This is a genomic window from Streptomyces sp. JHA26, from assembly GCF_002005565.1.
In the GTDB taxonomy this organism is placed as follows: Bacteria; Actinomycetota; Actinomycetes; order Streptomycetales; family Streptomycetaceae; genus Streptomyces.
In genome coordinates this window covers 1-50,921 of the sequence record NZ_BDJC01000052.1, presented here as the reverse complement: position 1 = coordinate 50,921, position 50,921 = coordinate 1, and the positions used below count along the sequence as shown (strand labels likewise).

The following is a 50,921-nucleotide window of genomic DNA, read 5'->3' as shown; positions in this document are numbered from 1 at the left end:
GGGGACGCCGGGTCTTCCGCCGGCTCGGCGACCGCCTCGGCCGCTTCTTCCACCGAGGGCGGCTCGGAGACGTCCGGGACGGGCCCGGACGCGATCGCCTCGGGGGCCGGTACGGGCTGGGCGACCGCCTCGGGGGCCGGCACCGACTGGGGCGCCCCGGCGACCGGCGCGGACGCGGGTGCTCCAGGGGTCGGTACGCCCTCGCCCGGCGTCAGTATCCCGGGAGCGGGCTCCGACGCGCCGGGCTGCCCGGCGTCGGCCTCCGACACGGTCACGGCCTCGGGCGCGATCGCCTCGGGGGCCGGTACGGGCTGGGCGACCGCCTCGACGGCCGGCGCGGGCTCGGACACGACCGCCTCGGGGACCGGTACGCCCTCGTCCCGGGGCGGTACACCGGATGCGGGTTCCGACGCGCTGGGCTGCACGGCGTCGGCCTCCGGCACGGTCACGGCCTCGGGCACCTCGGCGACCGGCGCGGGCTCGGGCGTGACCGCCTCGGGGGCCGGTACGGCGTCGGGCTCCTGCGCGGGCGGCTGCTGCACGGCTTCCGGTCCCGGCACGTCACCGGACTCCGGTGCGCCGTCCGTACCGAGCACCGGCGCACCGTACGTCTCGGGCGCTCCCCCGGCCGGGGGCTCGTGGCCGCCGTCGGCGGTGGGCGCGATCCCCGTCGCGTGGGCCGTCCGGTCGTCCGGCACGGCCGCGTCGTGGGCCTCGGCCCGCGCGTCCGGTCCGGCTCCGGGCGCGGCGGCGTCCGTGCCCGGGACCCCGGCCTCCCCGGTCTCCGCCGGTGCCGGGACGCCGCCGGTCGCCGCCACGGCCTCCGTCGCCACGCGGGTGACGAGTGCCTGGGCCGCGCCCACCGGCTCGGGACGCTGGTCCGGTACCGGAACAACCGTTTCCGCGGGCGCCGCCCCTGAGCTCGACGGGGCCGCCTGCGCGCCCCAGGGCGCCGCCTCCCGCGCGGGCGCGGCGGCGGCCTGCGGGACGTCGAGGTACTCGGGGCCGACGGTCGGCGGGCCGGCGTGCCGCACCGGCACGTCGGCGGGGCCGCGGTCGGCGAGGGAGCGGACGGGGCTCGCGGAGGTGTCGGGGATCGGCGGACCGAGGTGCAGGGGTCGGCGCGGCGGGGCCGGCGCGGCCGGTTCCGGCAGGCGGACGCCGCCGAGGTCGACCGAGCCGCTGTCGCGGCCGGACATCTCGTGCGGGCCCGGCTGGTGCACGGTCTCGACGACCGGCTCCGGCGCGGGCGGCGCGACCTCGTTGCCCCAGGCGCTCTGCGCGCCCGGCAGCAGCAACAGGTCCTCGTCCTCGGCGGTGGTTTCGGAGAGGTAGGTGTACGCGCCGGTTGCGGGGACGCCCGGCTGCTCCACCATGCCTGCGTTCTCCGGCAGCCCCTCGCCCGGGATCTGGCCGGTGTCGGTCATGCGTAACCCCTCGCCCATCGGTTAGTGCTTCTACGACCAGCTCACCCGGGACGGCGCACCGACCGCCCCGTAGTGAAGAACGAGCGTGCGTGCCCAGCGGCACGAACGACCCGCCGGAAAAGACGACAAAGCCATTGAGTGGCATTGTCGCGGTCGTTCCCCCGTCACGACAGCTTGATCCGCGACGGCCCGCTGTGGACTGCGCCACGTTGCGCGTCCTCCGGTTCTGCCGTACCACACACCGCCCGGAACTGGCGGGTTTTCAGGACATTGGACGACGAAGCGTCCGGTGTCCGAGTGCGGTACAACAATCCGCCAGCCTACCCCGCGCGGTACGACGATCCGATCACGGGGCGCGATCGGGCAGCACCCCTGTGAGCAGGAAAGCGACGCTCCGCTCCGTCTCCGTCCAGGCGCGGGTGTCGAGTCCGACGGACTGGATCAGGGCGCACTCGACGCGGTAGCCGTGCTCCGACAGGTCCCTGCCCACGAGTTCGGCCGCGTCGCGGGTCGCCGCGTGGGCGACGATGCGCTGCGGGCGGCGGTCGGCGACCGCGGAGACGACGGCCGCTCCCCCGCCGCCGACGCGGACGACGTCCGGTTCGGGGAGGTTCTCCAGGACGTGCGGGGCGGTGCCGTGCACGGTCTGGAGCTGGACGCCGAAGCGCCGTGCGGTGGTCTCGGTACGGGCGCAGGCGTCCCGGTCGCGGTCGACGGCGATGACCGCGGCACCGCCGCGCGCGGCCTCGGTGGCGAAGGCCCCGCTGCCGCAGCCGATGTCCCACACGAGGTCACCGAGGCGCGGTCCGAGCCGGGCGAGCTGGGCCGTGCGCAGCAGGTCCGTCTCGCCCTCGCCGAGTTCGCCGCCGTACGCCTCGGCGGGCAGCGACCAGCCGCGCGGTCCGGCGGCGGGATCGCGTCCCGCGATCCAGCCGCCCCCGTCGGCCGCGGTGCCCGGGGCGGCGACGCCGCCGACGACGATGACGACGTTCGGGTCGCGCCAGGTGTGGTCGGCGGCCTTGTCGGAGGTGACGACGGTGATCTGCTCGCGGGCGGTGCCGAGTTCCTCGCAGATGACGAAGGTGCGGTGGACGCCCTCCATCAGCAGGCCGAGTTCGGCGGGGCCGGCGCCCGGGGAGGTGAGGACCGCGACCTTGGTGTGGGCCCGGCATACGTTCACGGCGCGTCGCAGCGTACGGGGGTGGGCGACCACCACATGGGCGTCGTCCCAGGGCATCCCGGCGCGGGCGAAGGCGGCGGCGACGGAGGAGACGGCCGGGTCGACCTCGACCTCCAGGCCGAACTCGGGGGCGCGCAGGGTGCGGACGACGCCGAAGAACCCGGGGTCGCCGTCGGCGAGGACGACCGCGGTGCCCCGGTGGGCGGCGATGCGGCGGGCGGCGAGGGCCACGCTGCCGAGCCGGATGCGTTCGGCGGTGGGCGGCACCTCGGGGAGCGCGAGGTGGTGGGCGGCGCCGGCCACCAGTGTGGCGGCGCCCAGGGCTGCGCGTGCCGCGGCGGTCAGCGGCGAACCGTCCCAGCCGATCACCGTGACCCGGTCGGCCATCGTCGTCAGTCTCCAGGGGTCTTCGCAGGTCGTGTCGCGGGATCCGCTCGTGGGCGGGCTCCGTGAGGGTACCTGGTGCGGCCTCGGGGCGCGGTGGTGACGCCGCCGTCCACCAGGTCAGTTCCAGTCGGTGAAGGTGGTGAAACCGTCGCTGTCGGCCAGGTGCTCCGCCGCGCCCTCGATGTCCTCGGGCAGCAGGCTCCACACGATGAAGTCGGTGCGCACGTCGGTCCACGTACCGTCGTCGGTGCGCATCCGCGCTATGCAGGCGTTGCGCAGGACGCCCTCGCTGATGCAGCCGATCTTCTGGGCGACCTGCTGGGAGGCGGTGTTGTCGGCCGCGGTGCGCAGCTCGATGCGCTCGAACTTCTGGTCGCCGAACAGCCACTGGGCGGTGGCGAGCGCGGCTTCGGAGGCGTAGCCCTCGCCGCGGGCCCAGGGGGCGACGATGTACGACAGCTCGGTGGACCGCACGTGCCAGTTGGTCCTGGTCAGCTGGACGACGCCGACCAGGCGCTGGGTGAGGAACTCGGTGACGGCCAGGTCGAGTCCGCGGCCGGCGGTGCGTTCGGCGGGGGCGTGCTCGGTGATCCAGGTGCGGGCGCCCTGCTCGGTGAAGGGCTGCGGGACGTGGGTCCAGGCGGCGACCTGCTCGTCGTTCATCATCGCCGCGAGGGCGGGGACGTCGTCCTCGTCGAGGGGGCGCAGCACCAACCGCTCCGTGCTGATGGAGATGTTGGGGAAGGTGCTCGTCATGCGCCGCTCCGTAACCTGTGTGACCGTCAGGACCTGCTGAACTGCCCAGCATGCAGCATGAAAGCACCCGGCCGCACCACCGGGTCCCACCCCCTCGGGAGGGAGCGGACCCGGTGGTGCGGCGCGGGGCTCGGATCAGAAGGAGGGGAGCACGGACCCGGCGTAGTTGTCCTCGATGAACTTCTTCACCTCGGGCGAGGTGAGGAGCTTCGCGAGCTTCTGGACCCGCGGGTCGTCCTCCTGGCCCTCCTTGACGACGAGGAGGTTGACGTTCGGGTTGCCCTTGGCGGACTCCAGGACGAGGGCGTCCTTGGCCGGCTTGAGGTCGGCCTCCAGGGCGTAGTTGCCGTTGATGACCGCCGCGTCGACGTCGTTCAGGGAACGCGGGGTCTGGGCCGCCTCCAGCTCCTTGAACTCGAAGTTCTTCGGGTTCTCGGTGATGTCGGCGGTGGTGGCCGAGTTGCCCACGCCGTCCTTCAGGGTGATCAGGTCCTGGGAGGCGAGCAGCTGCAGGGCGCGGGCCTCGGTGACCGTGTCGTTGGGGAGGGCGATGGTCGCGCCGTTCTTCAGGTCACCGGCCTTGTCGGCCTTCTTGGAGTAGAGGCCGAGCGGCTCCAGGTGCACCGAGGCGACGGACTTCAGGTGGGTGCCGTTCTTCTTGTTGAAGTCCGCGAGGTAGGGCTCGGTCTGGAAGTAGTTGGCGCCCACCGAGCCGTCCTCCGTCGCCGTGTTCGGCGTGACGTAGTCGGTGAACTCCTTGACCTCCAGGTCGAGGCCCGCCTTCTTCGCCAGGTTGTCCTTGACGTAGGTGAGGATCTCGGCGTGCGGGACGGGCGTCGCGGCGACGACCAGCGGGCCGGAGGCGTCGGAGGAGTCCTTGTCCGGGCCGCAGGCGGAGAGCCCGAGGGTGAGGGCTCCGGCGGCGAGGACGGCGGTGGTGATCTTGGCGGTGTTACGCACGAAAAGTGCCTTTCCTGAGGTGGTGCGACCCCTTGGGTCAAGGGGCACCGGCGCGAAGCGCCGACGTCGGGGGGTCTCCAGGGGAGACAGGGGGGTCAGGCGGCCTTGCTCACGTCGGTCGCCGCGGGCTCCCCGGCCTTGAGCAGCCGGAGCCTGGGCGCGGCGCCCCCGCGTCCGCCGCGGCGGTGCAGGGTGCGGGCCGCGTAGTCGCCGGCGAACTGGATGAGCGAGATGGCGACGGCGAGGAGCGCGACGGTGACCCACATCAGGCCGGTCTCGAAGCGCTGGTAGCCGTAGCGGACGGCGAGGTCGCCGAGGCCGCCGCCGCCGACGGTGCCGGCCATGGCCGAGTAGCCGATGAGGGCGATGACCGTGGTCGTGGTGCCGGCGATCAGCGACGGGAGCGCCTCGGGGACCAGGACCTTGCGGACGATGGTCCAGGTGTTGCCGCCCATGGACTGGACGGCCTCGACCAGCCCTCCGTCGACCTCGCGGACGGCCGTTTCGACGAGCCGCGCGAAGAAGGGGATGCCGCCGATGGCGAGCGGCACGATCGCGGCCTCGCTGCCGATGGTCGTGCCGGTGATCCAGCGGGTGAAGCTCATCAGCGCGACCATGAGGATGATGAAGGGCATCGAGCGGCCGATGTTCACGACCTGGCCGATGACCTTGTTGACCACGACGTTCTGCAGCAGGCCGCCCTTGTCGGTGAGGACGAGGAGCACGCCGAGCGGGAGGCCGACGGCGACGGCGATCGCGGTGGACCAGCCGACCATGATCAGGGTCTCCCAGGACGCCTGCTCCAGCAGGGGCTGCATCTCGGACCAGGTCACTTGGCACCTTCCTTCACCAGCGCGGGCCGTTCCTCGTTCACGACGTCGATCTGCAGGCCCTGTTCGCGCAGGAAGCCGACGGGCACGACGTTGTCCTCGTAGCGGCCGGGGAGCTCGATGCGCATCCGGCCGATCTGGAGGCCGCCGACGGTGTCGATGGCGGCGCCGAGGATCGATATGTCGATGTTGTAGGTGCGGGACAGCTGGGAGATGACGGGCTGGGTGGCGGCCTCGCCGTGGAAGGTGACGTCGAGGACGGTGCGGTCGTCCCCCGACGCCTCGCCGCCGACCGGGAAGAGGGCGGCGGCCAGCTCGGAGCCCGGGGTCGCGAGGAGTTCGCCGACCGTGCCGGACTCGACGATGCGGCCCCGGTCCATGAGGGCGGCCGAGTCGCAGACGCTCTTGACGACGTCCATCTCGTGGGTGATGAGCAGGACGGTCAGGCCGAGCTCGCGGTTGAGGTCGCGCAGCAGCTGGAGGATGGAGCGGGTGGTCTCCGGGTCGAGCGCGCTGGTGGCCTCGTCGGACAGCAGCACCTTGGGGTCGCCGGCCAGGGCGCGAGCGATGCCGACGCGCTGCTTCTGGCCGCCGGAGAGCTGGGCGGGGTAGGACCCGGCCTTGTCGGCGAGACCGACCAGGTCGAGCAGTTCCAGCGCCTTGCGGGAACGTTCCTTCCCGGACCTGCCGAGGATTTCCAGCGGCAGCTCGACGTTGTCCTGCACGGTCCGCGTGGACAGCAGGTTGAAGTGCTGGAACACCATGCCGATACGGCTGCGCGCCTGCCGCAGCTCCCGGCCGGCGCGGGGCCCGCGGCCGGCCAGCGCGGTGAGGTCCTGGCCGGCGACGGTGACCGTGCCGGAGGTGGGGCGCTCCAGGAGGTTGACGCAGCGGATGAGTGAGGACTTGCCGGCGCCGGACTGGCCGATGACGCCGAACACCTCGCCCTCGCGGACGTGCAGGTCGACGCCGTCCAGGGCGGTGACCTCACGGCCGCGGTGCGACCGGTAGACCTTCGTGAGGCCTGATGTGGTGATCACGTGGTTTCCGTCACTGTCGAGTGCGCGGCGCGGGTGTGTGCGCCGGCACGGGGCGTTGTTCTTCGGGGTTCTCGCGGGACCTTCGGAACGCGGCACGGTTCCCGCGGTGGCGGTGCGCGAGGGCGGCGGAACCGGGGAGAACGTGTGCGCGGGACGTGGCTCGGTCGCGTGCGCGGGGCGCGACGGCGGACACGAGCGGGTACTCGCTTCGGGGCGCGAGGCTCAGGTGGTGCGGGGGCCCTCTAGAAGGCGCACATTCGGCACATACAACGAGCACCGGGCGTCGTCGTCGCCTCGGTCGCAGGGGTGCGGTCGCTCGTGGTGCTCATGCGATCAGTAAAGCAGACCGGTGGTCCTGAGCGGACACCACTGTCCGGATGTTGGACAACGGTGGAGGGTGGCCGGCCCCGGGGGACGCGGACCGCTGCCGGGCGGGACCGCGATCGCGCCGCCGGTGACCAGCGCGGACGGGGCCGGGAGAGCGCCGTCCGGCGGGTCGGCGTCGGGTCCGGCGGCCGACGGGTTGTGGTCAACGCCACGACGGCCGACGCCACGGCGGCCCGGCCGGACGCCGGCCCCGGCCCGCGCGGACCGCTCGGCCGCGGTCCCTCCGCGCGCGGCCCCGCGCGCGTCACGGGCGGGGCCGCGCGCGGAGGGCCGCCCGGGGCGTAATAGGGTCACTGCCATGCTTGACGTCCTGACGCTGGTGACCGGAGTCGCCGCGCTGCTGCTCGCCGCCTGGTGCGGCTGGGCGGCCCACCGTGATCAGCCGACGAAGGACTGGCACTTCATCGGCATGGCCGCGGTCTCGGTACTGGCGCTGATCCAGCTGGCGGTCGGGATCGTGCAGCTGGCGCGGGGCGAGAAGCCGGAGCAGGGCACGACGATCTTCGTGGCATATCTGCTGGGCGCCTTCGCCTGCATCCCGGCGGCGGGTTTCATGTCGCTGGCCGAACGCACCCGCTGGGGCTCGGTGACGGTCGCCGCCGGTGGTGTGGTCCTCGCCGTCCTCGAGGTGCGGCTGTATGACATCTGGGGAGGCTGAGATGGCGGCGACCGAGGAGGAGCCGACCCGCACGCGGCTGATCGGCGGGCCCGGGATCCTGCTGGTGTGGCTGTACGGAGTGATGGTCGTCGGCGCCGTGTCGCGGTCCGCGTACCAGATCTCCACCGATTTCGACCGGGCCCCGGTCGCCTACACGCTGTCGGCCCTCGCCGGTGTCGTCTACGGCTTCATCACCTACACCCTGGTGCGGGGCGGGGAGACGGCCCGCAGGGCGGCGCAGGTGTGCTGCGCCGCCGAGCTGGTGGGCGTGCTGGCCGTGGGCACGTGGACGCTGGCCGAGCCGTCGGCGTTCCCCGACGCGACCGTGTGGTCGGACTTCGGCATGGGCTACGTCTTCATCCCGGTGCTGCTGCCGCTGTCCGCGCTGTACTGGCTGCGCAAGGGCGCGCACCGCGGGGACGCCGCCTGAGGCCGTCGGGCGGCGCCGGTCCGCCCGCGGTTCACGCCGTCGTCGCGTAGGTCCCCGCCGGCTTCTCCAGGACGATCATCAGGACGCCGTCCGCACCCTCGGCCGTCCCCACCGTCTCGTAGCCGACCCGCCGGTACAGGCGCAGGTTGCCCTCGTTGCGGTGGCCGGTGTGCAGGCGGAAGCGGATGGCGCCGCGCTCCTCGGCGAGGGCGGACTCGGCGGCCCGCAGCAGGCGGGCGCCGATGCCGTGGCCCTGGAGGCGGGGGTGGACGCACAGCTTGCCGATGGCCGCGGCACCGTCCTCGGTCACCCTGCCCCGCACCGAGCCGACGACCTCGTCGCCGAGCCGCGCCACGAAGACGCAGTCGCGGGCGACCTCCTCGCGCACGGAGTCGAGGGTCTGGACGAGCGGGTCGATGCGGTAGTTGCCGTACAGCGCCGCCTCGCTCTGGAAGCAGAGGTACTGCAGTCGGAAGATCTGCTCGGCATCCTGCTCGGTCGCCGCCGAGATGGTCACGCTCATGCCCATGTGCGCATGCCTCCCGCTCACCTGATCACCTGTGGTCCCCCACTCCTATCCCCGTCCTCAGCGGGCCGCAACCTCCGGCGTCAGCAATCGGCGAAGACATCCCAGACATCTGGAACGTTCCGGCCCAAGACTGCCCTGTGAGATACCCAACTCCCCCGCGATCTCCCGGTAGGTGAGGTCCTCCGGGGACAGCAGCGCCTCCATCAGGCGGGGGCAGCGGCCGGGCAGCCGTCGCACGGCGTCGCGCAGGGCGCGGTGTCGGGCCGCGGTGAGGGCGAGCTGCTCGGGCTCGCGTTCGGCGGCGTCGGCGGGTTCGGTCTCGTACGGCCGCTCGGCCCGGGCCGTGCGGCGGGTGCGGCGGACCTCGAGGCGGACGGCGCTGCGCAGCCAGCGGTGGGGGTCGTGGGGCGGGCCGTCGGCCTCCAGGCGTTCCAGGAGGCGTAGCCACACCGCCTGTTCCAGGTCTCCGGGCTCGGTACCGCTGGCATATGCCTCGGCCGAGACCTCCGCAGTCAGGAGGGGGCGCAGGGTGGTGACCAGGTCGTGCGTCATATGCAGTGCGACGCGGCCGCCCGGGCGATGGTTGCCCCGGGCAGCCGCATGTCACTCCAACCGGTGTGGTGCCGTTCAGCGGTTGACGAAGTCCTCGCGGGCCAGCACGCCGGTGTCCGGGTTGTCGGTGAAGACGCCGTCGATGCCGGTGGCGAAGTACGTCCGGAAGGCCCCGAAGGCGTCGCCGTAGGCGTCGGGATCCGAGCCCCTGCGGAAGTCCGCGGGCAGGAAGGGGTTCTCGTTGCGCATGGTGTACGGGTGCAGGATCAGTCCGGCCCGGTGGGCGTCGCGCACCAGGGTGGTGGGCTCGGTGAGCCGGCCGGCCGCGTCCTTCGGGATGATCAGGTCCAGGGTGGGGCCGATGCCCTGGGCGTAGGAGGCGATCTCCTTCAGGCCCGCGGGCGTGATCAGGTCGGCGACCGTGCGCGGGTCGCCGGTCTCGACGAAGTCCCAGGGGCGGCTCTTCGCGCCGGACAGCAGGACGGCGAGCGGGTTGCCGACCAGCCTGTTCATCCGCTGGATGCTGGTCGGCTCGAAGGACTGGACGATGACGGGCGAGTTCTTCCGGTCCTTGCCGTGCTTGCGCAGCAGCCGGGCCAGGCGCTCCTCCGTGCCCAGGCCCAGCTTGCGGAAGTAGGTGGGGTGCTTGAGCTCGGGGTAGATCCAGACCTGCTTGCCGCGCCTGCGCGTCTGCTCGTCCTGCCAGCGGAGCACCTCCTCGAAGGTGGGGATCTCCCAGCGGCCGTCGTAGAGGGTGTTGTGCGGGCGGTTGGCCGGGATGCGCTCGGTGGCGCGGAGCGTCTTGAGCTCGGCGAGCGTGAAGTCCTCGGTGAACCAGCCGGTGGTGGAGACGCCGTCGAGCAGCTTGGTGCGCCTGCGGTCGGCGAACTCGGGGTGGTCGGCGACGTCCGTGGTGCCGCCGATCTCCGGTTCGTGGCGGCAGACGAGGTGGCCGTCCCTGGTGGGGACGAGGTCGCCGGCCTCGACGATGTCGGCGCCCATGTCCAGGGCCAGTTCGTAGGAGCCGAGGGTGTGTTCGGGGCGGTAGCCGCTGGCGCCGCGGTGGCCGATGACCGTCGGGACGGGCAGGCCCTCCAGGCCGCCGTGTCCACCCCGCCCGCCCCCGTGCCGGGTGTCGGCGGCTCTCGCCGTGCCGGACAGGCCCAGGACGGCTCCGCCGCCCAGCACGGCCGCGCCGAGCAGCGCCCGCCGTCCGGTGCCGCCCGTCCGCTCGTCCGGCTCCTGCGTACCGCGCGTGCCCTGCGTGCCCTGCGTGCCCATGGGGACCTCCCGCCGTCGACCGTCACTGCGGGGCGATCGTAGGGGCGCGTACATGACGGGCGGGAGACCGCGTGCGGAACACGCGGGTGACCGGGGATGTCGGGCGGGCGTGGAGGGGCAGGTGGGACGGGACGTCTGACGTGCCGTCGGCTTGGGGACGCCGGTCCGGGGTACGCGGTCGGTGGCCGCGACTCCTCGTGGCGGTGCCCGGCGGGACCGTGGCCACGGAGAAGAAGGGGGTCGGCGACGCGGCTGCGACGGCGCGCCTCACACGGTCCGCGCGTCGTACGTGTTTCGATCCGGGCGGTGTCCGCGCCCGAGGGGCGACGCCGCCGGTCTCCGCGGACCAGGACGGTGGCGGCGGCGGCCAGGACGGCGAGAGCGGCGAGCACGTGCGGGCGGTTCCTTCCCCGCGAACGCGAGTTGCCTCACACCCCGCCGTACGCGTCACGGCCGTGCGACACCCCGGCACCGCAGGTGAACACGCGTCAACACCGGGTGAGACCTCGGTGAACCCGACGTGCGCGACCCCCTGGGCCGCGAGTAATGTCCTCACCTGCACAGACTCATACCGCATCCCCGACACCGGAGGACCCGTTGTCCCGCTTCGTGTTCATCAAGGCAGTGCTCGGCCCGATCATGCGCCTGATGTTCCGCACTCGGGTGGAGGGTGTGGAGAACATCCCCGGCGACGGTCCGGTGATCCTGGCCGGCAACCACCTCACCTTCATCGACTCGGTGATCATGCCGCTGACCTGCGACCGGCAGGTCTTCTTCATCGGCAAGGACGAGTACGTCACCGGCAAGGGGCTCAAGGGCCGGCTGATGGCCTGGTTCTTCACCGGCGTCGGCATGATCCCCGTCGACCGTGACGGCGGCCGGGGCGGGGTCGCGGCGCTGATGACGGGGCGCCGGGTGCTGGAGGAGGGCAAGGTCTTCGGCATCTACCCGGAGGGCACCCGCTCCCCCGACGGCCGCCTCTACCGCGGCCGCACCGGCATCGCCCGGCTCACGCTGATGACGGGCGCCCCGGTCGTCCCGTTCGCCGTCATCGGCACCGACAAGCTCCAGCCGGGCGGCGCGGGCCTGCCCCGGCCGGGCAAGGTCACGGTCCGCTTCGGCGAGGCGATGGAGTTCTCCCGCTACGAGGGCATGGACCGCGACCGCTACGTCCTGCGCGCCGTGACCGACTCCGTGATGGCCGAGGTCATGCGGCTGTCCGGCCAGGAGTACGTGGACATGTACGCCAGCAAGGCGAAGGCGGCGTAACACCGCGCGGAGCACACGTGCCGAAGGCGGGCCACCGGACCGGCGGCCCGCCTTCGGCGTCTCCCGCGGCTTCCGTACGGCTACGGGTGCTCGACCCCGTCCTCCAGTCGCTGGCCGCGCAGCAGGAACCAGGCCGCGCCGGCGGCCGCCAGCAGCACCACCGCGCCGGCGCCCGAGGCGAGCGTCAGTCCGTCGACGAAGGACCCGCGGGCGGCGTCCAGCAGGGCCCCGGCCGTGTGCGCGGGCAGCTCGGAGGCGGCCTGGACCGCACCGCCGAGCGACTCGTGGGCGGCGGCCGGGGTGCCCGCCGGGCCGGTGAAGTCCCGGTAGACGCCGGTCACGATCGAGCCGAGCAGGGCGATGCCGAGGGCGGCGCCGAGTTCGTAGGCCGTCTCGGAGACCGCCGAGGCGGCGCCCGCCTGCTCCCCCGGCACGCTGGAGAGGATCACGTCGGCGGTGACGGTGAACGAGAACCCGGCGCCGACGCCGACCACCAGCAGGGCCGCGCCGAGCAGCGGGTAGCCGGTGTCCTGGCCGATGACGGTCAGCGCGGCGAGCGCGAGGCCGACGGCGGCGAGCCCGCCGGAGACCACGGAACGCACCGAGAAGCGCCGGGCCGCGCGGCCCGCGATCAGGCCGGCCGCCACCGCGCCGATCGCGGCGGGCAGTTCGGCCAGTCCCGCCTCGAACGGCGGCCTGTCCTGCACGAGTTGCAGGTACTGCGACAGGAAGAACACCAGTCCGGACAGGCCGAGGACGGTCAGCAGGTCGGCCAGGACGGCACCGCTGAAGCCGCGGCTGCGGAACAGCCGCATGTCGAGCAGCGGGACCGGCATGGTCAGCTGGCGGCGGACGAAGCCGTACAGCGCGGCGGCGCCCAGCAGGCCCGCGGCGAGCGTGGTCCACGCGAAGCCGTGCGCGGCGGCCTCCTTGACGGCGTACACGACGCCGACCATGCCGACCAGGGAGAGGACGACGCTGGCCAGGTCCCACGGGCCGGGGTCCGGGTTGCGGGACTCGGGCAGCAGCTTGATGCCGACGAGGACCAGGACGACCATCACGGGCAGGTTGATCAGGAAGACCGAGCCCCACCAGAAGTGCTCCAGCAGGAAACCGCCCACGATCGGGCCGACCGCCGTGCCCGCGGAGGCGGTGGCGCCCCAGACGCCGACGGCGAGGCTGCGCTCGCGCGGGTCGTGGAAGAGGTTGCGGATCAGGGCGAGGGTGGCGGGCATCAGGGTGGCGCCCGCGACGCCGAGCAGGGCCCGGGCGACGATCATCAGCTCGGGCGTGGAGGCGTAGGCGTTGAGGACCGATATCAGGCCGAACGCCGTGGCACCGATCAGCAGGATCCGCTTGCGCCCGATGCGGTCGCCGAGGCTGCCCATGGAGACCAGCAGACCGGCGATGACGAACGAGTAGACGTCGCCGATCCACAGCAGCTGGGTGCCGGAGGGGGCGAGGTCCTCGCTGATGTAGGGGGTCGCGAGGCCGAGGACGGTCGCGTCGACGGCCACCAGCAGTACGGCCAGCACGAGGACGGACAGCGCGAGCCAGCGGCCGGGGCGCTTCACCGCCTCGGTGGGCTGCGCCGACTGCAGGGTGCGGGTCATGGTTCACTCTCTCCGAAGCGCGCCGCCGAGCAGCAGCTCGACGATCATGTGGGTGAAGTCGTTGCGGGCCACGCGGCCCTCGGTCACCGCCCAGGCGCCGGAGGCCAGCAGGCCGTAGAGCGCCTCGGTGAGCCAGGCCGGGGTGAGGTCGATGCGGAACTCGCCGCTCTCCTGGCCCCGGCGGAACAGCTCGGTGAGCCGGGCGTCGATGCGGGCCCAGCCCTCGTTCTGCTGCTCGCCCTCGAACAGCTGGTTCTCGGTGTAGAGGAAGGCGAGCAGGCCGGCGGCGGGTTCCATCTCCCGTACGAGCCGGCGCACCGCGTCCGCCGCGGGCCCGTCGTGCGGGCGGGCCGCGTCCAGGGCCGCCTCGCACTCGGCGATGCCGAGCGCCTCCAGGGCACGGACGAGGGCGTCGCGCCCGGCGAAGTGGCGGTGCAGCGTGGCCCGGCTGATCCCGGCGGCCCTCGCGACCTCGTCCATGGTCGCGGTGGCTCTGCGGGTCAGCAGGGCCGCGGCGCTGCGCAGTACCTGTTCTCGATCGACGGCCATGAGACAAGGGTAACCCATGTGAGACATTCACGTCTCATCGTGGGCATGTGCGACTCACCACCGGGCCGACGGACACCCGGACACCCGGGCATCAGGCCGCCGGGGCGGTCACACGGGCCGGGGTCCGCTCAGTGCCAGGGCAGCTGCCCGCGCCGCTCCCAGTAGGCGCGCGGGTCCTCGGCGAGGGTGGCGAGGCGCGCCACCTGGTCGTCGTCGAGGTCGACGACGGCGGCGTGCAGGTTCGAGCCGAGCTGGGCCACGGTCGCCGCGCCGGAGAGGACCACGCCGGCCCAGGGCTGCCGCAGGATCAGCGCGAGGGCGACCGCGTCGCAGCCCAGGGTCGTCTCCTCGGCCACGGCCCGCAGGACGTCCGGCGCGTGCGGTTCGGCGAGGCGCCCGTTGGCCATGCCCTCCTTGACGATCACCGTGAGCCCCGCGTCGTGCGCCTCGGCCAGCGCGGGCCCGACGGAGGTCTCCAGCACGTTGTACGTCGCCTGAACGGTGCGGAAGAGGGGCTCGCCGTCGACGGTCACGGCGAGTGCGGCGCGGACGGCGTCGGCCTGGGCGGGGCCGCTGGTGGAGAAGCCGACGGTGACGCCCCGCGCGGCGGCCTCGGCGAGCGCGGCGTGGAGTTCCTTGTCGGTGAGGGCCGGGCTGTCGGGGGTGAGGGAGTGGATCTGGTAGAGGTCGAGCCGGTCGCCGAGGAGGGCGTCGGTCTCGGCCCGCTGGCGCTCGTACGTGGCGACGCCGTGGTCCTTGACCTCGTGCTGCTCGGCGTCGGCGGACCAGTCGGCGGTGTAGGTGTACCCCCACTTGCTGCCGACGACGACGTCGTCCACGTCGGGGCGTTCCCGCAGCCAGGCGGCGAGGAACTCCTCCGACCGTCCGTAGGAGCGGGCCGCGTCGAAGTAGCGCACTCCCTGCGCGTAGGCGGCGTCGAGGAGGTCGTGGGTGCGCCGGCGCATCGCCTCGACGCTGCGGTCCTCTCCGAGGTCGTGCTCCCTGCCGAGGTTGATGTAACCGGGGCGGCCCACGGCGGCGAGACCCAGGCCCATGTGGCAGGTGGGCGTCGTCGCGGTCGCGAGACGGGCGAAGGGCATCGCGGGCTCCGTTCGGTCGGCTCTTGGTGCTGCCGACCAACGTAACCGCGATGCCCCTCGGGCACACCGGGTGCTACTTCTTGGCGTTCGCCCACGCGTGCTGGCCGGCCACGTCCGCCTTCACCTCGGCGAGCTGCACGGCGACCGCGTCGGGCGCCGTGCCGCCGCGTCCGCTGCGGGAGGCGAGGGCGCCGGGGACGTCGAGCACCGAACGGACCTCGGGGGTCAGGTGCGCGGAGATCTTCGCGAACTGTTCGTCCGTCAGCTCGTCCAGCTCCTTGCCCTCGGCCTCGGCGACCTTCACGCACTCGCCGGCCACCTCGTGCGCGACCCGGAACGGCACACCCTGCCTGACCAGCCACTCGGCGATGTCGGTGGCGAGCGAGAACCCGGCCGGGGCCAGCTCCTCCATGCGCTCGCGGTGCACGGTGAGGGTGGCCATCATGCCGGTGAAGGCCGGCAGCAGGACCTCCAGCTGGTCGATGGAGTCGAAGACCGGTTCCTTGTCCTCCTGGAGGTCGCGGTTGTACGCGAGCGGGAGGGCCTTGAGGGTGGCCATCAGGCCGGTCAGGTTGCCGATGAGGCGGCCGGACTTGCCGCGGGCCAGCTCGGCGATGTCCGGGTTCTTCTTCTGCGGCATGATCGACGAGCCGGTGGAGAAGGCGTCGTGCAGGGTCACGAAGGAGAACTCCTTCGTGTTCCAGATGATGATCTCCTCGGCGATGCGGGAGACGTTCACGCCGATCATCGCGGTGATGAAGGCGAACTCGGCGACGAAGTCCCGGGAGGCGGTGCCGTCGATGGAGTTGCCGGCGCTGCCGCGCTCGAAGCCGAGGTCGCGGGCGACCGCCTCCGGGTCGAGGCCGAGGCTGCTGCCCGCGAGCGCTCCCGAGCCGTAGGGCGACACGGCCGTCCGCTCGTCCCACTGGCGCAGCCGCTCCGCGTCCCGGGACAGCGCCTGGACGTGGGCGAGGACGTGGTGGGCGAAGAGCACCGGCTGGGCGTGCTGGAGATGGGTGCGGCCGGGCATCGCCACGTCCGGGTGGGCCTCGGCGAGGCCGATCAGGGCGTCCTGGAGGTCGGCGATCAGGCCGCCGACGACGCGGGCGTGGTCGCGCAGGTACATCCGGAAGAGGGTGGCGACCTGGTCGTTGCGGGACCGCCCGGCGCGCAGCTTGCCGCCGAGGTCGGGGCCCAGGCGCTCCAGCAGGCCGCGCTCCAGGGCCGTGTGCACGTCCTCGTCCGCGATGGTGCCCACGAACGCGCCGGAGGCCACGTCGGCCTCGAGCCGGTCGAGCCCGGCGATCATGCGGGTCAGCTCGTCCTCGGTGAGCAGCCCGGCCTTGTGCAGCACGCGCGCGTGGGCGCGCGAACCGGCGATGTCGTAGGGGGCGAGCCGCCAGTCGAAGTGGACGGACGCGGACAGTTTCGCCAGGGCCTCGGCGGGACCGTCGGCGAAACGGCCGCCCCAGAGCCGTACGTCACCGTTGTTGCTGCTCACTCGTGTCGCTCCTCACCGTGCAATCACTGGCTTGCATGAGTATGCAGAAGTATGCATGATTCGTCAATCTTGCGGGTCCTCGGGACGCGCAGGACCCCGCGACCCATAATCGTTAGACATGGGAAAGACTTATGAACGCATAGACGGCCGGCTCCGCGCCTTCATCGAGGCGCAGCCCCTCTTCTTCACCGCCACCGCGCCGCTGAGCGGCGACGGGACGGTCAACCTCTCCCCCAAGGGACTCACGGGATCCTTCGCCGTGCTCGACGAACACACCGTGGCCTACCTCGACTTCGCGGGCTCCAACGCCGAGACCATCGCCCACCTGCGGGAGAACGGGCGGATCACCCTCATGTGGTGCGCCTTCCAGGGGCCGCCGAACATCGTGCGGGTGCACGGCCGCGGGGAGCCGGTCTTCCGCGACGACCCGCGCTTCCCGGAGCTGCTGGCCCGCTTCCCCGGCATCGACACCGGCCGGCACGGACTGCGCGCGATCATCGTCGTGACCGCCGAACTCGTCCGCGACACCTGCGGCTACGGCGTCCCCTTCATGGCGTACGAGGACGACCGGGATCTGCACGGCAAGCGGTTCGCGCGGGAGGACGACGCCTCGCTCAGCGCGTACTTCACCAAGAAGGAGCACATCGCGACGAGCATCGACGGCCTTCCCGGGCTGCCGTTGCCGCTGCCCCCGTCTACGGTCTGAGCCATGCGCCCCGGTGCCGTTGCCGCCCTGACCGCCCTGTCCGCCCTCGCCCTGGGCGCCGCGCCCGCCTCCGCGCCCGCGCCCCGGCCGCTGCCGGCCCGGATGGCGGACACCGGCGGCGGCGACCAGCTGATCACCGCGGTCGCCCCGGACACCGGCTCGACCACGGGCATCGTCACCTGGTGGGACCGCAGGGGCGGCCGATGGGTGAGGACGGGTTCGGCACCCGCCCGTTTCGGGGCGAAGGGACTGGCGGACGGGGAGACGCGCACCCAGGGCACGAACACCACCCCGACCGGCCTGTACGACCTGCCGTACGCCTTCGGCGTCCGGGCCGCGCCGCGCGGGACGGCGTACCCCTACCGGCCGGTGCGCGAGGACTCCTGGTGGTGCCAGGACAACGCCTCCCGCGCCTACAACCGCTGGACCGAACCCCGCCCGGCCGACTGCGCCGCCGCCGAGTCCGAGCACCTGATCGCGTACGGCACGCAGTACGCGCACGCCATGGTCGTCGGCTTCAACTACGAACGCCCGGTGCGCGGGCGCGGCGCGGGCATCTTCCTGCACGTGGACGGGGACGGGGCGACGGCCGGCTGCGTGTCGGTGCCGGCGGACGCGATGCGCCGGATCCTGCGGTGGGCCGACCCGGGGGCCCGGCCGCACATCGCGATCGGCACCTCGGGCGGGGCGACCGCGGTGACCCGCTACTGAGGACCCGCGGGGGCTGAACGTCCGGGCGGTGCGGTGCGTATCTGTGGGCCAAGGGCCGAGTCCCCACGGAGGAACCGTGACCACCACACTCGCCGGCGGCCGTGCCGCCCGCCGCCAGACGATGCGGCGCATCCGCCCGCGCCGCTCCCCGGCCGTCCCCCTGCTGCTCGCCGTGTGGGCGGGCGCGGCGGGCGTGTTGTGGCTGTGGTGGCGCAACACGCCCGCCATCTCCGACGACACCGGGAGGATCCTCAACGCGGGCCGGATCACCGGGCTGCTCGCCGGGTACCTGACGGCCCTCGTGGTGCTCCAGATGGCCCGGGTGCCCGCGCTGGAGCGGCGGGTGGGCTCCGACCGGGTGGCCCGCTGGCACGCCATGACCGGCCGCTACACGCTCTGCCTGGTCCTCGCGCACGTCGTCCTGATCATGTGGGGGTACGCGGCGCGGTCCGGCCGGGGCCTCGGCGGCATCGTCCGGCAGACGGCCGACTCGGTCGCCCAGCTGCCGGACATGGGCAAGGCGGCCGTCGGCACCGCGCTGTTCGTGCTCGTCGGGCTGCTCTCGGCCGGCCCGGTGCGCCGCCGGATCCCGTACGACGTCTGGTACCACGTGCACCTGCTCACCTACGCGGCGGTGTTCCTGACCTTCTGGCACCAGCTGACCACCGGCAACGACTTCGCCGTCGAGCCGGTCGCCGGGACCGTCTGGTACGCGTTGTACGGGACGGTGACCGCGCTCGTGCTCTGGTACCGGATCCTGACCCCGCTCCGGCTGAACCTGCGGCACCGGCTGCGCGTCGAGGCGGTGATCGAGGAGACCCCGGGGGTCGTGTCGGTGCTGATCGGCGGGCGCCGGCTGCACCGGATGGGCGCGGAGGCCGGGCAGTTCTTCCGCTGGCGGTTCCTGGCGCCGGGCATGCGGTTCAGCTCCCACCCGTACTCGCTGTCGGCCGCGCCGCGTCCGGACATGCTGAGGATCACCGTGAAGGCGATCGGCGACCACAGCGCCCGGCTGCGCGAGCTGACCCCCGGCACCCGGGTGTGGGCGGAGGGCCCGTACGGCGCGCTGACCGCCCAGCGCCGCAGCCGCGGCAAGGTGCTGCTGGTCGCCGGCGGGGTCGGGATCACGCCCATGCGGGCGCTGTTCGAGACGCTGCCCGGCGCGTCCGGTGACATCACGCTGCTGTACCGGGCCAACAGCACCCGGGACCTCGCGCTGTGGGACGAGCTCGCCCGGATCGCCGACGAGCGCGGGGCCCGGCTGATGTACGCCGTCAACAGCCCGGACGGGGAACGCCCGGACATCTCCGCGGAGACCCTGAGCCGCAAGATCCCGGACGTCGACCGCCACGACGTCTTCCTGTGCGGGCCGCCCGGCTTCGCGCAGTCCGTGTACGAGGCACTGCGCGGCGCGGGAGTCCCCGCCCGCCGTATCCACCACGAGTCGTTCGCGATGTGAGCGACGGACGTCAGGAGCTCAACGGAGATGAGGAAGAACCACCCCGTCCGGCGCGCCGTGCTGGCCGGCGCCGCGACCGTGTCCGGGATCGTGCTGCTGCTGTCGCTGAAGCCGGCGTCCGACCCGGGTGCCGCCGCGGCGGCGGGCGGCACCGCACCGCCCGTGGCCGCCGAGGCGCCGCAGGGCGGGCGGGGCGCGGGAACGGGCGCGGGCGCCGGCGCCGGCGCCGGTACGGTCACCGGCGACGTGGCCGACACCCGGTACGGCCCCGTACAGGTCCGGGTCACCGTCAGCGGCGGCAGGATCACCGCGGCCGAGGCCGTCCGGGCGCCCGCGGGCGGGCAGAGCGACCGGGTCACCGCCGACGCCGTGCCCAAGCTCAACCGGGCGGCGATCACGGCCGGCGACGCCGACATCGACGCGGTCTCCGGAGCGACCTACACCAGCGACGGGTACAAGAAGTCGCTGCAGTCGGCGCTGGACCGGGCCGGTGGCTGACACCGGGGCCGAGCCCGCACAGGCTCCCGCCGCGGCGCGTCGGGTGGTGGAGACGATGGGGACCGTCTTCTCCTTCGACGCCCGCGGCGGGGATCCGGCCGTCGTGGGGGCGGTGCTGGACGAGGCGGCCGCCGGGCTGCGCCGGGTGGACGAGGTGTTCAGCACCTATCGGGAGGACAGCCAGGTCTCCCGGCTGGCGCGCGGCGAGCTGTCCCTCGCGCAGTGCGCCCCCGAGGTGGCGGAGGTGCTGGAGCTGGCGGCCGAGGCGGAGCGGGTGAGCGACGGCTGGTTCAGTCCGTCGTACCGCGGGCGGCTCGACCCCACCGGGATCGTCAAGGGGTGGGCGGTGGAGCGTGCGGCCCGGCTGGTCGCGGACGCGGGGGCGAGCGGCGTCAGCGTCAACGGGGGTGGTGACGTGCAGGTGCTCGGGACGCCGGGGACGCGCAGGCCGTGGCGGGTGGGGGTGGCGGATCCGCTGCGGCCGGGCGGTCTCGCGGCGGTCGTCTCCGCCTCCGGGGCGAAGGAGCTGGCCGTCGCGACGTCCGGTACGGCGGAACGGGGCACGCACATCGTCGATCCGCGCACGGGGAGGTCCGCGGTGACGGACCTGGTGGCGGTGACGGTGGTGGGGCCGCGGCTGACGTGGGCGGACTGCTGGGCGACGGCGGCGTTCGCGATGGGGTCGCGGGAGGGGGTGCGGTGGCTGGAGTCGCTGGAGGGGGTGGAGGGGCTGCTGATGACCGCGGGGGGCGAGGTGCGGTGCACCGGGGGGTTGGCGGGGTGGCTGGGGTGAGCGGAGCCGGCGGGTGCTCGGCGTCCTGGCCCAGGTACCGGCGCTTGACCGCCCGCGCTCGCGGGGTGCCTCCCGGGCCGTTCAGGCACTGAGGGAGGCACGACTGCACGCAGCTACGGCAGTACGGGTGGGCGGGCGGGGACGGCGCTGCGACCGGCCGACTGCAACGCCCCAGGGGCGCGGGGAACTGCGCGAGCGGCCACGGGCGGTCCGCACCCGGCGGATCACCGCGGCCGCCCCCCTCAGTGGCCGTTCTGCGCCAACCGCAGCAGGTGGTCCGCCAGGGCCTGCCCGCCCGTCGGCTCCCTGCTGATCAGCAGCAGCGTGTCGTCACCCGCGATCGTCCCCAGGATGTCGTGCAGCTCCGCCTGGTCGATCGCCGAGGCGAGGAACTGCGCCGCCCCCGGCGGGGTGCGCAGGACCACGAGGTTCGCGGACGCCTCCGCGGAGATCAGCAGCTCCGAGGAGAGCCGCCGCATCCGCTCCTCCTTCGCCGACTCCCCGAGCGGCGCCCGCGGGGTGCGGAAACCGCCCTCGCTGGGCACCGCGTAGATGAGGTCGCCGTCGTTGTTGCGGATCTTCACCGCGTTCAGCTCGTCCAGGTCCCGGGAGAGCGTCGCCTGCGTGACGGTCAGCCCGTCGTCGGCGAGCAGCTTCGCCAGCTGGCTCTGCGAGCGCACCGCCTGCCGGTTGAGGATGTCCACGATCCGGCGGTGGCGTGCGGTGCGGGTCTGCGGTACGGCAGGCCCGTTGGTCTGCTCGTGCTCCTGCGCCTGGCTCATCGTCGTCTCATTCTCCGGATCGTCCGTCCCCGTGGGCCTCGTGGGCCTGGTCAAGGATGCCGGGCAGCGCCCCGAGGAACGCCTCCACCACGTCGTCGCCGAGGTTCAGCGCGGGCATGAGCCGTACGACATCGGGTGCGGGCGCGTTCACGAGGATCCCGGCCTCCTGAGCCGCCTGCTGCACCCGGGGTGCGAGCGGCTCGGTGAGCACGATACCCAGGAGCAGTCCGGCACCCCGGACGTGGGCGACCAACGGATGGCCCAGGCCCTCGATCCCGCCGCGCAGCGCCTCGCTCTGCCGCTTGACGTTGTCCAGCAGCCCCTCGTCCGCGATGGTGTCGAGGACGGCGAGGCCGGCGGCGCAGGCGACGGGGTTGCCGCCGAAGGTCGTGCCGTGCTGGCCGGGCCGGAGCAGGTCGGCGGCGCGCCCGAAGGCGACGGTCGCGCCCAGCGGCAGTCCGCCGCCGAGGCCCTTGGCGAGCGTGACGACGTCCGGCAGGACGCCCTCGTGGGCCTGGTACTCGAACCAGCGGCCGGTCCGGCCGACGCCGGTCTGCACCTCGTCCAGCACCAGCAGGGCACCGGTGGCCGCGGTGATGGCCCGCGCCGCCTTCAGGTAACCGGGCGGCGGGACGACGACCCCGTTCTCGCCCTGGATCGGCTCGATGACCACGAGGGCGGTGTCCTCGGTGACCGCGGCGGCCAGGGCCTGGGCGTCGCCGTAGGGGACGTGCGTGACGTCGCCGGGCAGCGGCAGGAACGGCTCCTGCTTGCCGGGCTGCCCGGTCAGCGCCAGGGCGCCCATGGTGCGGCCGTGGAAGCCGCCCTCGGTCGCGACCATGTGCGGCCGTCCGGTGAGCCGGCCGATCTTGAAGGCGCCCTCGTTGGCCTCGGCGCCGGAGTTGCAGAAGAACACCCTGCCGTCGCGGCCGAAGTGCTGGAGCAGCCGTTCGGCGAGCGCGACGGGCGGCTCGGCGACGAACAGGTTGGAGACGTGGCCGAGGGAGGCGATCTGCCGGCTCACCGCGTCGACGACCGCCGGGTGGGCGTGGCCCAGGGCGTTGACCGCGATGCCGCCGACGAAGTCGAGGTACGCGTTGCCGTCGGCGTCCCAGAGCCGGGAGCCCTCGCCGCGCACCAGGGGCAGGCGGGGCGTGCCGTAGTTGTTCATGAGCGCGCCCTGCCACCGCGCGGTCAGTTCCTCGTTGCTCACGACTCCCCCTGTTCGTCCGGCACGACCATGGTGCCGATGCCCTCGTCGGTGAAGATCTCCAGCAGGATCGAGTGCTGGACCCGGCCGTCGATGACGCGGGCGGTGGTGACGCCGTTGCGTACGGCGTGCAGGCAGCCCTCCATCTTCGGCACCATGCCGCTGGACAGCTCCGGCAGCAGTTTCTCGAGCTGGGACGCGGTGAGGCGGCTGATCACCTCGTCGGAGTTCGGCCAGTCCTCGTAGAGGCCCTCGACGTCGGTGAGGACCATGAGAGTCTCGGCGCCGAGCGCCGCAGCGAGTGCCGCAGCCGCCGTATCAGCATTGACGTTGTAGACATGGTGATCGTCCTGGGAACGGGCGACCGACGAGACGACCGGGATGCGGCCGTCGGCGAGCAGCGCCTCGATGGCGCCGGTGTCGATCTCGGTGATCTCACCGACCCGTCCGATGTCGACCGGCTCGCCGTCGATCTCGGGCTGGTGCTTGGTGGCGGTGATGGTGTGCGCGTCCTCGCCGGTGAGGCCGACGGCGAGCGGGCCGTGCCGGTTGAGCAGCCCGACCAGTTCGCGCTGCACCTGCCCGGCCAGCACCATCCGTACGACGTCCATGGCGTCCTCGGTGGTGACGCGCAGGCCGGCCTTGAACTCGCTGACGATGCCGGCTTTGTCGAGCGCCCGACTGATCTGGGGGCCGCCGCCGTGCACGACGACGGGCCTCAGGCCGGCGTGGTGCAGGAAGACGACGTCCTGGGCGAACGCGGCCTTGAGGTCCTCGTCGACCATGGCGTTGCCGCCGAACTTGATGACGACGGTCTTGCCGTGGTGCCGGGTCAGCCAGGGCAGCGCCTCGATGAGGATCTGGGCTTTGGGGAGCGCGGTGTGCTTCCGCGTGGGTCCGTTGCTCATGACGAGTACGCGCTGTTCTCGTGGACGTAGTCGGCGGTGAGGTCGTTGGTCCAGATGGTGGCCGTGGCGTCGCCCGCCGCGAGGTCCGCCACGATGTGGACCTCGCGGTAGCGCATGTCGACCAGCTCGCGGTCCTCGCCGACGCCGCCGTTCTTGCAGACCCAGACGCCGTTGATGGCGACGTTCAGCCGGTCGGGCTCGAAGGCGGCGGACGTGGTGCCGATGGCGGACAGGACGCGGCCCCAGTTGGGGTCCTCGCCGTGGATGGCGCACTTGAGGAGGTTGTTGCGGGCGATGGTGCGGCCCACCTGGACGGCGTCGTCCTCGGTCGCGGCGTTCACGACCTCGACCTTGATGTCCTTGCTGGCGCCCTCGGCGTCCCGGATGAGCTGCTGGCCGAGGTCGTCGCAGACGGTGCGGACGGCCTCGGCGAACTCGGCGTACTCGGGGGTGAGGCCCGAGGCGCCGGAGGCGAGCAGCAGCACGGTGTCGTTGGTGGACATGCAGCCGTCGGAGTCGACGCGGTCGAAGGTGACGCGGGTGGCGGCGCGCAGGGCGCGGTCCAGCACGTCGGCGTCCAGGTCGGCGTCGGTGGTGAGGACGACGAGCATGGTGGCGAGGCCGGGGGCGAGCATGCCGGCGCCCTTGGCCATGCCGCCGACGGTCCAGCCGTCCTTGGTCACCACGGACGTCTTGTGCACGGTGTCGGTGGTCTTGATGGCGATGGCGGCCTTCTCGCCGCCGTGCTCGGACAGCTGACCGGCGGCGGTCTCGACGCCGGGGAGGAGCTTGTCCATGGGGAGCAGGACGCCGATGAGCCCGGTGGAGCACACGGCGACCTCTCCGGCGCCGGTCCCGAGCACCTCCGCGGCCTTCTCGGCGGTGGCGTGGGTGTCCTGGAAGCCTTTGGGGCCGGTGCAGGCGTTGGCGCCGCCGGAGTTGAGGACGACGGCGGTCAGCTCGCCGCTCCTGAGGACCTGCTCGGACCACAGGACCGGCGCGGCCTTGACGCGGTTGGAGGTGAAGACGCCCGCGGCCGAGCGCCGGGGACCGGTGTTGACCACGAGGGCCAGGTCGGGGTTGCCGTTCTCCTTGATCCCGGCGGCGATGCCCGCCGCCGTGAATCCCTTTGCTGCCGTCACACTCACGGCGCAACTCCGATCGTCGTCAGTCCGGTGGTCTCGTCGAGACCCAGGGCGATGTTCATGCTCTGGACGGCACCGCCCGCGGTGCCCTTGGCCAGGTTGTCGATGGCGCTGATGGCGATGACGCGGCCCGCGGCGGCGTCGTGGGCGACCTGCACCTGGACGGCGTTGGAGCCGTACACGGAGGCGGTCGCGGGCCACCGCCCCTCGGGGAGCAGGTGCACGAAGGGCTCGTCGGCGAAGGCCTTCTCGTAGGCCGCGCGGACGGATGCGGCGGTGACGCCGGGCTTCGCCCTGGCGCTGCACGTGGCGAGGATGCCGCGGGGCATCGGCGCGAGGGTGGGCGTGAAGGAGACGGAGACCGGCTCGCCGGCGACCGCGGCGAGGTTCTGCATCATCTCGGGGGTGTGCCGGTGGCCGCCGCCGACGCCGTAGGGCGACATGGAGCCCATGACCTCGCTGCCCAGCAGGTGGGGCTTGGCGGCCTTGCCCGCGCCGGAGGTGCCGGAGGCGGCGACGATCACGGCCTCGGGCTCGGCGAGGCCGGCGGCGTAGGCCGGGAAGAGCGCCAGCGACACGGCGGTCGGGTAGCAACCGGGCACCGCGATGCGCTTGGACCCCTCCAGCGCGGCGCGGCGACCCGGCAGTTCGGGAAGGCCGTAGGGCCAGGTGCCGGCGTGCGGGGAGCCGTAGAACCTCTCCCAGTCGGCGGCGTCCTCCAGCCGGAAGTCGGCGCCCATGTCCACGACCAGCACGTCCGGCCCGAGCTGCTCGGCGACGGCGGCGGACTGTCCGTGCGGCAGCGCGAGGAACACGACGTCGTGCCCGGCGAGCGCCTCGGGCGTCGTCGCCTCCAGGACGCGGTCGGCCAGCGGCAGCAGGTGCGGCTGCAGCGCGCCGAGCCTCTGTCCGGCGTTGGAGTTGCCGGTCAGGGCGCCGATCTCGACCTCGGGGTGCGTGAGGAGCAGACGCAGCAGCTCACCGCCCGCGTACCCGCTCGCTCCGGCCACCGCCGCACGTACCGCCATGGAAAACCCTCCTCCTGGATGGCATGACTATACGTTTCCATGCAGGTTTATGCAATGTAGGTCCGGAACGATCCCGCGGCCGGTGGCGGGGATCAGGCCAGGGCCATCAGGGCGGCGGTGATCACGAGGGGGGTGAGGAGCAGGGCGGCGAGGTGTCCGAGCAGGGAGCGGGCCATGCCGAGCACGGCGAACAGCGCCGCCCCGCCCAGCAGCCAGCAGCCGAAGATCCGCAGCGCCAGGTCCTGCGCGGCGTTCTCCTCCTCGCGGGTGGCGGGGTTCCCGATCGCGCCGATCGCCAGCCACAGGAGCACGCCGCCCACCAGGACGTCGCCCGCCACGACGAAGGGTGCGACGGACCTGTCGGCCCGCCGCACCCCCTTCCAGACCCTCACGACGCTCATGAGTACGGGAGCCTAGCCCGCCGGTCTTCCGGCGGGCCGGTGGGTCACCGCTGCCTGATCCGCAGGAACGTCACCGAGTTCGCCGGGAAGGTGTACGTGAACTTCCCCGCCACTCCCGAGAAGGTCGACGTCACCGGGGTCACCGGTGCGTCCGTCTCGGTGTTCACCGCGTCCTGGTCGGCCGCCAGGGTGGTGACCCGTGCCTTGGAGGCGACCTCGGCGCCGCCGAGGTCGACGGCCGTGCGGGCCGCCGTGTCCTGGGCGTTGACGACCTTCACGATCAGCTCGCCGGTCCGCGCGTCCTCCGTGACGACCTGACGGAACGGCTCGGCCGGCTTGTCGTCGGTGAAGCTTCCCCACTCCTCGCCGTCGAGGTAGAGCGTGACCTGGCGTCCCCGCACCTTGACGTCGATGTCGTAGGCGCGGCCCGTCTCGATCGACCCGGCCTTCGACAGGAGCGTCGACTTGCCGCCGCCCGAGGCCTTCTCGACGGCGGAACGGGTGTTGTTCCAGCCGCCCAGGTTCCACCAGTAGTAGGTGCCGGTGTCCTTGACGCCGAAGGCGACGAGGAAGCCCTCCTTGCCGGACTTCTTGGTGGCCTTCACGTGCAGGTCGTAGTTCTGCCAGGCCGGGTCACCCGCCGTGACCAGGGTGTTCTCGGCGGCGGCGTCGGTCTGGAGGTACTGGCCGTCCTGGAGGGTCCAGTTCCCGGCGCCGCTGTGCGTCCACTGCGAGGCGTCGCCGGAGAAGTCGTCGGACAGCAGGGTCGCGCCGTCGGCGGAGGTGACCTTCACGTCGTCGTAGGCCGCACTGGTCGCCCAGGTCGACAGGCCGACGGCACCGGTGATGGGTCCGCTGACGGCCGGGGTTCCGGTGGCCGTGGAGGGGACGACGCGGTCGCCGGTGTTGTTCATGAACAGCTTCTGGACCTCGTAGTTGGCCGAGCCCCAGGACGCGTGGTTGTTGAACCAGATCAGGTCCGGGTTCCACTGCACGTAGTCCTCGTTGGCGAGCAGCGGGGCGTAGGAGGCGAGCTCGACGACGTCGGCGTTGCGCTCCAGGCCGGTCATGAACGCGGCCTCGGCCAGGGCGTTCTTCCAGGCGTTGCCCTGGGAGGCGTACTCGCCGAGGAAGACCTTCGGCCCCTTCCTGTCGTACGAGTCGTAGCGGTCGTTGTTCTGCAGGAACCACTCGGGGCTGTTGTAGTAGTGCTCGTCGACCATGTCGACGCCGGCGTCGCGGTTGAGCTGCCAGGCGGTGTCGAAGACGGTGCCGGAGTCGTCGGGGCCGGAGTTGGAGACGACGGTGACGTCGGGGTGCTTCGCCTCGATGGCGGCGCGGAACTTCTCGAAGCGGGCGAAGAACTCCTTCGGGAGGTTCTCCTCGTTGCCGACCTCGAGGTGGGTGAGGTGGAAGGGCTTGGGGTGGCCCATCTCGGCGCGCTTCCTGCCCCAGGTGGAGGTCACGGGCCCGTTGGCGAACTCGATGAGGTCCAGCGTGTCCTGGATGTGCCGCCGCAGCAGCGCCTCGTCGTCGACGGCCCTGTTCTGGCCGCAGCCGGTGACCAGGGCGGGCACGACGGGCAGCGGCATGGCGCCGATGTCCTCGGCGAAGCGGAAGTACTCGTAGTAGCCGAGGCCGTAGCTCTGGTTGTAGCCCCAGAAGTTGGCGTTGGTGGCGCGCTCCTCGACCGGGCCGATGGTGTCCTTCCACTGGTAGGAGCGCTTGCGCTGCCAGCCGGAGGCGGCGCTGTAGTCCTCCATGGAGCCGGTGTTGACCAGGCAGCCGCCGGGGAAGCGCAGGAAGCCCGGGTGCAGGGCCTCGATCTTCTCGGCGAGGTCCTTGCGCAGGCCGTTGGGCTGCCCCTTGTAGGTGTCGCGGGGGAAGAGGGACACCATGTCGAGGGCGGCGGGTGCGGTGGTGGCGACGGCGAGGCGGCCGCGGTTGCTGGTGCGGGTCGCGGTGAAGGAGGCGGTGTACTTGCGCCACGCGCCCCGGGCGGCCACCTGCCGCACCCGCGCGAGCGTGCCCGCGCTGTCCCGGAGGGAGACGGTGAGGGTGGTGCCGCTCTCGGCGCGGGCCCACACCGAGAAGTCGTACCTCTTGCCCTTCTCGACGCGGATGCCCGTGTTGTAGCCGGCGTTGGTGACCGAGGAACCTGCGGCCAGGGAGAGGTAGGTGCGGTTGCGCTCGTTCAGCCTGCCGTCGTCGTCCACCGCCTCGGCCGCGCCGTCGACCGTCCAGGCGGTGAGCGGCGTGTACGAGCCGTTGTCGGCGGTGGAGTACTCGAAGGAGCGGTTCTGGACCAGCTCGGCGTACAGGCCTCCGTCGGCGGCGCGGTTGATGTCCTCGTAGAAGACGCCGTACATCGTGTCGCCGATCGCGGCGCCGGTGGCGGCCGGGTCGACGGTGATCGTGTAGTCGGCGACGGCTTCGGCGTGGGCGGGGGACGGCAGCAGGGCCGTGGCGGTCAGGAGGGCGGTGGCGCCGAGACCGAGTCTCAGGCGGGTGCGTGACATGGATACTCCGCGGCTCTCGTGAGGGGATGTTCGAAATATCGGACGATGGTCAGCACTTCGAACGGCAACATAGGGAGGTGGCTGATGCGCGTCAATGGGTCGCGCAGCGACGCGTGGGACGGAGAGCGGCACGGGATGGGCGAGTTCTGGCCGGTACCGGACGTACTGGCGTACCTGGCGGGGCGGTGGCGCACGGAGCGGTCGGTGCGGGACCTCGCGAGCGGTGACGCCGGCCGTTTCGAGGGGACGACCGTGTTCGAGACGCGCGGGGACGGCGTGCTGCGCAGCCACGAGTCGGGCGCCTTCACCTGGCGGGGCGTGTCCCGTCCCGCCGAACGGACCCTGCGCTACGAGCGGGACGACGGCGCGCCGGGCACGGTCCGCGTGCGCTTCGCGGACGGCCGGCCCTTCCACGACCTGGACCTGACGTCGGGCCGTCACGTGGCCGACCACCCCTGCGCGGCCGACCTCTACCGCGGCGAGTTCACCGTCCGGGACCGGGACCACTGGCGGACGGTGTGGCGCGTGGGCGGCCCGGCCAAGGACCTGCTGCTGACCACCGAGTACGCGCGCGAGGGCTAGGGTCTGCCCCCCGCGGGGGCCTCAGGCCGCCGCCGCGTCGAAGCGGAGGTTCCAGCGGCCGGCGCGGCCCGTGAGCGTGGTCGTCGACAGCGGGCGCACGTCGAGGTTCCAGTACGTCGCGGGCGGCACCTTCAGCGCGTACACCAGCGCCGCCCGGATCACGGAGGGCTCGGCCACCGCGACGACGCGGTCGCCGTCCTCCGCGGGCCGGGTGTCGAGCCAGCCGCCGACGCGGGCGATGAGGGCGAGCAGCGGCTCCCCGCCGTGCGGGGCGGAGCGCGGGTCGGCGAGCCAGGCGTCCACCGCCGCCGGCTCCCGGGCCATCGCCTCACCGAGCGTCAGCCCGCCCCAGCGGCCCATGTCGCACTCCCGCAGCGCGAGTTGGGCCAGCGGGGCGTAGCCGAGGGCGTCACCGGTGGCGCGGCTGCGGGGCGTGGGCGAGCAGTAGCGCAGTTCGGCCGCCGCGAGCGGCAGCAGGCCCGGCGCGGCGCGCAGCACCTCGTCCCAGCCGGCCTGGTCCAGCGGCCGGTCGTCCCCGAAGCGCTCCGCGAGCAGGGGTGAGCTGCGCGCAGTCGCGACGAACGTGACCCGAAGCGCCATGCGGTGATGGTGGGCCTCGGAAGTACGCCGGTCAAGAGGTGTTACCGGCGGGATACCCGGGGTGCGCCACGGCTCACCCGTCGAGGGCGAGGATCATCCACTGGTCGGGGCGGTCCAGTGCGGTGAAGCCGAGCTTCTCGTAGACGCCGTGCGCGTCGTGCGTGGCCAGCAGGATGCGGCGCAGCCCGTACGGCCTCAGGTGCTCGCGCACGGCGGCGACCAGGGCGGTGCCGAGGGCCTTGCCGCGCACCGGAGGGTCGACGTACACGTCGCACAGCCAGGCGAAGGTCGCCCGGTCGGTGACGACGCGGGCGTACGCCACCTGCTCTCCCGTCATCGCCTCGTACACACCGAAGTTGAGCGAGTCGGCGATGGCCCGGTCCTGCTTCTCGCGGGTCCGGCCGAGCGCCCAGTACGCGTCGGTGGACAGCCACCGGTGCACGCGTCCGACGTCGATCCGGTCCGGGTCGGTGGAGATCTCGTAGCCCTCGGGCAGGCGCGGCGTGTCGGTCATGCCGGGATGGTCGCAGCCGCGGGCGGACGGCGTCGACCGGTTATCCGCGCGCCCCGGCCTGCTCGCGCACCTCGGTCCAGGCCGTGCTCAGTCTCCGCACCCCTTCCGCGATCTCACCCGTCCCGGCCACCGCGGCGAAGCTCAGCCGCAGGTGGGCGGCCGGGGGTTCGGCGCTGAAGTAGGGGCGGCCCGGTGTGATCGCGACGCCCGCGCGCAGGGCGGCCGCGGTCAGCGACGCCTCGGCCGTGCCGTCGGGCAGGCGCGGCCACAGGTGGTAGCCGCCGGACGGGACGTGGGCCAGGGCGAACTCGGGCAGGTGCAGGCGCAGCGCGGACGTCATCGCGTCGCGGCGGACCTTCAACTCGGCGGCGACGGTGCGCAGGTGACGGGGCCAGGCGGGCGAGCCGACGAGTTCGAGCGCCGCCTCCTGGAGGGGGCGGGGCACGAAGAAGGTGTCGACGACCTGGATGGCCCGCAGCCGCTCCAGCACGGGGCCGCGCGCGGCCAGGGCGCTCACCCGGAAGCTCGGCGAGGTCGCCTTGGTCAGCGAGCAGACGTGCACGACGACGCCGTCCGGGTCGTCGGCGGCCAGCGGACGCGGCAGGGGGCCCGCGTCCTCGTGCACGAGCCGCCGCACGAAGTCGTCCTCGACGACGAAGGCGCCGGCCTCACGGGCGATGCGCAGCACCTCACCGCGCCGCTCGGGGGCGAGCACGGCGCCGGTCGGGTTCTGGAAGAGGGGCTGGCAGACGAGGACGCGGGCGCCGGTCGCCCGGAAGGCGTCGGCGAGCAGGGCCGGCCGCACGCCGTCCGCGTCGACGGGGACCGGCACCGGACGCAGGCCGGCGGCCCGCGCGATGGCCAGCATGCCGGGGTACGTCGGCGACTCCACGAGGACGGGCGCGCCGGGCGGCGCGAGGGCGCGCAGGGCGGTGGTGAGCGCCGACTGTCCGCCCGAGGTGATGAGCACCTCGGCGGCCGTGATCGCGCCGCCGATGCTGCGCGCGAACCACTCCCGCAGCTCCGGCAGTCCCTCCATCGGCGGCCGGCCCCACGCGCCGGGGCGGCGGCCGGCCCGGGACAGCGCCGCCGCCATGGCCCGCTCCGGCTGGAGCGAGGGGTGCAGGTAGCCGCCGTTGAACTCGACGACGCCGGGCGGCGGCGCGGCCAGCGAGACCAGGACGCCGGAGGCGTCCACCGAGCGCGGTACGAGGTCGGCGGCGCTCTCGGCGCTGAGTGCGACCTCCTGCCAGGAGGTGTCCCCGGCCGGGGCGGCACCGGGCCGCGCGGGCGCCCGGAAGGCCCCCGCGCCGGGCCGGGTCACCACCAGGCCCTCGGCGGCCAGTTGCGCCAGGGCGCGGGAGACGGTCACCGGGCTCACCCGGAAGCGGTCGACGAGGGCACGACTGGACGGGAGCTTTCCACCAGGTGAGTAGCGGTCGAGCTCTCTTCGCAGGTTTTCCGCCAGTTCTGCGACGCTGCTACGCTCTTGCATGAGAGTACAGAGTAGCGCTACCGCCCCGTCGAGGATAGCGGTCGACAGTCCTGTCACGGCGCCCGGCAACACGTCCTCCGGCACCCTGATGGCGGCGCTCGGCGTCGTCGCGTTCTCGCTCACCTTCCCCGCCACCGCCTGGGGGCTGGAGGGCTTCGGCCCCTGGTCGCTGGTCGCCGTGCGCAGCCTCCTCGCCGCGCTGATCGCCGGGGGCTGTCTGCTCGCCCTGCGCGTGCCGCTGCCCGGGCGGCGGCACTGGCTCGGCCTCGCCGTGGTCGCCGCGGGAGTGGTCCTCGGCTTCCCCCTGCTGACCACGCTCGCGCTGCAGACCTCGACCACCGCGCACGCGGCCGTCGTGGTCGGCCTCCTGCCGCTGACCACCGCGCTGCTGTCCGCGCTGCGCATCGGCACCCGCCCCTCGCGCACCTTCTGGGTCGCGGCGCTGGCGGGCGCGGCGGCCGTGGTGGCGTTCACCGTGCAGCAGAGCGGTGGCGCCCTGACCACGGCCGACGCCTACCTCTTCGGCGCGCTGCTGGTGTGCGCGGCCGGCTACACCGAGGGCGGCCGGCTGGCCCGGGTGATGCCGGGCTGGCAGGTCATCGGCTGGGCGCTGGTGCTGTGCCTGCCGCTCACCGTGCCCGCCACCGCGCTGGCCCTCGCGCACGAACCCGTGCGCCTGACGGCACACGGCGTGGCCGGGCTGCTGTGGGTGGCGGCGGGCTCGCAGTTCCTCGGCCTGGTCGTCTGGTACCGGGGCATGGCGGCCATCGGTGTACCGAAGGCCAGCCAGTTGCAGCTGGCCCAGCCGCTGCTCACACTGGTGTGGTCGGTACTTCTCCTGGGCGAACACCTGACGGTGGCCGCCCCGCTGACGGCGGCCGCCGTGCTGGTGTGCATCGCGGTCACGCAGCGATCACGGGGCTGAGCGGCAGACACGTGCGGCACACGCGTGAGGAGGCCTCACAGATGCACGCGATGAAGGGCGACCAGCTGGTGCAGCACGGCCGGGTGGTCGGTGAGCACGACAAGGTCGGCGAGATCGTCGAAGTGATGGGCAAGGAAGGCACTCCGCCGTACCGGGTCCGGTTCGAGGACGGGCACGAGGGAGTGTGCTCGCCCGGCCCCGACACCGAGATCCGGCACAAGGAGATGAGGATGTAGCTCAGCGCGGGGTGTCCGCGGGCTGCCGGTAGTGGTCGGCGGCCACCCGCGCCATCGCGCCGATCCGGTCGTCCGCCACGTCCTTCGCGGCGAAGAAGACGTGCCCGCGCACCTCCGGGTGGTCCGCGGCCAGCGCGAGGTGCCGGGAGAGCTCCTCGCGGTCCTGCCACGCGGCGGGCTGTGCCGGATCACCGGCCTTGTACAGCGCCTCGCCCACGTACAGCTGCGTCCGGCTGCCCCGGGCCACCTCCGCCCACCACGGCAGCAGCTTCGCGTAGTCGGCGGCGGGCAGGCCGATGTTCCAGTACAGCTGCGGGACGATGTAGTCGATCCAGCCCTCGCGCACCCAGGTGCGGGTGTCCGCGTACAGGTCGTCGTACGTCTGGACGCCCGCGGTCGTCCGCGAGCCGCGCTCGTCGGTGGCCGCGTTGCGCCACACCCCGAAGGGACTGACGCCGAAGCGCGCGGTGGGCCGGGCCTTCCTGACGCGGGCCGCCGTCTCGCGCACCAGCCGGTCGATGTTGTCCCGCCGCCAGTCGGCCCTGGTGGAGAAGCCGGCGCCGTGGGTGTGGTACGTCCCCGTGTCGTCGAAGGTCCGGCCCGCCACCGGGTACGGGTAGAAGTAGTCGTCGAAGTGGACACCGTCCACGGCGTACTTCTCCACCGCGTCGATCATCGCGTCCTGGACGAAGGCGCGGACCTCGGGCAGGCCCGGGTCGTAGTAGAGCTTGCCGCCGTACGGCACCACCCAGTGGGGGTTCCGGCGGGCCGGGTGCGCGGGCACGAGGCGGGACGGGTCGTCGTGCAGGGCGACCCGGTACGGGTTGAACCAGGCGTGCAGCTCCAGCCCGCGGGCGTGGGCCTCCCGCACGGCCGTGCCCAGCGGGTCCCAGCCCGGGTCCCTGCCCTGGCTGCCGGACAGGTACTGCGACCACGGCTCGTACGACGACGGCCACAGCGCGTCGGCCGTGGGCCGCACCTGGAAGATCACCGTGTTCAGTCCGTGGCGGACGGCCGTGTCGAGGTGCCCGACGAGTTCGGCGCGCTGTTCGGACGCCCGCAGGCCGGCCCGGCTGGGCCAGTCGCGGTTGTTCACCGTGGCCAGCCACATGCCCCGCATCTCCGTGACGGCGCGGTGGACACGCCCGGGCCGCCCCGGTGGCGCCGGTGGCGCGGGCACCTCCGGCGCGGCGGGCGCGGGCGTGGGCGCCAGGGTGAGCGCCGACAACGCGGCCACCGTGAAGGCCCGACGCGAGACACGGCCCATGGAAGACCTCCGGAACGCTGCGGATCCACCCCGTCACGGATCGTGTACGGGACCCCAGCATGCACGACCCGGGCGAGGGATCCGCGGCACTTCGGGGGTAACGTGCACGATCGGAGCAGGCACCGGGGACCCCGGTGGGCCTGCCTCAGCCGTGGAGTCAGCGAAAGGGACGATGTGACCGGCATCTCGGGAGATATCGCACGCGTCGGCGTGGTGGGCTGCGGTCAGATGGGGGCGGGCATCGCCGAGGTGTGCGCCCGCTCCGGCCTGGAAGTGAAGGTCGCCGAGACCACCGGCGAGGCCCTGGAGATCGGCCGGACCCGGCTGTTCAACTCCCTCGCCAAGGCCGCCGAGCGTGGCAAGATCACCGAGGAGGAGCTCGAGACGACCCAGGCGCGCCTGAGCTTCACCACCGACCTGGGCGAGTTCGCCGACCGTGACCTGGTCATCGAGGCCGTCGTCGAGAACGAGCAGGTCAAGACCGAGATCTTCCAGGTGCTCGACCAGGTCGTGACCCGGCCGGACGCGATCCTGGCCTCCAACACCTCCTCGATCCCGCTGGTGAAGCTGGCGGTCGCCACCTCGCGGCCGGACCACGTCGTCGGCATCCACTTCTTCAACCCGGCCCCGGTGCAGCAGCTCGTGGAGCTGATCCCGGCCCTCACCACCTCCGAGGGCACGCTCAGCCGGGCGCAGCTCTTCACGGAGAAGGTGCTGGGCAAGCACTCCATCCGCGCCCAGGACCGTTCCGGCTTCGTGGTCAACGCGCTGCTGATCCCGTACCTGCTGTCCGCGATCCGGATGTTCGAGTCGGGCATCGCCAGCCGCGAGGACATCGACAACGGCATGGAGATGGGCTGCGCCCACCCGATGGGTCCGCTGAAGCTGTCGGACCTGATCGGCCTGGACACCGTCGCCTCGGTCGCCCACTCGATGTACGAGGAGTACAAGGAGCCGCTGTACGCCGCTCCCCCGCTGCTCCAGCGCATGGTCGACGCGGGCCGGCTCGGCCGCAAGACCGGCTCGGGGTTCTACACCTACGGCTGACGCCGCGCGTACGACGAAGTGGCCCCGCCCTCTCAGGGCGGGGCCACTTCGTCGTACGGGGCGGTGCTTCGCCCCGGGCGTCCGTGTCTCAGGTCACCGGCGGTCGGCCGGGCCGTAGTGGGCCGCCGTGACCTGGAGCCCGGTGACATCGGCGGCCGGGACGAACGGTCCGGGGTCCGCGGGGCCGGGCTCCGGCGGCACCGGACCGCCCTGGGCGGACGTCTGCCGGGGTTTCTCCTCCCCCTCCGCCCGGATCTGGGCGAAGGCGGCGACCAGGGCGACCTTGAGCCGCTTGGAGACCGGCTTCTCCACCCACTTGTGCACCAGGTACGAGAGCAGGAGCATGGCCGCCGTCGTCGCACCGAGCAGGACCCAGTGGTCGACGTCGTACTGGAAGCGGCGGAACACTTCCCAGCCGATGGACTCGTGGAGGAGGTACAGCGGGTAGGTGAGCGCGCCGGCGGTGGGCAGCCAGCGCCAGGTGATCCGGCGGAACCAGTTCAGGGCCACGCCCGCCATCAGCACGAAGAACACCGTGAGCACGATCGGCACGCCCCAGCTGGGGATGTTGTGCCCGACGTGCTCGAGGGTCCTGCGCCACGTCGGCATCGCGGTGTAGTTGCCCATGGCGAAGCAGAAGGCGACCATGCCCCACAGCAGCAGGTTCTGCCCGAAGCGGTACATCAGGTAGAAGGCCAGGCCCGCGATGAAGTACCAGCAGTCCTGCGCCATCATCAGGTCGCTGAACGGGCTGGCCTCGCTCCGGGTCGCCACCACGGCGGCGGTCGCCCAGACGCAGCAGAAGACGACCACGCGCCGGTAGGTGACGCCGCGCCACACCACGAGGGCGAAGAGCAGGTAGAAACGCAGTTCCGCCCAGAGGGTCCAGTAGACCCCCTCCACGTCCTTGATGCCCATGGGCCGCTGCAGCATGGTCATGTTGACCAGCACGTCGCGCCACGGCAGCGGCGCGATGCCGCCGGGCATGAGGAAGACCACGGCGGTGGTCACGATGATCCCGAGCCAGTAGGCGGGGAAGAGCCGGATCACCCGTGAGGTGAAGAAGTGGGAGATGCTCCGTCCCCACGAGCTCATGCAGATGACGAAGCCACTGATCATGAAGAACAGTTCGACGCCGAGCCATCCGTAGGCGGACGGCCGGAAGATCACCGGGAAGAGCCGGGCCTGTGAGCCCTCCCAGCCCACGCCGAAGGCGACGTAGTGGTAGAGGACGACCATCAGCGCCGCGCAGAGCCTCAGCCCGTCCAGGACGAAGATCCGACCGCCGCGCCCCTGGGGGTCACGAGGGGCCCGGCGAGCACCGGCCGCCTTCTGCTCGGCGGATTTCCTTATTCGCACTCAGTTCTCCAGGACGGTGTCGCACGGCAAAATAACAACCCGCGGTGCCGCGGTCGACTACCTCGACCGCGGGTGTCGGCTACCGGACCGTGCGGGACCACGAGACGGGGACGCCTTCGGACTGGTCGCCCCTGGTGGCGTCGGTGACGGCGTCACGGCACACCTCATGAGGGGAGTCGCCGATCGCTCACGGGCCGGGCTGCTCCCCTGCATACTCTCACCCGGTCCCGGGCCGTCGGCCGGGGGTGGCCGACACCGCCTGGGGCATGGGGTCTTCACCGCGCGCGGCGCTGGGCCGGGACCCCTGTTCGAGCGGGCAGCACACTCTAGCCCGGATGACGCGACGACGGAACAGTGATCGCCGGGCGGTTTCCTCACACGTCCGCGTCGGGGATCACGGCATGGCGTCCTGTCCGAGCCGCAGGTGGTGCAGCAGGAGTAACGCGGCCGCCATGTTGGCGGCCGGGACCTCTCCGCGGGCGACCAGGTCGGGGACGAGCTTGAGGGGCACCCATTCCCGGCGGTCCGACTCGTAGTCGTCCACGGGGTGTCCGCCGTACTCGCCCTCGTCGGCCCAGTAGACGTGGTGCCGGGCGTCGGTGAGCCCGTTGGACGGCTCCACGCTCATGAGGTGGCGCAGCGGTCCCGGCCGCCAGCCGGTCTCCTCCTCCAGTTCCCTGGCCGCCGCCACCGCGACGTCCTCGCCGTCCTCGACGACGCCGGCCGCGAGTTCCCAGCCCCAGCTGTCGGTGATGAACCGGTGCCGCCACAGCAGGAGGACCTCGTTCGCCTCGTTGACGATCGTGGCGACGGCAACGGGACGCATCCGTATGAGGAAGTGATCGAGATGCCGGCCGTTCGGTAGTTCGACGTCGGCGAGATTGACGCTGAACCAGCGATTTGCATACACGTTTTGTTCGTTCTGTTTCGTCCACTGCACGGTTCTGCCACCTTTCCTGAGTAGGTGGCAATATCGCAGCCGGAGCGGCCCGGCAGCAGGCGCACGGCGGCCGCTCACGGCGCAGTGGCGGGCGCGGCGCCTGGCGGAACGGGTGGGCTAGAGCGGTACGCGCAGTGCCCCGTCGATGAGTTCGGCGGCCTCGGCCGTGCCGGCGCAACCGCTGCGCACCAGGTGCTCGCGCACCGCGCGAAGTCTGTCGCGCAGGCGCTGGGACTCCATTCCACAGGCCTGTTCGGCCATCTGTACGGCGGTGGCGACCGCCTTGTCGGCGTCGCCCCGGCGCAGTTCGACGGTGCTGAGCATGGCGAGCCGGTGCACGCGGCCCCGGTCGTGCGCCGGGTTGTCGACGGCCTGGGCGGCGTGCTCACCGGCCGCCGCGAGGTCGCCGAGGCTGAGCAGTGCCTCGGCCACCTGGACGTTGACCAGGCCGGGCTGGACATAGCCGGTCTCGTCGGGTTCGTGTCCGCGCCGGATGCGTTCGGCGGCCTGCTCGGCCCGGCGGATGCAGGACAGGGCGCTCGCGCCGTCGCCGAGGTGCGCGTACGCCTTGGCCTGCATCGCGTACAGGTCGGAGGCGAGCGCCGGGGTGAGGTGCCGGCCCGCGGTGCGCAGGGCCGCCTCGGCGAAGGCGACGGCCTGGCGGTACTCCCGCAGGAACAGCGCCTGGTTGACCAGCAGCGCGATGACGTACGCGCCGAGCCCCCGGTCGCCGCTGGCCTTCGCGAGGCGGAGCGCCTGGTGGAAGTAGCGCTGGGCGAGGCCGTGCGCGTCGGAGTCGTACGCGCAGATGCCGGCGACCGCGACCAGGCCGCCGGTGGCGCGGTGGAGCTGGCGGCCGGTGGCGTCGGTGTAGCCGCCGCGCAGCAGCGGGGCGGCCTCCGCGTTGAGGAAGCCGACGATCCGGACGCGCGTCGCGATGCCGCCGGCCTTGCGGTACATCTGCTCGTAGTGGGTGCGGGCCGAGCGCAGCATCTCCAGGTCGGCCGCGGTGACCCGGTGCCGGCCGCCGCGGGAGACGTCCACGTCCTCGGGCGGGTTCTCCCACTCCCACACCGGCATCACGGCGGGCGTGCCGGTGAGCGCGGGCGCGTCCAGGAGGTGCGGGCGCCGCTGCTGGTCGGAGCGCCACAGGGCGGTCGCCCGCTCCACGAACCCGGACAGCGACCCGGCGTGCGGGGCGGCCGGTCCGCCGGGCACGCCGAGGCCGATGTCGTCGAGGGTGACGGGCCGGTGCAGCCGGGCGGCGAGGACCTCGCAGATCAGGTCGGGCACCTGGCCGCGCGGCCGCTGCCCCTTCAGCCACCGGGCGACCGCGGTGTGTTCGTACCGCAGCGAGAGCCCGCGCGCCCGTCCCGCCCGGTTGACGTGGGCGGCCAGTCCCGCGTGCGAGATCCCCGCCTCGTCCAGGATCGCGTCGAGCAGAGTGTTGGGCTGCATGGTGCCCCCCGGGTGGTTCGGTGCCGACAGCGTAGTGTGCCGGTCTTCACACGGGGTGTGAACGGAGTACGCGAATCCGCGCCGTGCGCGCGCTGTCGCGGAGAATTCCGGACCGGTTGACTGAACTGCCTCGAAAGAGGCCGGCCGGGCCGCCGGCTCCCCCTCGTACAGTGCGGCGGCCCGTTCCACGCCGTCCGCCCGGCCGCCTGCCCGACACTCCGTGGCGGGGCGGACGGCTCGGCCGGTTGCGCGGGGGGATCGCGGTGCGTCGTGGTCGCCCGCGCGGTTCCCCGCGTCCCTGAAGGGACGTCACCCCCGAAGCCGACAAGGGGCGCGGGGAACCGCGTGCTCAGCCACCGGCCACCCTCGGCCGCCGACCGGCGGAACCCCGCGCCCCCTCGGGCGCACCGCTAGCTGCGCAGCACCGCTCCGACCCGCTCGCCCGCGAGGGCGACCGCCGCGTCGCGGGCGGCCGACGCCTCGTCGACCGTCAGCGTCCGGTCCCCCGCGCGGAAGCGCAGCGCGTACGCGAGGGACTTGCGGCCCTCGCCGAGCTGCTCCGCGTTGTCGTAGACGTCGAACAGCCGGATGGACTCCAGCAGTTCGCCCGCACCCTCGCGCAGCGCCGCCTCGACGTCCGCCGCCGGGACGAACGCGTCGACGACCAGGGCGACGTCCTGCGTGGCGACCGGGAACGTGGAGATGCCCGGCGCCTGCGGGATGCCGTCGCCGGCCCGCTCCAGGGCGTCGAGGTCCAGCTCCGTCGCGCAGGTGCGCGCGGGCAGGCCCAGGGTCTTCACGACCCGCGGGTGCAGCTCGCCGGCGTGGCCGATGACCCGCTCCTCGCCGTCCACGGTGACGAACAGCTCGGCGCAGCGGCCCGGGTGCCAGGGGCCGTACTGGCCCTTGCGGATGCCCAGTTCGGCACCGGCCTCGCGGGCGACGACGCGCGCCGCCTCGACCGCGTCGGCCCAGTCGGCCGGGCGGCCCTTGCCCCACCAGCCGGCCTGCTCGCGGGCGCCCGCGAGGACGACGGCGACGTGCCGGGGCTGGTCGGGCAGCGCGGCGTCCAGCGCGGCGAGGTCCTCCTCGCTCGGGCGCCGGTCGACGGGCAGGTCGGCGGCGACGCGCTGCTCGTCACGCGGGTGGAAGACCAGGCCCGTCTCGAAGAGGGCGAGGTCGTGGCTGCCGCGGCCGTCGTTGCGGCGCAGCGCGCCGAGCAGGCCCGGCAGCAGCGAGGTCCGCAGCGCGGGCTCCTCGTCGCTGAGCGGGTTGACCAGCCTGACCACGCGGCGGGCCGGGTCGTCGGCGTCCAGGCCGAGCTGGTCGAAGACCTGCTCGCTGACGAACGGGTAGTTCAGCGCCTCGACGTAGCCGGCGCCGGCCAGCGCCCGGCCGGCGCGGCGGTGCAGCCGCTGCCGGGCGGTCAGGCCACGGCCCGCCGGGGGGCGGGGCAGCGTGGAGGGCAGGTTCTCGTAGCCCTCCAGGCGGATGACCTCTTCGGCCAGGTCGTTCGGGTCGGTGAGGTCGGGTCGCCAGGACGGGACGGTGACGATCAGCTCGTCCTGCCCGTACACGTCGCAGCCGACCTCCTGGAGGCGGCGTACGACGGTCTCCCGGCCGTACGTCACGCCCGCCACCTTGTCCGGGTGGTCGGCGGGCATGGCGATGGTGTGCGGCGCGGAGGGCGCGCTGATCTCGGTGACGCCGGCCTCGGCGGTGCCGCCCGCGAGGAGCACGAGGAGGTCGACGGTGCGCTGGGCGGCGGCGGCCGCGGCCTGCGGGTCGACGCCGCGCTCGAAGCGGCGGGACGCCTCGGAGGACAGCTTGTGGCGGCGGGCGGTGCGCGCGATGGCGACCTGGTGGAAGTGGGCGGCCTCGATGACCACGTCACTCGTCGCGGTGCCCCCGTTCTCGGCGGCACCGTGGTCGGCGATCTCCGTGTCGGCGCCGCCCATGACGCCCGCGAGGCCGATCGGGCCGCGGTCGTCGGTGATGACCAGGTCCTCGGCGTGCAGCTTCCGCTCGACGCCGTCGAGGGTGACGATCTTCTCGCCCTCCTCGGCCCGGCGCACGCCGATGGTGCCCTGGATCAGGTTCCGGTCGTAGGCGTGCAGGGGCTGGCCGAGCTCCATCATCACGTAGTTGGTGACGTCGACGGCGAGCGAGATCGGGCGCATGCCGACCTTCTGCAGCCGGCGCTGGAGCCAGATCGGCGAGCGCGCCTCGGGGCTGAGGCCGGTGACCGTGCGGACGGTGAAGCGGTCGCAGCCCGTGGGGTCGGCGATCTTCACGGGGTAGCCGTAGGCGTTCGGCCCGGGCACGTCGAGCAGGGCCGGGTCGCGCAGCGGCAGGCCGTAGGCGATGGCGGTCTCGCGGGCGACGCCGCGGATGGACAGGCAGTCGCCGCGGTTGGCGGTGACGGCGATGTCCAGGACCTCGTCGACCAGTTCCAGCAGCTCGATGGCGTCCTTGCCGACCTCGGTCTCGGGCGGCAGCACGATGATGCCGTGCGTGCCGTCGTCGCCCATGCCCAGCTCGTCGCTGGAGCAGATCATGCCGTGGGACGTCTTGCCGTAGGTCTTGCGGGCGCTGATCGAGAAGCCGCCGGGCAGGGTGGCGCCGGGGAGGACCACGACGACCTTGTCGCCGACGGCGAAGTTGCGGGCGCCGCAGACGATCTCCTGGGGCTCGCCGGTGCCGTTGGCCTGCCCGACGTCGACGGTGCAGAAGCGGATCGGCTTCTTGAAGCCCTCCAGCTCCTCGATGGTCAGCACCTGGCCGACGACGAGGGGGCCCTTGAGGTCGGCGCCGAGGTGCTCGACGGTCTCGACCTCGAGTCCGGCCGAAATGAGCTTGGCCTGTACGTCCCGGCCGGTCTCCGTCGCCGGCAGGTCGACGTACTCCCGCAGCCAAGAAAGCGGGATCCGCATCAGATCTCCATCCCGAACGGCCGGGTGAACCGGACGTCACCCTCGACCATGTCTCGCATGTCCTCGACGTTGTGGCGGAACATCAGCATCCGCTCGATGCCGAACCCGAAGGCGAAGCCGCTGTACTTCTCCGGGTCGACGCCGCAGGCGGTGAGCACCCGCGGGTTGACCATGCCGCAGCCGCCGAGCTCGATCCAGCCCTCGCTGGAGCAGGTGCGGCAGGGCCGGTCGGGGTTGCCGACGGACGCGCCCTTGCAGACGTAGCAGAGCATGTCCATCTCGGCGCTCGGCTCGGTGAAGGGGAAGAAGTTCGGCCGCAGCCGGGTCTTCATCTCCGCGCCGAACAGCGACTGGACCATGTGGTCCAGGGTGCCCTTGAGGTCCGCCATGGTCAGGCCCTCGTCGACGGCGAGCAGCTCGACCTGGTGGAAGACGGGGGTGTGCGTGGCGTCCAGCTCGTCGGTGCGGTACACGCGGCCGGGGCAGATCACGTAGACCGGCAGCTCACGGGTGAGCGCGGAGCGGATCTGCACGGGCGAGGTGTGGGTGCGCAGCACGACGCCGGACTCGGTGCCGCCCTCGGGGCCTTCCACGAAGAACGTGTCGGCCTCGCCGCGGGCCGGGTGGTCCGGGCCGATGTTCAGGGCGTCGAAGTTGAACCACTCGGCCTCGACCTCGGGGCCCTCGGCGACCTCGTAGCCCATGGCCACGAAGATGTCCTCGATGCGCTCGGAGAGCGTGGTGAGGGGGTGGCGGGCGCCGGCCGGGACGCGGTCGTGGGGCAGCGTGACGTCCACGGCCTCCTCGACCAGCACGCGCGCGTCGCGCTCGGCCTCCAGCTCGGCCTGGCGGGCGGCCAGCGCCTTGTTCACGGCGCCGCGGGCCATGCCGACGCGCTTGCCGGCCTCGGCCTTGGCGTGCGGGGGCAGGGCGCCGATCTCGCGGTTGGCCAGCGACAGCGGGGAGGTGCCGCCGGTGTGGGCGACCTTGGCCTCCTGGAGCGCGTCGAGGGAGTCCGCGGCGGCGAAGGCGGCGAGCGCCTCGTCCCGCATGCGCTCGATCTCTTCCGGTTTCAACGCCTCGACCTCGACAGGGTCGTACGACTTATTCGGTGCCGACATCTCTTCCCGTGCTTCCGATTGGCTGGCTGATGGTCCCCGTCACCGGCTCGTGGACGAAGCGTCTCGCTCTGGGCGTCTCCGTCTGCGGGACACAAAGGTGCCAAAGGCCGAGTCTAACGGGGTGGAGAAGGGCGAAGGCGCCCGTGGGGGTCCCGGACCGTCTCAGGTGAGATACGCGGGAGCCGCCACGGGCAACGTAAATCGGAACTCGGCGCCGCCGCCGGGGGCGCGGCCGACCGTGATGGTGCCGCCGTGGGCCTCGACGATGCCCTTGACGATGTAGAGCCCGAGGCCGGTGCCACCGCGCTTGCTGCCCCGCCAGAAGCGGGTGAAGACGCGGTTCATGGACTCCTCCGGGATGCCGGGCCCCTCGTCGCTCACCGTGACCGACGTGCCGGCGTCCTCCTCCTCGCGGGGGGACGCGGCGGGCGTGATGTCGATGGTGACGGTTCCCTCGCCGTGCCGCACGGCATTTTCGATGAGGTTGCTGAGCACCTGGTCGATCTTGTCGGGGTCGGCCCACAGGGCGGGCAGCGGCCGGCCGAGGCGGAGCAGGAAGCGGTCGGCCGGCTGTCCGGCGGCGACGTAGGCCTGGATGTGGCGGCCGACCGCGGCGCCGATGTCGACGGGCTGGCGGCGCACCTCCAGCCGGCCCGAGTCGATCCGCGAGATGTCCAGCAGTTCGGCGATGAGCCGGGTGACCCGGTCGGCGTCGGCGTCGACGGTCTCCAGCATCAGCCGCTTCTGGTCGTCGGTGAACCGCTCCCACTTGGCCAGCAGCGTCGCCGTGAAGCCCTTGACGGAGGTGAGCGGGGAGCGCAGTTCGTGGGCGACGGTGGCGATCAGCTCGGCGTGGCTGTGCTCGGTGCGGCGGCGGGCCTCGGTGTCGCGCAGGGTGACGACGACGCGGTGGACGGGGCCGAGGCGTTCGACGCGCACGTAGCGGGCGGTGACCAGGACCTCACGGCCTCCGGGGAGCAGCAGGTTGCGCTCCGGCTGGCCGACGCGGACGGCGAGCCCGCCGTAGGGGTCGGTCAGCTGCCACCAGCGCCGCCCTTCGAGGTCCTCCAGGGGCAGGGCCTTCTCGAGGCGCTGTCCGAGGGCGTGGGCCGCGGGGACGGCGGTGATGCGGGCCGCGGCCGCGTTGAAGCAGATCACCCGTCCGTGCTCGTCCGCGACGACGAGGCCGTCGGGCAGCTCGTCGGGGCCGATGCCGAGGTCGGCGAGGTCCCCGGGCCGGCGCGGCGCGGGAGGGCCCCCCGCCCGGTGTGCTCCCGGTGCGCTGCCCGTGCCGACGCTCATATCCCCGTACCCCACCTCTCAGCCGGTCTGGGGGTCCCCGAACTGGTCACCCTACTAGCTCTCGGTGACGGAGCGGCACCCTCCGGCGGCGCGCTGTGCACGCGCGGACGCGTAGAGACATACGGCGGCGGCGGTGGCGAGGTTCAGGCTCTCGGCCTTCCCGTGGATCGGGACGCGGACGACGGCGTCGGCGAGGGCGCGGGTCTCCTCCGGCAGCCCCCAGGCCTCGTTGCCGAAGACCCAGGCCGTGGGCCCGCCCATGGTGCCGGCGTCCAGTTCGGCGTCCAGGTCGTCCTGGCCCGCGCCGTCGGCGGCCAGGATCCGCACGCCGGCGTCGCGCAGTCCGGCCACGGCCCGTTCGACGGGGACGCCGACGGCGACCGGCAGGTGGAACAGGGACCCGACGGAGGCGCGTACGGCCTTGGGGTTGTACAGGTCGACGGAGGCGTCGGTGAGGACGACGGCCTCGGCGCCGGCGGCGTCGGCGCAGCGCAGCACGGTGCCCGCGTTGCCGGGGTCGCGGACGTGGGCGAGGACGGCGACGAGCCTGGGGCGGGCGGCGAGGATCTCGTCGAACGGCGTGTCCAGGAACCGGCAGATCCCGACGAGGCCCTGCGGGGTGACGGTGGTGGAGACGTCCTCGATCACCGCGTCGGCGGCGAGGTGGACGCGCGCGCCGGTGTCACGGGCGGCGGCGATGATGTCGGCGTACCGCTCGGCGGCCTCGACGGTGGCGAACACCTCGACCAGGGTGTCCCCGTACCCGGCGGCCTCCCGCACGGCCTGCGGTCCCTCGGCCAGGAACAACCGCTCCTTCCCCCGGAAGTTCCGCTTCGCCAACCGCCGCGCGGCAAGGACGCGGGGGGACCGCGGGGAGATCAGCTCGGGGCTGACGGGACGCACTCTTGCTCACACCTTCACATGGGAATCGACGCGGACTGCAGCGCGCCCCTCAGGGGCGCGGGGAACTGCGCGACCGGCCACGACGCGCCCGCAGCCGACGGAGGACGGAGGGGCGGCAACGACAGGACCCGCAGGCTCGAAACCTGCGGGTCCGGTCACGTCGGCTCAGAGCCGGCGCGGCGTCACGCGGCCTTCGGCGCGTTGACGTCGCTCGGCAGCGCCTTCTGGGCGACCTCGACCAGCGCGGCGAACGCACCGGCGTCGTTGACGGCCAGCTCGGCGAGGATCTTGCGGTCCACCTCGACGTTGGCGGCCTTGAGGCCCTGGATGAAGCGGTTGTACGTGATGCCGTTGGCGCGGGCAGCGGCGTTGATGCGCTGGATCCACAGCTGGCGGAAGTCACCCTTGCGCTTCTTGCGGTCGTTGTAGTTGTAGACCAGCGAGTGGGTGACCTGCTCCTTGGCCTTGCGGTACAGGCGCGAACGCTGACCGCGGTAGCCGGAGGCCTGCTCGAGGATCGCCCGGCGCTTCTTGTGGGCGTTGACTGCCCGCTTGACGCGTGCCACTTGTTAACTCCTTGTAGCGGGGCCGCGGTTGTCCTCACACGGCCCGGTGTTGATGGGGTCCCGGTCCTGCCGTACGGCGCTCAGTGGCGCCCGTACGTCACTTGCCGAGAAGCTTCTTGATCTTCGCGGCGTCGCCCGGGGCCATCTCGGCGTTGCCGGTGAGGCGACGCGTCACGCGGGACGACTTGTGCTCGAGCAGGTGGCGCTTGCCGGCGCGCTCACGGAGCACCTTGCCGGAGCCGGTGATCTTGAAGCGCTTGCTGGCACCGCTGTGCGACTTGTTCTTCGGCATAGCGCCGTTATCTCCTCGTCGTGGCGCTCCGGTGCCCGGTCGTGAGAACCGGGCACGGTGGAGCGTCGCTCTTGTATCGGTTACATCCTGGGGACTCGCGTCCCCCGGGGTCACGCCTCGGCGGAGGCCTCGGCCGGAGCCTCGGCGTTCACGGCGTCGGCGTCCGCGGCGTTCTGCGACTTGCCGGGGTTGGCCTTCGCCTCCGCCTTGCGGGCTTCCTGTGCCTGGCGAGCCTCGGCCATCGCCTCGGTCTTCTTCTTGTGCGGACCGAGAACCATGATCATGTTGCGGCCGTCCTGCTTCGGGTTCGACTCCACGAACCCGAGGTCGGCCACGTCCTCCGCGAGACGCTGCAGCAGTCGGTAGCCGAGCTCCGGCCGGGACTGCTCGCGACCACGGAACATGATCGTGATCTTGACCTTGTCGCCCTGCTTGAGGAACCGGACGACGTGACCCTTCTTGGTGTCATAGTCGTGCGGGTCGATCTTCGGCCGGAGCTTCATCTCCTTGATGACCGTGTGCGCCTGGTTCTTGCGCGCCTCACGGGCCTTCATGGCCGACTCGTACTTGAACTTCCCGTAGTCCATGAGCTTGCACACGGGCGGACGGGCGTTCGCCGCGACCTCTACGAGGTCGAGGTCGTACTCCTGCGCAAGCTCCAGGGCCTTGGCAAGCGGGACAATCCCGACCTGCTCGCCGCTGGGACCGACAAGTCGCACCTCGGGAACGCGAATCCGGTCGTTGATGCGGGGCTCGGCGCTGATGGATCCTCCTCGGTAGCACCACGCGGCGGTCTGGCGGACGGCCGCGTAACGTCTGTGTTCGTTAGACCTAACCGCGTCGGCGCACAAAAAATGCCCCGGACGATCACAGGCGGGGCTCCTCGAACTGCTACCGGAGCACCGCCGCGATGGCCGCGGAGCGCGCTTTCGGGTCGGTCGCCGCCGTGGGGACGGGACCGCCTGACCGGTGACCCGCCGTCCCGGAGGACGGTCAGGTGGGAGTTCGAAAGCCTCCACTTGTGGGCCGGGCCCGCTGCCGTGGGGCGTGCGTGTCCGACCGGTCGTTACACAAGGTTAGCAGCTCGGCGGGGGAAGGGCTAACCGGGACCGAGTGGGGCCCCGCCCCTTCCTGCGCCTATCGTGAGCGGCATGAGTGAGACCCCTCCTGAGACGCCCGACTTCGACGCCATGGCCCGTGACATCGCGGAGGTTCCCGCGGTCGAGGTGATCGTGACGGTCGCCGTCAATCTGATGAGCGCCGCCGCCGTGAAGCTCGGACTGACCGAGGAGGGCGACGCCCACAAGGACCTGGACGAGGCGCGCAAGCTGGTGCACGCGCTGGCCGGTCTGCTGGACGCGAGCACGACCGAGATCAGCTCGTTCCACGCGGCGCCGCTGCGCGACGGGCTGAAGTCGCTGCAGCTGGCGTTCCGCGAGGCGTCGCTGGTGCCGGACGAGCCGGGTCAGGGCCCGGGCGAGAAGTACACCGGAGCCGTCTACGGCTGAGCCCGACCCCGCACGTACAAGGGCTCGCCCGGAGGCGTCGCCCCGGCCGGCAGCAGTGCCAGGTCGAGGCCGCGCACCAGGCGGGCCCTCAGTGTCTCGTCGGCGGCCAGCCGCCCGGCGACGGCGCGGGCGGCCTCGGCCGGGGCCGCGGCGGGATCGAGGACCAGCGCCAGGGTGCCGTCCGCCCGGCCCGGTCCGAGGTGGGCGCGCAGGACGGCGGGCTCGGCGGCCACGGCACCGCGTACGGCCTCGACGACCGCCGGGTCGGCGAGCGGGTCGGTCGTCGTGCGCCCCTCGGCCAGCGCCAGCAGGGCCGCCCCGCTCAGCTCGAACGGCACCGGTCCGGCCAGGTCCAGCACGACCGTGTCCGCCTTCTCGTGGGCGGCGGCCTGCAGCGCCTGGTGCAGCGGTACGGCGACGGGGCGGGCCTCGGGGTCCCAGCGGGCGAGCGAGTCGGTGGAGGTGAAGGCGGGCAGGGCGGTGCGGTTCCCGGCCTTGAGGGTCGGCACGGCCATGTCGCTGGTCTTCTCGCGGCGCAGCCCACCCCCCCGTCGCCCACCACCGCCCTCCCGAGGAGCTTCGCGCCCCTCTTCACCGTCCTCCTCGACCTCGCCGAGGACGGCCACGACGGGCACGAGCAGCCGGGCGCCCTTGAGCGCCTCCAGCACGGGTGCCAGGGCGGTGCGGTCCTCGGCCCAGGCGGCGAGCGCCGCGCTCAGCCGGGGGTCGGCGGAGCCGTCGTCGTCGGAGAAGCCGGGGTCGGGAATGTTCTTGTTCGCCACGGTCCCGACCCTATCGGGGGGCGGAGGACGGTCCTCACCGGCCTCTCGGGGATCTCCGAGCCGCGTTCCACCTCCGTCCGACGGTACGCGCGGCCACCGCCGCCGGGGCGGTGTACGTGACGGCGCGGGCGGATCCGGACGCGGGCGCCGTGTCGCCGGCGGCCTCGGCGAGCGCGGACGGGGAGGCACCGGTGGAGAGCACGACGGAGGCGGCCGTGGACCGGGAGGCGCCGCGGCGGCGGTGCCCGTGGCGAACGGCGCCGCGGCGGCGGTGCCCGTGGCGGACGGCGCCGAGGTGTCGGTGGCGGTGTTCGCCGGTGCGGCGCGGTGGGGGATCAGAAGTCGTCGTAGCGTGCGCGGCGGCCGCGCCACAGGACCACGGAGGCGACGATCAGGACGCCGCCCGCGCCGCCGGCCAGCGGGGCCGCCCAGGCCGAGGTGTCGTCGTGGGAGGTGGGGGCGTCCGGTCCGGAGCCGAAGTACTCCTCGCCGTAGGCCGCCGGGTCCGTTCCCCGCGGCTTCAGCCGTGCGGCGGCCTCGAGGGCGGCGGCGGGGTCGACGAAGCCGAAGCCCCGGGAGTCGTCACGTCCGTCGGCGGGGGCGTTGCGGGCCGTGTCCTCCAGGAGCTTCTTGACCTGGGCGGGGGAAAGGTCCGGGTGGGCCGCCTTGACCAGGGCGGCGGTGCCGGAGACGAACGCGGAGGCGGCGCTGGTGCCCCAGCCCTCGTAGTAGCGGTGGTCCGGGTCGGCGATGATCACGTCGACGCCGGGGGCGCTGACCGTGGCGTACCAGCGGCGGGTGGAGAAGGAGGCGCGGGTGCCGAAGCGGTCGACGGCGGTCGCGGCGATGACGCCCGGGTAGGCGGCCGGGTAGGAGACGTGGTCGCCCTTCTCGCCGCCGTTGCCGGCCGAGGCGACGACGACCACGCCCTTCTTCAGGGCGTACTGGATCGCCTCGTCCTCGGTGGGTTCGGGATGGGCGGAGGCGGAGTCGTCGCCGAGGGAGAGGTTGATGACGTCGGCGCCGTGGTCGGCGGCCCAGCGGATGCCCTCGGCGAGCGCGTTGCCGCGGGTCTTGCGGGCCTTGGCGCGGGAGGGGTCGCCGTCCTCGAGGATCACGCGTACGGGGAGGATCCTGGCCTCGGGCGCGATGCCCAGGACGCCCTCGGAGTTGCCGGGCCCGTGGCCGTGACCGGCGATGATCCCGGCCATGGCGGTGCCGTGCCGGGCCCAGGCGCGGTCGCCCTCGCTCGCGCCGAAGCCGACCAGGTCGGTGCCGGGGAGGACGTTCCCGGCCAGGTCGGGGTGGTCGGCCTCGACGCCGGTGTCCAGGACGGCGACGGTGACGCCCGCACCCTTGGTGGTGCGCCACGCCTCGTCGGTGTGCAGGGCGTCGAGGGCCCACTGCTTGGCGCGGATGCCGTCGGCGTGCGCGGCGGGCACCGGGGCGAGGACGAGGGCGGCGGCGAGGAGGACGCCCAGGGCGCCCCCGGTCCGGCGGGTGGTGGTGGTCACGAGGGCTGCTCCGTGGCGGTGCCGACGTTCTTGCGCAGGGCGCGTTCGACGCGGTCGGCGAGGCCCTGCGCCTCGTGACCGAGGCCGGCCTGGGCCGGGGCGGAGGTGGCGCCGGCCTCCATGGCCTCCCGCGCGGGTTCGGGCCGGTCGACGGCGCGGCCGTCGGCCCAGCCGGAGACGGCGTAGACGACGACGGGGGCGTCGGTGAGGACGGAGACGGTCCACGAGGCGCGCGCGTCCGCGCCGAAGCCGGCGGCGACGGTGTCCTCGGCGGCGTAGGGCAGCGGCACGAGGTCGGCGCGCCGGGCCAGGCCCTCCTTCTCGAACCGGCCCGCCAGCGAGCTCATGGCGGCGGCGTCGGCCTTGGTGAAGAGCAGGCCGACGGTGGTGACGTGGCTCCGGGTGGCGTCGGTGTAGGTGGCGCGCAGCAGGCGTGCGCAGCCGACCGGGGCGAGGGCCTTGGCCAGCAGCGGGTCGAAGGCGCCCGCGCAGCCGCTGTCCGGGGCGACGGCGACGCGGATCCAGGTGCGGTCGGCGCCGCCGGGACCGGCGCCCTGTCCCTGCACGGTGGGCGGGAAGAGCTGGTCGACCGGCACGCTGTGCCACAGGTCCCCGGCGGCGGCGAAGGCACTGCGCGCGTCGGCGTCCCCGGGGTCCCCGACGAGCCAGCTGCCGGTGAGGGCACCGGTGACGAGGCCTGTCCCGAGCACCAGGCAGACGGCAGCGGCGACGGCCTGGGGCCGCAGGCGTCCGCCGAGCGGGCGCGGCCGGGCGTGCTGGTCGTACCCCTCGGGCTCGGCGAACGACACGAGCGGCCGCGGCCCGGGGGCGGTGCCCCACGACAGGGCCGGGTCGGGGGCGTGCGGCTCGGGCCGCGCCGGGATCGGGCGCAGGCGTGTGGTCGTCTCCGACGGGGTCTCCGCGGGGGCGCCGGCAGGACGGCCCTCCGGCGGTACGGCGCGTCCCCG

The 50,921-nt window shown here is 73.1% G+C and carries 48 protein-coding genes and 2 pseudogenes; 13 read left to right on the top strand and 37 right to left on the bottom strand.

Annotated features, from left to right (window positions below):
- The 6 genes and pseudogenes from JHAT_RS35015 to JHAT_RS26335 all read right to left on the bottom strand — a co-directional run.
- A pseudogene (locus JHAT_RS35015) lies at nucleotides 1-1,427 on the bottom strand (5,6-dimethylbenzimidazole synthase); the annotation flags it as partial.
- A 346-nt stretch (nucleotides 1,428-1,773) separates the two neighbouring features.
- Nucleotides 1,774-2,994, bottom strand: a complete 1,221-nt coding sequence (gene cbiE, locus JHAT_RS26355) for a precorrin-6y C5,15-methyltransferase (decarboxylating) subunit CbiE (RefSeq protein ID WP_077800756.1) — start codon at nucleotides 2,992-2,994, stop codon at nucleotides 1,774-1,776.
- A 117-nt stretch (nucleotides 2,995-3,111) separates the two neighbouring features.
- The gene (locus tag JHAT_RS26350) at nucleotides 3,112-3,750 is read right to left on the bottom strand and encodes a GNAT family N-acetyltransferase (protein ID WP_077800755.1); all 639 of its coding nucleotides are present in this window, start codon (nucleotides 3,748-3,750) and stop codon (nucleotides 3,112-3,114) included.
- A 135-nt stretch (nucleotides 3,751-3,885) separates the two neighbouring features.
- On the bottom strand, nucleotides 3,886-4,710 hold the full coding sequence (locus tag JHAT_RS26345) for a MetQ/NlpA family ABC transporter substrate-binding protein (RefSeq protein WP_077800754.1): 825 nt from the start codon (nucleotides 4,708-4,710) through the stop codon (nucleotides 3,886-3,888).
- Nucleotides 4,711-4,805: 95 nt separating this feature from the next.
- The gene (locus JHAT_RS26340) at nucleotides 4,806-5,543 is read right to left on the bottom strand and encodes a methionine ABC transporter permease (RefSeq protein WP_171991063.1); all 738 of its coding nucleotides are present in this window, start codon (nucleotides 5,541-5,543) and stop codon (nucleotides 4,806-4,808) included.
- A complete protein-coding gene (locus JHAT_RS26335) occupies nucleotides 5,540-6,580 on the bottom strand; it encodes a methionine ABC transporter ATP-binding protein (RefSeq protein WP_077800753.1) in 1,041 nt (346 codons plus the stop codon). The genes JHAT_RS26340 and JHAT_RS26335 overlap by 4 nt, the downstream gene beginning before the upstream one ends.
- A gap of 685 nt (nucleotides 6,581-7,265) precedes the next feature.
- On the opposite strand from JHAT_RS26335, the gene JHAT_RS26330 reads away from it, so the two are divergent.
- Together JHAT_RS26330 and JHAT_RS26325 are read left to right on the top strand one after the other, a co-directional pair.
- The gene (locus JHAT_RS26330) at nucleotides 7,266-7,625 is read left to right on the top strand and encodes a hypothetical protein (protein WP_077800752.1); all 360 of its coding nucleotides are present in this window, start codon (nucleotides 7,266-7,268) and stop codon (nucleotides 7,623-7,625) included.
- Between the two features lies 1 nt (nucleotide 7,626).
- Complete coding sequence (locus JHAT_RS26325) at nucleotides 7,627-8,055, top strand: hypothetical protein (RefSeq protein ID WP_077800751.1); 429 nt, start codon at nucleotides 7,627-7,629, stop codon at nucleotides 8,053-8,055.
- 31 nt (nucleotides 8,056-8,086) lie between these two features.
- On the opposite strand, the gene JHAT_RS26320 is transcribed toward JHAT_RS26325, so the two are convergent.
- From JHAT_RS26320 to JHAT_RS26310, 3 genes are all read right to left on the bottom strand, one after another.
- Nucleotides 8,087-8,584 carry a GNAT family N-acetyltransferase gene (locus JHAT_RS26320; protein WP_077800750.1) on the bottom strand — a complete coding sequence of 166 codons (498 nt, stop codon included), beginning with the start codon at nucleotides 8,582-8,584 and terminating at the stop codon, nucleotides 8,087-8,089.
- A 57-nt stretch (nucleotides 8,585-8,641) separates the two neighbouring features.
- Nucleotides 8,642-9,136 carry an RNA polymerase sigma factor gene (locus tag JHAT_RS26315; protein WP_077800749.1) on the bottom strand — a complete coding sequence of 165 codons (495 nt, stop codon included), beginning with the start codon at nucleotides 9,134-9,136 and terminating at the stop codon, nucleotides 8,642-8,644.
- Nucleotides 9,137-9,211: 75 nt separating this feature from the next.
- On the bottom strand, nucleotides 9,212-10,417 hold the full coding sequence (locus JHAT_RS26310) for a glycerophosphodiester phosphodiesterase (RefSeq protein WP_077800748.1): 1,206 nt from the start codon (nucleotides 10,415-10,417) through the stop codon (nucleotides 9,212-9,214).
- Between the two features lie 575 nt (nucleotides 10,418-10,992).
- Between JHAT_RS26310 and JHAT_RS26305 the strand changes: the two are divergent.
- A pseudogene (locus tag JHAT_RS26305) lies at nucleotides 10,993-11,686 on the top strand (lysophospholipid acyltransferase family protein); the annotation flags it as partial.
- Nucleotides 11,687-11,766: 80 nt separating this feature from the next.
- Here the strand turns inward: JHAT_RS26305 and JHAT_RS26300 are convergent.
- The 4 genes from JHAT_RS26300 to argH form a co-directional block, all read right to left on the bottom strand.
- Nucleotides 11,767-13,299: an MFS transporter gene (locus JHAT_RS26300; protein WP_077800746.1), complete on the bottom strand. Its 1,533-nt coding sequence runs from the start codon at nucleotides 13,297-13,299 to the stop codon at nucleotides 11,767-11,769.
- A gap of 3 nt (nucleotides 13,300-13,302) precedes the next feature.
- The gene (locus JHAT_RS26295) at nucleotides 13,303-13,848 is read right to left on the bottom strand and encodes a TetR/AcrR family transcriptional regulator (RefSeq protein ID WP_171991061.1); all 546 of its coding nucleotides are present in this window, start codon (nucleotides 13,846-13,848) and stop codon (nucleotides 13,303-13,305) included.
- A 128-nt stretch (nucleotides 13,849-13,976) separates the two neighbouring features.
- Nucleotides 13,977-14,948, bottom strand: coding sequence for an aldo/keto reductase (locus tag JHAT_RS26290; RefSeq protein WP_077800744.1), 972 nt, complete (start codon nucleotides 14,946-14,948; stop codon nucleotides 13,977-13,979).
- Nucleotides 14,949-15,021: 73 nt separating this feature from the next.
- Nucleotides 15,022-16,449 (bottom strand): argininosuccinate lyase, encoded by a 1,428-nt coding sequence (argH, locus tag JHAT_RS26285; protein ID WP_077800743.1) that lies wholly within the window; start codon nucleotides 16,447-16,449, stop codon nucleotides 15,022-15,024.
- A 118-nt stretch (nucleotides 16,450-16,567) separates the two neighbouring features.
- Here argH and JHAT_RS26280 point away from each other — a divergent pair, with 118 nt between their 5' ends.
- The 5 genes from JHAT_RS26280 to JHAT_RS26260 all read left to right on the top strand — a co-directional run bounded on the left by JHAT_RS26280 (nucleotide 16,568) and on the right by JHAT_RS26260 (nucleotide 20,616).
- A complete protein-coding gene (locus JHAT_RS26280) occupies nucleotides 16,568-17,155 on the top strand; it encodes a pyridoxamine 5'-phosphate oxidase family protein (protein WP_077800742.1) in 588 nt (195 codons plus the stop codon).
- A 3-nt stretch (nucleotides 17,156-17,158) separates the two neighbouring features.
- Nucleotides 17,159-17,866 carry a L,D-transpeptidase gene (locus JHAT_RS26275; RefSeq protein WP_077800741.1) on the top strand — a complete coding sequence of 236 codons (708 nt, stop codon included), beginning with the start codon at nucleotides 17,159-17,161 and terminating at the stop codon, nucleotides 17,864-17,866.
- Between the two features lie 76 nt (nucleotides 17,867-17,942).
- Nucleotides 17,943-19,325: a ferric reductase-like transmembrane domain-containing protein gene (locus JHAT_RS26270; protein ID WP_171991060.1), complete on the top strand. Its 1,383-nt coding sequence runs from the start codon at nucleotides 17,943-17,945 to the stop codon at nucleotides 19,323-19,325.
- A 27-nt stretch (nucleotides 19,326-19,352) separates the two neighbouring features.
- Nucleotides 19,353-19,823: an FMN-binding protein gene (locus JHAT_RS26265; protein WP_171991059.1), complete on the top strand. Its 471-nt coding sequence runs from the start codon at nucleotides 19,353-19,355 to the stop codon at nucleotides 19,821-19,823.
- Between the two features lie 55 nt (nucleotides 19,824-19,878).
- Nucleotides 19,879-20,616, top strand: a complete 738-nt coding sequence (locus tag JHAT_RS26260; RefSeq protein ID WP_077800759.1) for an FAD:protein FMN transferase — start codon at nucleotides 19,879-19,881, stop codon at nucleotides 20,614-20,616.
- A 242-nt stretch (nucleotides 20,617-20,858) separates the two neighbouring features.
- Here the strand turns inward: JHAT_RS26260 and JHAT_RS26255 are convergent, their stop codons facing one another.
- The 7 genes from JHAT_RS26255 to JHAT_RS26225 form a co-directional block, all read right to left on the bottom strand.
- The gene (locus JHAT_RS26255) at nucleotides 20,859-21,398 is read right to left on the bottom strand and encodes an arginine repressor (RefSeq protein ID WP_077800740.1); all 540 of its coding nucleotides are present in this window, start codon (nucleotides 21,396-21,398) and stop codon (nucleotides 20,859-20,861) included.
- Nucleotides 21,399-21,405: 7 nt separating this feature from the next.
- Nucleotides 21,406-22,611, bottom strand: a complete 1,206-nt coding sequence (locus JHAT_RS26250) for an acetylornithine transaminase (protein WP_077800739.1) — start codon at nucleotides 22,609-22,611, stop codon at nucleotides 21,406-21,408.
- Nucleotides 22,608-23,516 carry an acetylglutamate kinase gene (gene argB / locus JHAT_RS26245; protein WP_077800738.1) on the bottom strand — a complete coding sequence of 303 codons (909 nt, stop codon included), beginning with the start codon at nucleotides 23,514-23,516 and terminating at the stop codon, nucleotides 22,608-22,610. Before argB ends, JHAT_RS26250 begins: the two co-directional genes overlap by 4 nt.
- Nucleotides 23,513-24,664 carry a bifunctional glutamate N-acetyltransferase/amino-acid acetyltransferase ArgJ gene (gene argJ / locus JHAT_RS26240; protein ID WP_077800737.1) on the bottom strand — a complete coding sequence of 384 codons (1,152 nt, stop codon included), beginning with the start codon at nucleotides 24,662-24,664 and terminating at the stop codon, nucleotides 23,513-23,515. Before argJ ends, argB begins: the two co-directional genes overlap by 4 nt.
- Nucleotides 24,661-25,689 (bottom strand): N-acetyl-gamma-glutamyl-phosphate reductase, encoded by a 1,029-nt coding sequence (gene argC, locus JHAT_RS26235; protein WP_077800736.1) that lies wholly within the window; start codon nucleotides 25,687-25,689, stop codon nucleotides 24,661-24,663. The genes argJ and argC overlap by 4 nt, the downstream gene beginning before the upstream one ends.
- A gap of 92 nt (nucleotides 25,690-25,781) precedes the next feature.
- Entirely contained in the window at nucleotides 25,782-26,090 is a 309-nt protein-coding gene (locus JHAT_RS26230; protein WP_077800735.1) for a hypothetical protein, read from the bottom strand.
- A 44-nt stretch (nucleotides 26,091-26,134) separates the two neighbouring features.
- Nucleotides 26,135-28,609: an alpha-L-arabinofuranosidase C-terminal domain-containing protein gene (locus tag JHAT_RS26225; protein WP_077800734.1), complete on the bottom strand. Its 2,475-nt coding sequence runs from the start codon at nucleotides 28,607-28,609 to the stop codon at nucleotides 26,135-26,137.
- Between the two features lie 135 nt (nucleotides 28,610-28,744).
- On the opposite strand from JHAT_RS26225, the gene JHAT_RS26220 reads away from it, so the two are divergent.
- Nucleotides 28,745-29,191 (top strand): DUF6314 family protein, encoded by a 447-nt coding sequence (locus JHAT_RS26220; RefSeq protein WP_077800733.1) that lies wholly within the window; start codon nucleotides 28,745-28,747, stop codon nucleotides 29,189-29,191.
- A gap of 21 nt (nucleotides 29,192-29,212) precedes the next feature.
- Here JHAT_RS26220 and JHAT_RS26215 read toward each other — a convergent pair whose 3' ends face one another.
- The 3 genes from JHAT_RS26215 to JHAT_RS26205 all read right to left on the bottom strand — a co-directional run bounded on the left by JHAT_RS26215 (nucleotide 29,213) and on the right by JHAT_RS26205 (nucleotide 31,857).
- Nucleotides 29,213-29,791: a histidine phosphatase family protein gene (locus JHAT_RS26215; protein WP_077800732.1), complete on the bottom strand. Its 579-nt coding sequence runs from the start codon at nucleotides 29,789-29,791 to the stop codon at nucleotides 29,213-29,215.
- 73 nt (nucleotides 29,792-29,864) lie between these two features.
- The gene (locus JHAT_RS26210) at nucleotides 29,865-30,305 is read right to left on the bottom strand and encodes a GNAT family N-acetyltransferase (protein WP_077800731.1); all 441 of its coding nucleotides are present in this window, start codon (nucleotides 30,303-30,305) and stop codon (nucleotides 29,865-29,867) included.
- A gap of 40 nt (nucleotides 30,306-30,345) precedes the next feature.
- Nucleotides 30,346-31,857 (bottom strand): PLP-dependent aminotransferase family protein, encoded by a 1,512-nt coding sequence (locus tag JHAT_RS26205; RefSeq protein ID WP_375603592.1) that lies wholly within the window; start codon nucleotides 31,855-31,857, stop codon nucleotides 30,346-30,348.
- Between JHAT_RS26205 and JHAT_RS26200 the strand changes: the two genes are divergently transcribed.
- Nucleotides 31,799-32,725, top strand: coding sequence for a DMT family transporter (locus JHAT_RS26200; RefSeq protein ID WP_077800729.1), 927 nt, complete (start codon nucleotides 31,799-31,801; stop codon nucleotides 32,723-32,725). The genes JHAT_RS26205 and JHAT_RS26200 overlap by 59 nt on opposite strands.
- Before the next feature lie 41 nt (nucleotides 32,726-32,766).
- Nucleotides 32,767-32,961, top strand: coding sequence for a DUF1918 domain-containing protein (locus JHAT_RS26195; RefSeq protein WP_077800728.1), 195 nt, complete (start codon nucleotides 32,767-32,769; stop codon nucleotides 32,959-32,961).
- Nucleotide 32,962: 1 nt separating this feature from the next.
- On the opposite strand, the gene JHAT_RS26190 is transcribed toward JHAT_RS26195, so the two are convergent.
- Nucleotides 32,963-34,228, bottom strand: coding sequence for a glycoside hydrolase family 10 protein (locus tag JHAT_RS26190; protein ID WP_077800727.1), 1,266 nt, complete (start codon nucleotides 34,226-34,228; stop codon nucleotides 32,963-32,965).
- Between the two features lie 174 nt (nucleotides 34,229-34,402).
- Here JHAT_RS26190 and JHAT_RS26185 point away from each other — a divergent pair, with 174 nt between their 5' ends.
- Nucleotides 34,403-35,275 carry a 3-hydroxybutyryl-CoA dehydrogenase gene (locus JHAT_RS26185; RefSeq protein WP_077800726.1) on the top strand — a complete coding sequence of 291 codons (873 nt, stop codon included), beginning with the start codon at nucleotides 34,403-34,405 and terminating at the stop codon, nucleotides 35,273-35,275.
- Nucleotides 35,276-35,368: 93 nt separating this feature from the next.
- Here JHAT_RS26185 and JHAT_RS26180 read toward each other — a convergent pair whose 3' ends face one another.
- The 10 genes from JHAT_RS26180 to infC form a co-directional block, all read right to left on the bottom strand.
- The gene (locus JHAT_RS26180; RefSeq protein WP_253195611.1) at nucleotides 35,369-36,634 is read right to left on the bottom strand and encodes an acyltransferase; all 1,266 of its coding nucleotides are present in this window, start codon (nucleotides 36,632-36,634) and stop codon (nucleotides 35,369-35,371) included.
- A gap of 394 nt (nucleotides 36,635-37,028) precedes the next feature.
- On the bottom strand, nucleotides 37,029-37,574 hold the full coding sequence (locus JHAT_RS26175; RefSeq protein ID WP_077800725.1) for an NUDIX hydrolase: 546 nt from the start codon (nucleotides 37,572-37,574) through the stop codon (nucleotides 37,029-37,031).
- Nucleotides 37,575-37,691: 117 nt separating this feature from the next.
- The gene (locus tag JHAT_RS26170) at nucleotides 37,692-39,032 is read right to left on the bottom strand and encodes a transcriptional regulator (RefSeq protein WP_077800724.1); all 1,341 of its coding nucleotides are present in this window, start codon (nucleotides 39,030-39,032) and stop codon (nucleotides 37,692-37,694) included.
- A gap of 410 nt (nucleotides 39,033-39,442) precedes the next feature.
- Nucleotides 39,443-41,965, bottom strand: coding sequence for a phenylalanine--tRNA ligase subunit beta (gene pheT, locus JHAT_RS26165; RefSeq protein ID WP_077800723.1), 2,523 nt, complete (start codon nucleotides 41,963-41,965; stop codon nucleotides 39,443-39,445).
- Complete coding sequence (pheS, locus tag JHAT_RS26160; protein WP_077800722.1) at nucleotides 41,965-43,086, bottom strand: phenylalanine--tRNA ligase subunit alpha; 1,122 nt, start codon at nucleotides 43,084-43,086, stop codon at nucleotides 41,965-41,967. Before pheS ends, pheT begins: the two co-directional genes overlap by 1 nt.
- 162 nt (nucleotides 43,087-43,248) lie before the next feature.
- Nucleotides 43,249-44,388, bottom strand: coding sequence for an ATP-binding protein (locus JHAT_RS26155; protein ID WP_077800721.1), 1,140 nt, complete (start codon nucleotides 44,386-44,388; stop codon nucleotides 43,249-43,251).
- A 54-nt stretch (nucleotides 44,389-44,442) separates the two neighbouring features.
- Nucleotides 44,443-45,291: an RNA methyltransferase gene (locus tag JHAT_RS26150; protein WP_077800720.1), complete on the bottom strand. Its 849-nt coding sequence runs from the start codon at nucleotides 45,289-45,291 to the stop codon at nucleotides 44,443-44,445.
- A gap of 182 nt (nucleotides 45,292-45,473) precedes the next feature.
- Nucleotides 45,474-45,857, bottom strand: a complete 384-nt coding sequence (gene rplT / locus JHAT_RS26145; protein ID WP_004002577.1) for a 50S ribosomal protein L20 — start codon at nucleotides 45,855-45,857, stop codon at nucleotides 45,474-45,476.
- A gap of 97 nt (nucleotides 45,858-45,954) precedes the next feature.
- The gene (rpmI, locus tag JHAT_RS26140; protein ID WP_003977225.1) at nucleotides 45,955-46,149 is read right to left on the bottom strand and encodes a 50S ribosomal protein L35; all 195 of its coding nucleotides are present in this window, start codon (nucleotides 46,147-46,149) and stop codon (nucleotides 45,955-45,957) included.
- A gap of 110 nt (nucleotides 46,150-46,259) precedes the next feature.
- Nucleotides 46,260-46,913 carry a translation initiation factor IF-3 gene (gene infC / locus JHAT_RS26135; protein WP_077800758.1) on the bottom strand — a complete coding sequence of 218 codons (654 nt, stop codon included), beginning with the start codon at nucleotides 46,911-46,913 and terminating at the stop codon, nucleotides 46,260-46,262.
- Nucleotides 46,914-47,300: 387 nt separating this feature from the next.
- Between infC and JHAT_RS26130 the strand changes: the two genes are divergently transcribed.
- Nucleotides 47,301-47,657: a DUF1844 domain-containing protein gene (locus JHAT_RS26130; RefSeq protein ID WP_077800719.1), complete on the top strand. Its 357-nt coding sequence runs from the start codon at nucleotides 47,301-47,303 to the stop codon at nucleotides 47,655-47,657.
- On the opposite strand, the gene JHAT_RS26125 is transcribed toward JHAT_RS26130, so the two are convergent.
- The 3 genes from JHAT_RS26125 to JHAT_RS26115 form a co-directional block, all read right to left on the bottom strand.
- Complete coding sequence (locus tag JHAT_RS26125) at nucleotides 47,648-48,439, bottom strand: SseB family protein (protein WP_077800718.1); 792 nt, start codon at nucleotides 48,437-48,439, stop codon at nucleotides 47,648-47,650. The genes JHAT_RS26130 and JHAT_RS26125 overlap by 10 nt on opposite strands.
- 335 nt (nucleotides 48,440-48,774) lie before the next feature.
- Nucleotides 48,775-49,953, bottom strand: coding sequence for a type VII secretion-associated serine protease mycosin (gene mycP / locus JHAT_RS26120; RefSeq protein WP_077800717.1), 1,179 nt, complete (start codon nucleotides 49,951-49,953; stop codon nucleotides 48,775-48,777).
- A complete protein-coding gene (locus JHAT_RS26115) occupies nucleotides 49,950-50,762 on the bottom strand; it encodes a hypothetical protein (protein ID WP_171991064.1) in 813 nt (270 codons plus the stop codon). Before JHAT_RS26115 ends, mycP begins: the two co-directional genes overlap by 4 nt.
- Nucleotides 50,763-50,921: the final 159 nt, after the last annotated feature.

Coding starts and splice junctions, on each gene's coding strand:
- cbiE (WP_077800756.1), bottom strand. CDS start 2,994: ATGGCCGACCGGGTCACGGTGATCGGCTGGGACGGTTCGCCGCTGACC.
- JHAT_RS26350 (WP_077800755.1), bottom strand. CDS start 3,750: ATGACGAGCACCTTCCCCAACATCTCCATCAGCACGGAGCGGTTGGTG.
- JHAT_RS26330 (WP_077800752.1), top strand. CDS start 7,266: ATGCTTGACGTCCTGACGCTGGTGACCGGAGTCGCCGCGCTGCTGCTC.
- JHAT_RS26325 (WP_077800751.1), top strand. CDS start 7,627: ATGGCGGCGACCGAGGAGGAGCCGACCCGCACGCGGCTGATCGGCGGG.
- JHAT_RS26320 (WP_077800750.1), bottom strand. CDS start 8,584: ATGGGCATGAGCGTGACCATCTCGGCGGCGACCGAGCAGGATGCCGAG.
- JHAT_RS26315 (WP_077800749.1), bottom strand. CDS start 9,136: ATGACGCACGACCTGGTCACCACCCTGCGCCCCCTCCTGACTGCGGAG.
- JHAT_RS26310 (WP_077800748.1), bottom strand. CDS start 10,417: ATGGGCACGCAGGGCACGCAGGGCACGCGCGGTACGCAGGAGCCGGAC.
- JHAT_RS26300 (WP_077800746.1), bottom strand. CDS start 13,299: ATGACCCGCACCCTGCAGTCGGCGCAGCCCACCGAGGCGGTGAAGCGC.
- JHAT_RS26295 (WP_171991061.1), bottom strand. CDS start 13,848: ATGGCCGTCGATCGAGAACAGGTACTGCGCAGCGCCGCGGCCCTGCTG.
- JHAT_RS26290 (WP_077800744.1), bottom strand. CDS start 14,948: ATGCCCTTCGCCCGTCTCGCGACCGCGACGACGCCCACCTGCCACATG.
- JHAT_RS26280 (WP_077800742.1), top strand. CDS start 16,568: ATGGGAAAGACTTATGAACGCATAGACGGCCGGCTCCGCGCCTTCATC.
- JHAT_RS26275 (WP_077800741.1), top strand. CDS start 17,159: ATGCGCCCCGGTGCCGTTGCCGCCCTGACCGCCCTGTCCGCCCTCGCC.
- JHAT_RS26265 (WP_171991059.1), top strand. CDS start 19,353: ATGAGGAAGAACCACCCCGTCCGGCGCGCCGTGCTGGCCGGCGCCGCG.
- JHAT_RS26260 (WP_077800759.1), top strand. CDS start 19,879: ATGGGGACCGTCTTCTCCTTCGACGCCCGCGGCGGGGATCCGGCCGTC.
- JHAT_RS26255 (WP_077800740.1), bottom strand. CDS start 21,398: ATGAGCCAGGCGCAGGAGCACGAGCAGACCAACGGGCCTGCCGTACCG.
- argB (WP_077800738.1), bottom strand. CDS start 23,516: ATGAGCAACGGACCCACGCGGAAGCACACCGCGCTCCCCAAAGCCCAG.
- argC (WP_077800736.1), bottom strand. CDS start 25,689: ATGGCGGTACGTGCGGCGGTGGCCGGAGCGAGCGGGTACGCGGGCGGT.
- JHAT_RS26230 (WP_077800735.1), bottom strand. CDS start 26,090: ATGAGCGTCGTGAGGGTCTGGAAGGGGGTGCGGCGGGCCGACAGGTCC.
- JHAT_RS26225 (WP_077800734.1), bottom strand. CDS start 28,609: ATGTCACGCACCCGCCTGAGACTCGGTCTCGGCGCCACCGCCCTCCTG.
- JHAT_RS26220 (WP_077800733.1), top strand. CDS start 28,745: ATGGGCGAGTTCTGGCCGGTACCGGACGTACTGGCGTACCTGGCGGGG.
- JHAT_RS26215 (WP_077800732.1), bottom strand. CDS start 29,791: ATGGCGCTTCGGGTCACGTTCGTCGCGACTGCGCGCAGCTCACCCCTG.
- JHAT_RS26210 (WP_077800731.1), bottom strand. CDS start 30,305: ATGACCGACACGCCGCGCCTGCCCGAGGGCTACGAGATCTCCACCGAC.
- JHAT_RS26200 (WP_077800729.1), top strand. CDS start 31,799: ATGAGAGTACAGAGTAGCGCTACCGCCCCGTCGAGGATAGCGGTCGAC.
- JHAT_RS26195 (WP_077800728.1), top strand. CDS start 32,767: ATGCACGCGATGAAGGGCGACCAGCTGGTGCAGCACGGCCGGGTGGTC.
- JHAT_RS26190 (WP_077800727.1), bottom strand. CDS start 34,228: ATGGGCCGTGTCTCGCGTCGGGCCTTCACGGTGGCCGCGTTGTCGGCG.
- JHAT_RS26170 (WP_077800724.1), bottom strand. CDS start 39,032: ATGCAGCCCAACACTCTGCTCGACGCGATCCTGGACGAGGCGGGGATC.
- pheT (WP_077800723.1), bottom strand. CDS start 41,965: ATGCGGATCCCGCTTTCTTGGCTGCGGGAGTACGTCGACCTGCCGGCG.
- pheS (WP_077800722.1), bottom strand. CDS start 43,086: ATGTCGGCACCGAATAAGTCGTACGACCCTGTCGAGGTCGAGGCGTTG.
- JHAT_RS26155 (WP_077800721.1), bottom strand. CDS start 44,388: ATGAGCGTCGGCACGGGCAGCGCACCGGGAGCACACCGGGCGGGGGGC.
- rpmI (WP_003977225.1), bottom strand. CDS start 46,149: ATGCCGAAGAACAAGTCGCACAGCGGTGCCAGCAAGCGCTTCAAGATC.
- JHAT_RS26130 (WP_077800719.1), top strand. CDS start 47,301: ATGAGTGAGACCCCTCCTGAGACGCCCGACTTCGACGCCATGGCCCGT.